This window comes from Streptomyces sp. NPDC051105 (assembly GCF_040682795.1).
Taxonomy (GTDB): Bacteria; Actinomycetota; Actinomycetes; order Streptomycetales; family Streptomycetaceae; genus Streptomyces.
The window spans coordinates 170,305-227,433 of the sequence record NZ_JBFBBR010000015.1 but is presented as its reverse complement, the minus strand read 5'-3'; the positions used below and the strand labels follow the sequence as shown (position 1 = coordinate 227,433).

Here is a 57,129-nt window from a genome sequence, read left to right as displayed (position 1 = left end):
TGCCCGCCGTGCACCGGTGTACCGGAGCGGAGGCGGGCGATCGAACATACGATGGGCGGGTGCGGTGGCCGCGCTCCTCCCGGGGGGCCCGCCGTACCGAGAACCAACGGCTCGGGGTGGGAGACGTATGGCACAGGCTGCCGACGCAGCACGGACCGTCATCATGACCGTGGACGACGACCCGGGAGTCTCCCGTGCCGTCGCCCGGGATCTGCGGCGCCGCTACGGCGCGTCGTACCGGATCGTGCGCGCGGAGTCCGGGGAGTCGGCGCTGGACGCGCTGCGGGAGCTGAAGCTGCGCGGCGACCTGGTGGCGGTGATCCTGGCCGACTACCGGATGCCGCAGATGAACGGCATCGAGTTCCTGGAACAGGCCCTGGACGTGTACCCGGGCGCCCGGCGCGTGCTGCTGACCGCGTACGCGGACACCAACGCGGCGATCGACGCGATCAACGTGGTCGATCTTGACCACTATCTGCTCAAGCCCTGGGATCCGCCCGAGGAGAAGCTGTACCCGGTCCTCGACGACCTGCTGGAATCGTGGCGGTGCAGCGCGTACAAGCCGGTGCCGGCCACCAAGGTCGTCGGGCACCGCTGGTCGGCCAGGTCCTCGGACGTGCGGGAGTTCCTCGCCCGCAACCAGGTGCCCTACCGCTGGTACTCGGTCGAGGAACCCGAGGGCCAGCGGCTGCTGGCGGCCGCCGGGGTCGACGGGCAGCGGTTGCCGCTGGTGATCACGCCGGACGGCACGCCCCTGGTCGAGCCGGAGGCGCCCGAACTGGCCGCGCGGGTGGGGCTCGCGACCACGCCCATGGCGGACTTCTACGACCTGGTGGTCATCGGCGGTGGCCCGGCCGGGCTCGGTGCGGCGGTGTACGGGGCGTCGGAAGGCCTGCGGACCGTGCTCGTGGAGCGCGCGGCGACCGGCGGGCAGGCCGGGCAGAGCTCCCGCATCGAGAACTACCTCGGCTTCCCGGACGGGGTGTCGGGGGCTCAGCTCACCGACCGGGCCCGGCGGCAGGCCGCCAAGTTCGGCGCGGAGGTGCTGACCGCCCGCGAGGTCACGGCCCTGGAGGTCAACGGGGCCGCGCGGGTGGTGCGGTTCGCGGACGGCTCGGCGATCGCGGCGCACAGTGTGATCCTGGCGACCGGTGTGCAGTACCGGCAGCTGGAGGCGGAGGGCTGCCTCGACCTGACCGGCTGCGGGGTGTTCTACGGCTCCGCGCTGACCGAGGCCGCCTCCTGCCAGGGCCACGACGTGTACATCGTCGGCGGCGCCAACTCGGCAGGCCAGGCGGCCATGTACCTGTCCCGGTTCGCCAAGTCCGTGACGCTGCTGGTGCGCGGCGCCGACCTGTCGGCCTCGATGTCGTACTACCTGATCCAGCAGATCAACGAGGCCCCGAACATCTCGGTGCGCGGCCACACGGTGGTCGACTCCGCGCACGGGTCCGACCGGCTGGAGCGGCTGACGCTCCGTCACTCGGTGAGCGGCGAGACCGAGTCGGTCGAGGCGCAGTGGATGTTCGTGTTCATCGGCGCGGCCCCGCTGACCGACTGGCTCGGCGACACCGTGCTGCGCGACGGGCGCGGGTTCATCCTGGCCGGCCCCGATCTGACGGTCGACGGACGGCCGCCGACGGCCTGGGAGCTGGACCGGCCGCCGTACCACCTGGAGACCAGCGTGCCCGGAGTGTTCGTGGCGGGCGACGCGCGTGCCGAGTCCGCCAAGCGTGTCGCGTCCGCCGTCGGAGAAGGAGCCATGGCAGTGATGCTCGTCCACCGTTATCTGGAACAGTCATGAGCGGGCAGCTGTGCCCGTGCAGCCCGCAGGAGATCGGCGCCCTCTTCCTCTTCGAGAAGCTGGAGCCGGAGCAGCTGGCGCGGCTGTGCGCCGCCGGCCGGGTGGAGCGGTTCGAGCCCGGCCCGGTCTACACCGAGGGTGAGCCTGCCACCTGCTTCTACGTGATGATCGAGGGCACCGTGGTGCTCTCCCGGCAGGTCGGCGGGGACGACGTCGAGGTGACCCGGACCTCGCAGGCCGGGGTGTACGCGGGCGCCATGCAGGCGTACCTCGGGGACCGGGTGCGGCAGGCGTACAACAACTCGATGCGGGTGACCGAGCCGACGCGGTTCTTCGTGCTGCCCGCGGACACCTTCGCGGACATCATGCGCGAGTGGTTCCCGATGGCCGTGCATCTGCTGGAGGGCCTGTTCTTCGGTTCGAAGAACACCCAGGCGGCGATCGGGCAGCGCGAACGGCTGCTGGCGCTCGGCTCGCTGTCCGCCGGGCTCACCCACGAGCTCAACAACCCGGCCGCGGCGGCCGTCCGGGCCACGTCCACGCTGCGCGAGCGGATCGCGAAGATGCGGCACAAGCTCGCGGTGATCGCCGAAGGGCCGTTCTCCCGGGAGCAGTTGGCCGGTCTGATCGAGCTCCAGGAGCGCACCGCCGAACGGGTCGCCAAGGCCCCGGCGATGAGTCCGCTGGAGGCCACCGACCGCGAGGACGCGCTCTCCGACTGGCTCGACGACCACGGCATCGACTACGGCTGGCAGTTGGCGCCGACCTTCGTGCAGGCCGGCCTGGACATCGACTGGCTGGAGCAGGTCTCGGCGGCGGTGGACGAGGAGATCCTGCCCAACGCGGTCGGCTGGCTCAACTACACCATCGAGACCGAGCTGTTGATGAACGAGATCGACGACTCCACCACCCGGATCTCGCACCTCGTCGACGCGGCCAAGCAGTACAGCCAGCTGGACCGGGCACCCTACCGGGTCGTGGACGTGCACGAACTCCTCGACAGCACCCTGCTGATGCTGTCCGGCAAGATCGGGCAGGACATCCAGGTGGTCAAGGAGTACGACCGTACGGTCCCGCCGGTCCCCGCCTACCCCGCCGAGCTCAACCAGGTGTGGACCAACCTCGTCGACAACGCGGTCTGCGCGATGAAGGACGGCGACGGCGTCGGACAGGGCACGCTGACCGTGCGGACCGCGCTCGACCACGAACACCTGCTGGTCGAGTTCCGGGACACCGGGACCGGGATCGCGCCGGAGATCAAGGACCGCATCTTCGACCCCTTCTTCACGACGAAGCCCGTGGGACAGGGCACCGGTCTCGGTCTGGACATCTCGTGGCGGATCGTGGTCAACAAGCATCACGGCACCATGCGGGTGGAGTCGGTGCCCGGGGACACCCGGTTCCAGGTACTGCTTCCGCTGACCGCCGAAGCGCCCGGGTCACAGGCGCCCGACACATCTGAGGAGACGGTATGAGTGGCGACACCGCGATCGACCCGAACGTTCCGCCGAGCGGTGCCGGGTGTGTGGAGTGCGACAAGGCCGGGGGATGGTGGTTCCACCTGCGGCGGTGTACGCAGTGCGGGCACATCGGGTGCTGCGACGACTCGCCCTCGAAGCACGCGACGGCGCACTTCCGCGACACGGGGCATCCGATCATTCGTAGCTACGAGCCGGGCGAGGGGTGGTTCTGGAGCTACGAGACGGAGGAAGTGTTCGAGGCGGGGCCGGAGTTGGCGCCACCGCTGAGCCATCCCTCGGACCAGTCGGTGCCGGGTCCTGCGGAGCGGGTGCCGGAGAACTGGGCGCAGGTATTGCGGGGTTGAGCGCCTACAGAGGTGGAGGCCATGGGTTACGGCGGCTGCGGGTCCGTTTCGGCTGGTCGCGCCCACGCGGCGGAGCCGCATACTGACACAGCCCCGCGCCCCTGGTTTCTCCGCTCGTCCCTTGTCAGGATGTGGGCGTGTCGCAGAGATCCTTTTCCACTCCCCTGATCGGGCGCGATGGCGAACTGGCCCGCCTCGCCAGGGCGCTTGACCGGGCCCGGGACGGCAGTGGGCAGGCCGTGCTCGTCGCCGGGGATGCCGGGGTCGGGAAGACACGGCTTCTGGACGAGGTGGCCGGCCGCGCGGCCGCCGCCGGGGCCACCGTCGTCACCGGGCACTGTGTCGACCTCGGTGATGTGGGGCTGCCCTATCTGCCCTTCACGGAGATCCTCGGGGTGCTGGCCGCCGACACCCGGTTCTCCGCCGCCGTCTCCGCGCATCCCGTGGTGGACCGGCTGCTCGGTTCCGGGTCGGACTCCACCCGGGACGCGGACGCCCGGCTGCGGCTCTTCGAGGGGGTCGCCGGGCTGTTCGCCGATCTCGCCGCGACCGCGCCGCTCCTCCTGATCCTGGAGGACCTGCACTGGGCCGACCAGTCCTCCCGGGATCTGCTGCGGTTTCTGCTCAGCAGGGCCGGGCTCGCCCGGGGGCTCACCGTGCTGGCCTCCTATCGGGCGGACGACCTGCACCGCCGGCATCCGCTGCGGCCGCTCCTCGCCGAGCTGGTACGGCTGCCCGCCGTGGAACGGCTGGAGCTGCGGCCGTTCGCCGATGCCGAGGTGACGCGGCTGGTGCGGGCCCTGGCGGAGCGGCCGCTGTCGGACACGGCCGTGCGGGACATCGTCGAGCGGGCCGAGGGCAACGCCTTCTACACGGAGGAGCTGGTGGCCGCCGCCGACGCGGAGGGGATGCCGACCGGGCTCGCCGATCTGCTGCTCATCCGGGTCGAGCAGTTGCCGGAGACGGCCCAGCGAGTGCTGCGTACGGCCGCGGTCGCCGGGCGCCGGGTGGGGCACGACCTGCTGCGGGACGCGGTCGGACTGCCGGAGGAGGAGCTGGAGTCGGCGCTGCGGGAGGCCGTCGGACGGCAACTGCTGGTCCCGGGAGACGGGGACACGTACGCCTTCCGGCACGCCCTCGCACGGGAGGCGGTCTACGCCGATCTGCTGCCGGGGCAGCGGTCACGCCTGCACGGCACCTTCGCGAGGCTGCTCGCCGCGGGCGGAGGCGGCACGGCGACGGCGGCCGAGCGGGCCCACCACTACCGGGAGAGCCACGACCTGCCGGAGGCGCTGGCCGCGTCCCTGGAAGCGGCCGACCACGCTCGGCGGGTGGGTGCCCCGGCGGAAGAGCTGCGGCAGCTGGAGACGGCCCTGGACCTGTGGCCGGCCGTGCCGTGCGAGGCGCGGCCCACGGGTGAGGGGCTCGACCGGGTGACCTTGACGCTGCGGGCCTCGGCGGCGGCCGCGCACGCCGGTGAGGCGCACCGGGCGGTCTCCCTGACCCGGGCCGCGCTGGCCGGCACCGGCCAGGACGCGGACCCCGAACTCGCCGCCCGGGTGCGCTACACGCTCGCCGGGAACCTGATGACCGTCGACAACCTCGCCGCCGCGTTCGCCTACAGCAGCGAGGCGCTCGCGCTGATCCCGGCCGATCCGCCCTCGCGGACCTGGGTGTGGGCGGCGGCCACCCATGTGATGGCGGCTCGCCAGATCGGTGACGACGCCACCGCGCTGCGGGTGGCCCGGCAGGCCCTGGCGGTCGCCGAGCGGATCGGCGCCACCGCGGCCCGGGCCGATCTGCTGATCTCCCTGGCCCGCCTCGAAGGCGGCGGCCGCCACAGCCGGGAGGGGCGTGCACGGCTCCGCGAGGCACGGGAGCTGGCCCGCTCAGCGGGGGACGCGCCGGTGGAGATACGGGCGCTGTTCTCCCTGGCCATCGGATGCTTCGAGGCGGGCGAGTTCCAGGAGTGCCTGCCGTGGATCACCGAGGGACTCGATCGGGCCCGGCGCTCGGGGTTGCTGTCCTCGCCGTATGCCTCGGAGATGCGGTATCTGCGGCTGCTGGTGCTGTACACGCTGGGGCACTGGGACGAGTGCGTACGCTCGGCCGACGCCGACCCGGCACCCGGCTTTGCCCAGGGTCCCGCCCTGTACGTGGCGCTGGCCCGGGGCGAGCCGGATGTCGTGGCGCGGGGGCGGGCCCTGCTCGGGGAGCGCTTCGACTGGATGCGCCGGCTCGTCGGCGGCGTCGTGCTCACCGACGCGGCGGCGCTGCGGGGCGACGCTGAGGAGGCGGTGGCACGGATGCGGGAGTCGGTCACGGCGCTGACCGACGAGTCGGGGCGGCCGCCGGACGTGACGGTCCGGCTGGCGGCGCTGGCGCTGGCGGCGGTCGCGGACCAGGCGGTCGCACTACGCGGCACCGGGGACGACGGCTACTGGACGGACCTTGCCGGTGAGTTGGTGGAGCTGGCCCGGGTCTCGGCCGAGCGGCAGGGTCCGGAGGGGCAGGCCTGGCTGGCGCGCGCGGAGGCCGAGTGGGCCCGTGCGGTGTCCGGGCCGGACGCTGCGGCCTGGGAGAAGACGGTGGCCGGGTTCGCGGACGGCGATGTCTACGAGCTGGCTCGCGTTCGGCTCCGGTACGCCGAGGCCCTGTCGGCCGACGGCCGGCGTGCGGAGGCGGAGGAGCAGACGCGGTCGGCGCGGGAGACGGCCGTGGCGCTGCGTGCCGCGCCGTTGCTGGCGCGGCTGGACGCGCTGCCGGGCCGGGCCGCCGAGGTCCGCCTCTCCCCGCTGACCGCCCGGGAGCAGGAGGTGCTGCGGCTGCTGGCGCTCGGCCGCAGCAACCGGCAGATCGGCGAGGAGCTGTTCATCACCGGCAAGACGGCGAGCGTCCATGTCTCCAACATCCTCGCCAAACTGGGCGCGGCGAGCCGTACGGAGGCGGTGGCGATCGCCTACCGGGAAAGCCTGATCACCCCCGAGCCGACGGCCCAGGGGTGATCGGACGGGGGTGGTTCAGCGGTTGCAGTCCAGGCTCGCCAGGTCGACGGAGTCGGCCATGGCCTGCATTCCCTTGTCGTTGGGGTGGATGTGGTCGCCGCCGTCGAGGAACGGCAGCATCCGCGCCTGGTCGTAGGGGCTGCGCAGGATCCGGTCGAAGTCGGCGGTTCCGTCGAACTCCCCGCTGGTGCGGATGTACTGGTTGACCTCCTGCCGTACGGCCTCGCCCGCCGGGTCCCACTCCGACCAGCCCTCGAACGGCCCGACGGTCGAGGCGACCACGCACTTGCCGGCCGCGTGCGCCCGCCGGACGATCTCCTGGTAACCGGCGATCAGGTCGGCCGCGGTGACCCCGGTGTGGGCCTTGATGTCGTTGACCCCCTCGAAGAGGAAGACGGTACGGACACCCGGCTGGCTGAGGACATCGCGGTCCAGCCGGTGGAGGGCCGCCTGTCCGGCGCCGTCGGCGAGGACCTGGTTGCCGGAGATCCCCTCGTCGGCCACGCCCTTGACCTCGGTGCCCGCCTTCTGGAGCCTGCGGGCGAGATAGTCCGGCCAGCGGCGATTGAGGTCGGTGGTGGACGCCCAGCCGTCGGTGATGGAGTCGCCGAGCGCGACCACGGCCCCGGTGGCCGGGCTCGACGGCCGTACGGAGACCGAGTCCAGGTACCACCAGGAGCCGGTGGTCTCCGTCCAGTTGGCGGCGCTCTCCTCGGCGGTGTGGTCGCCCTGGGTGGCGTAGGAGGTCTGCATCGCCATCCAGTGGCCGGTCGCGGGGCCGGCCGCGTCCGGGCTGTGCAGGCTGACGACCAGGTTGCTGCCGGCGGCCAGGCTGCCGGGCAGCGGGTCGCTCCACGTGGTGGCACCCGCGGGCACGGTGACCGTGCGGGCGCCGTCGAAGGTCAGCCGCTTGTTGCTGCCCGGCTTGAGGGCGGCGCCCTGGCTCTGGAGTCCCGCGTAGACGCTGTCCAGGGTCAGGGGCCGGTCGCCGAAGGCGTTGGACAGCCGCACCCGCAGATCGCCGCCGGCGGCGCTGGTGTGTACGACCAGCCGGTAGCCGCGGTCGGCGGTGCCCTGGCCCATCTGGTCGGCACTGGCCCCCCAGGTGACGACGTCGTGCCGGGTGGTGGCAGTCTGTACCCGGGGCTCCCACCCAGGTGCCGCCTGGGCGGGCCCGGTCTGGCAGGCGACCGTGGCCAGTAGGACGGCGGCGAGGCCGAGGAGCCGCGCGAACCGGCCGGTCACCGCGCGAGGTCCTTCAGGGTGACGGACGCGCCGGGCTTCAGCGTGACCGTCCGTGACTTGCCGCCGTAGGCGACCGTCGTGGTACGGCCGCCGACGCTGCGGATCCGGGCCTCGGTCGGCTTACCGTCGCGCCAGCTCAGGTCGACGACGAAGCCGCCGCGTGCCCCCGCCCCGGTGACCTTGCCGGAGGCGGCCCAGGCGGCGGGCAGGGCGGGCAGGAGCTCGAGGTGACCGGGACGGGAGTACAGCAGCATCTCCAGGATCGCGGCCGGGGTGCCGAAGTTGGCCTCGATCTGGAAGATGCCCCGGCCTTCCTCGACCTGGTAGATGTCGAAGAGGTTGGGCGACGTGCCGTTGCTGCCGTTGCTGGAGGGGCGCAGGTTCCGGACGACGAGTTGGTAGGCCTTGTCGGCGTCCTTCAGCCGCGACCAGCACAGCGAGCGCCAGGCGTTGGCCCAGCCGAAGCTGTCCATGCCGCGGGCGGTGAGCAGGGCGGTGGCGCCCTTGACGATGTCGGCGGGGGTGGAGCCGTCGGGGCGGATCCGGTCGCCGGGGAAGAGGTTGATCAGCGGCGAGAGGTGGCGGTGGGTGGTCTCGCCGAGGTTGTCCGGGGACATCCACTCCTCCAGCCAGCCGGTCTTGGGGCTCACCACCGGCAGGTAGAGGCGGTCGCGGAGCTTGCCGATGGTGCCCGCGTATCCAGCATCCCTCTTCAGCTCGGCGGCCGCAGTCCGGAAGTTCCCGAACAGCATCCACACCTGTTCCTGAGCGTAGGTGATGCCCTTGGCGTCCAGCGGCCCCTGCTCCGGCGACCAGTCGCTGTCCGCGATCAGCACCTCCCTGCCGTCGTCCAGGGTAGTGGTGAGCAGGCGCGCCTCCCAGAACTCGCAGGCGCCCTTGAGCAGTGGATAGATCTTCTCCAGGTGGGCGCGGGACTGGGTGAACTCGTAGTGCTCCCACAGGCTCTGGCACAGCCAGGCGTTGCCCGCCGGGTGCCACCACCAGCCGCCTCCGCCGAAGGGGTTGGTGGAGATGGCGACGGTCCAACCCGCCACCTTCCCGGTGGAGTTGCGGTAGCGGTTGCGGGAGTCCTGGAACAGCCGGTGCGTGAGGTCCTGCCAGGCCGGGAGCTGGTCGACGCAGTAGTCGGTGAAGGCGTCGAAGCACTGGGACAGGCCCAGCCGGTCGGACATCCAGTAGTTCATCTGGATGTTGATGTCGGTGTGGTAGTCGCCCATCCAGTCCGGATCGTTGCCGTCCAGCCAGAGGCCCTGGAGGCCCATCGGCAGACTGTCGCGCGATCCGGCGATCATCAGATAGCGGCCGAACTGGGCGTAGGCGGCCTCCAGTTCCGGGTCCGGGTCGCCGGTGTCGGCGCGGGCCTGGAGGCGCGCCCAGGTGTCCAGCTCGCGCTGGTCGGCCGTCGAGGTGCCGAGTGAGAGGTCGAACTGCCCGAACAGCGCCCGGTGGTCGGCGGCGTGGGTGCGCAGCAGCGAGTCCGCCGAGTGCCGGGCGGCGGTCCTGACCTTGGTGCGGGCGAGCGCCCGCGGGTCGAGGGAGGGGTCGCGGAAGCCGGCGGCGTCCGGTGCGTAGTTCGTACCGCCGCTGAGTACGACCGTCAGCTCCCGGCAGTCGGTGAAGGTGATGTGCGAGCCGCTCACCCGCACGCTGCCGCCGCTGCCGTACGCCTGGACGGCGGCGCCGTACTTCAGTCCGTTGGCGAAGGACCCGGCGAACGACTCGGCGGTGCCACCGGTCTCGCCGTGGGTGCCCTCGAAGGTGAGGGTGCCGGTGTAGCGCCCGCCGCCGTCCTGGCTGAAGTGCGCCACGATCACGTCGTCGGGGCGGCTGGCGAAGATCTGCCGCCGGTAGGTCACTCCGGAGCGGACGTAGGACGCCGAGACCACGCCGTTGTCGAGGTCGAGGGCGCGGCGGTAGTCGGAGACGGCACCCAGGTCGTGGTCGGGTATCTCGACGACGAGCCGGGCCAGCAGGGTGAGCGAACCGAAGTCGGCCCGGCCGTAGGGGAACTGCCCGTCGGAGTCGAGGGTGTCGTTGAGACCGCCGGTCCACAGGGTGGCGTCGGTGATCAGGAGGAGTTCACGACCGGAGTCGTTGCTCGCGAGGGCACCGAGTCGGCCGTTGCCGACGGGCAGACCCTGCGTGATCATCGACCCGTCGTCGGCGGGCGCCTGCCACCAGAGCTGATGGCGGGCGGAGGTGAGCGGCTCGGAGGACCGCAGCGGGGCGGCGGAGGCGGTGAAGGAGGGGAGCGAGGCGAGGGCTCCGGTGGCGGCGGCGAGGGCGAGGAAGCTTCGTCTGCTGGGGTGATTCTGCATGACGCTGTCCTTTGAAGTCTGGGGCGATACAGCGCGCCCCCAAGGGGCGCGGGGAACTGCGCGACCGGCCCCCGCCGGCCGGCAGTTCCCAACGACGCGTGTATCGAGGTGAGCGAGGTGACTAGCGCGGAGACTTGGGAACGTCGATCCGGTCGACGTCCGGCGCGTACCCGGACCCGCTGTCGAAGCTGATGGTGTTCGCACCGGCCTTCAGGGTCACCGGCACGCTCACCGTCGCCACGGTCCCCCAGTCCCCGGTCGACGGGAACTTGTGGCTGGTGCCGCCCCCAGAGTTGGCCGAGATGGTGGCCGACCGCGAGTCACCGCTGACATACGCGACCTTCACCAGATACGTGCCGGCCTTGTCGACGACCACGTTGTTGAAGGTCAGCTTGCCGCCGACGTACAGGTTTCCGACCTTCTTCGCACCGGAGCAGGCATCGCACCCGGCGACGGAGGCGTTGCCGCTCAGCGTGTTGCCGCTCGCCTCGGCCTCGTAGCCGGTGGAGGCCAGCGCGCTGCCCTTCGGCGTCACGGTGAACAGGCGCGAGCCGTGCGCAGGCAGCGCCTCGGTGATCTTGCTCGGGTATGAACCGAGGTTCTCACGGTTCCACAGATCCCGCACCGACGCCTTGCCGGTGAAGCCCAGCGCTGTCCAGTCGGCGGTGACCGCCGCAGGCGAGTCCGCGAGGTTGAACAGGGCCACCGTGTACGTGCCGTCGGCGTTCTTCGCCGCCCAGACCTGCTGCGGGTCGGACGGGGTGACCGGCCGGGCCGGCGGGTTGTCGCTCTGGTCGACGGCGATGACCTCGCGGTTGGTCAGCAGGGAGACGCCGTAGTCGTCGAGCTTGGTGATGTCGTCGCCGGTGAACAGGGGCGACTTGGCGACGGCCCAGAGCGTGGCGTAGCTCTGCCGTTCGGCCTTGGTGAGGCCGTCCATCGCGCCGTTGCCGACGTCGAGGGAGTCGAGGTCGTTCCAGCCGCCGGGGCCCGCCTTGCCGGTCCAGGCCGGGGTGTCGTCCCAGCGGTCGTCGACCGAGTTCTCCCAGCTGACCAGGGTGTTGCAGTAGCACTCGACGTCGGTGTCGATGCGCCAGCCGTTGGTGTACTTCTGCCAGTCGGCGGCGTGCCCGAAGTCCAGCGACCAGGAGGCCTCCAGGTGGATCGGTCGGCCGGTGGCGGTGATCGCCTTGTGCCAGGCGGCCACGTCGGCGATGTTGTTGTACTGGTCGCCGCTCTTGCCGGAGCCGGGACCCACGCCGTCGAGCTTGAGGAAGTCATAGCCCCAGCCGGCGATCATCTGGGCCTGGGAGTCGATGTACTTCTGCGCGCACGGCTTGTCGAAGTCGATCTTGTAGGCGCTGTCCCAGCCGTTGGTGGTGCGCAGGTCGTCGTAGACGATGTCGGCGGTGGTACAGCCGTCGGCGTTCCAGATCGGCGTCTTGCCGTCGCCGTAGGCGCCCTTCTCCAGGCCGGCCGGGAGGTAGATGCCGGCCTTGAGACCCTTGGCGTGGATCCGGTCGGCGACGGCCTTCATGCCGCTGGGGAAGCGGGCGGAGTCGGCCTTCTGGCGGCCGTACTGGTCGTAGCCGGACTTCCAGTTCCAGTCCATCCACCAGCCGGCGTCGATGTTGATGTACTCGTAGCCGTACTTCTTCAGCTTGCTCGCCATGGCGTCGGTCTGCTTGAGGACGTTCGCCTCGGTGAGGTAGCTGTAGTCGCCCTGGTCGTTCAGGCCGGGGTACTTGGACGACTGCATGCTCCAACTCGACCAGCCCATGTAGGGCTTGGCGGCGATCGGGGCGGGTGTCTGGGCCTGGGCGGCCGGCACGGCGGCCGCGAAGGCCGCGGTGAGTGCCAGCACCAGAACGGTTCTGAGCCCGCGTGCGGGCAGGACGGAGTACGAAGGTGACCGCATGGGCCCTCCTGGGGTCGGGGTCTTGGGCGGCTCAGCCCTTGCCCATTGGGGTGGGAGACGAGGTGATGAAGGACTGGATCGCGGCGGCCGCGGCCCCGCGCGCCCACTCCTCGAACGGGAGTGGACGGGTCTGTACGTCGCACTGCGCGGCGGAGCCGAAGGCGGCCGCGGTGAACGAGTCGAGGATCTGCTCGGCGAAGAGGTCGTAGGCGGCGAGTCCCTCGCCGGAGATGATCACGCGTTCGGGGCCGAAGAGGTTGGCCACGGTGGCGATGCCCCGGCCGATGGCCTCGCCGGCGCGGGCGTACACCTCCCGCGCTCCGGGCACGCCTTCGTGGGCCAGGACCACCGCCTCCGCGGAGTCCGCCACTTGACGGCCGGTCACCTCGCGCATGCGGGTGACGATCGCGGCGTCCCCGGCGATCGCCTCCACGCAGCCGCGGTTGCCGCAGTGGCACAGGGGCCCGGCCGGGTCGATGGCCACGTGACCGATCTCCCCCGCCACCCCGTGCGCGCCCGCGACGAGCCGGCCGTGGATCACCAGTGCGCAGCCGATGCCGGCGCCGACGGTGACCACGGCGAAGTCGGAGAGCCCGACCCCGGCGCCGAACCACTGCTCGGCGACGGCCAGGGCACGTACGTCGTTGTCGACGACGACCGGCAACCCCGTGGTCATGCCGGCGAGTTCGGCGAGGGCCACGTCCCGCCAGTCGAGGAAGGGCGAGTAGCGCACGACCCCTTCGGCGCGGTCCACGTCGCCGGAGACGGCGATGCCGAGGCCGAGGACGGGGGCGCCGAAGTCCTCGGCCTCGGTGCGCAGTTCGTGGGTCAGGTCGGCGATGGAGGTCAGGACGGCCTTGGCGGCGCGGTCCCTGACCGGCAGCCGGCGCGCCAGGCGGATCCGGCAGCACAGGTCGGTGAGGACGGCGATGACCTCGTCGCCGGTCACCTTGACCCCGATGAACAGCGCGCGCCCGCCGTCGACCCGCACCAGGTTGGCGGGGCGCCCGAGGGCCGGCCGGGCCTCTCCGTCGGCGTCCTCCGCCAGATATCCGGCCGCCAGCAGCGGCCGGACGGCCTTGGTCACGGCCGCCGCCGACAGGCCGGCCCGGCGGGCCGCCTCCAGCCGGGTGAGGGGGCCGTGGGACAGGACCGTGGTGAAGATCTGCGAGACGGCCGGCGTGTGGGCCGGGAACGTCTCGGCACGGGAGGTGGAGCGCATGGTCGGGAACTTAGGTGGCTTATTTTCCGCTGTCAATAAAAGAAACAGGAATCACCTGAAGGTTGACTGTGAGGCTGCCGTGGCCTTCAAATAGCGGGTGACGTGGGGGCGTTGACGCGCGTTCCACCAGTGGCTTCGATCCGGTTCCACCGGTGGGGGCGATCCGGGTGCCCGGCCCCCCGACAGGGCACCCGGATCAGCGGTGTGGCGTGCCCGTCAGTGGCGGGCGGCCGGCTCGTTGGCCTCGGTGACGTTGACCGCGGCCCAGGCCTGGTCGACGGTGCGGTACTCGACGCCGCTCGCGCCGTAGAGGTCCTTGGCCGCCTTCAGCGTCGCGACCCGCGCGTCGTGGAAGTCGGTCGAGGAGACCATGTACCGGGTCAGGGCGCGATAGAAGATCGCCGTGGCCTTGGCGCGGCCGATGCCGGTGACCGTCGACCCGTCGTAGGTCGGTGAGTCGTAGGTGGTGGCGCCGATCCTCTTGCGGCCGCTGCCCTCGGCGAGCAGGTAGTACGCGTGCGAGGAGACTCCGGAGCCGGCGTGCACCTCGGCGTCCGCCACCTCGGGCGACCAGTAGTCGACCGTGCCCTCGAGGCGGTCGAGCGAGGGGTGGTCGAGGCGGCGCAGGAACTTCTGCTGCAGGCCGAGCTTCTCGCCGAGCAGGTAGTTCGGCGGGTTCTTCGGGTTGTTCGCGGAGAACTCCACGTTCGAGCCGAAGACATCGGCCAGCGACTCGTTCAAGGCGCCCGGCTCGCCGTACTGGTTGCCGGCGTCGTCGAAACGGGTCGGTTCGAGCTTCGCGGTCGCGTCCACCACACCGTGGGTCAGCTCGTGGCCGGTGACGTCGAGGACGACCAGTGGCTTCTTGATCTCCTGACCGTCACCGTCGCCGTACAGCATGCACCCGCAGTCCGAGTCCCAGAAGGCGTTGCCGACCTTCCTGCCCCAGTGGACCATGGCGCGCGCGGGCTTGGAGTTGTTCGCTATGCCCTTGCGGCCGAAGGTCTTCTTGTAGAAGTCCAGGGTCTTGGTGATGCCGTACTGGGCATCGGCTGCGGCACTGCCCCTGCTGCTGGTGGCGCCGTTGCCCCAGCTGTCGGTGGTGCTGGTGAACTTGGTGCCCTGGGCGAAGCTCTCGGTCTCCTTGCCCTTGGCGTCCCGGGTCTCGGTTCCGTAGCGGGTCGGGTCCTTGAGCAGGAAGCTCTTGCGGGCGGTCTGCGTGGTGGTGAGCGGGACCTTGCCGACGAAGAGCGACCTGCCGGAGCCGTGCGCGGTCGCCGGGTAGCGGGCCGCGGCGGAGACGGACGCGCCGGCGAAGGCGTCGGCGTGAGCGGCGATGCCGGTGGCCGGGGCGAGGGTCTCGCCGCGCTCGCGGAGGGTGTCCAGCACCTTGGGCGAGAGGAACTCGTCGTTGTCCGGCGTGTTGCTGCGCACCTTGCCGGTGAGAGCGTCGATGACGACCGTACGGGCACCGTCCGGGCCGTCGACCGCCACCTGGTAGGCGAGGGCCGAGGCACCGCCGCGGGCGTCCACCACGAGTGCGGCGGTGCCGGCGTCGCCGCCGGCGGCCGAGGCGGCCTTCTCCTCGGCCTGGCGGGCCGTCAGCTTCGCCTCGGTGGTGGGGGGCCGGACGGCGTGGTCAGCCGCCCGGGTGACGCCGGTGTAGGCCAACCGACGGGAAAGATGCACCACGAGATCGCCGCCGAGCACCGGCATGCCCCGGTGGGTGCGGACGAAGCGGACGTGACGCGCCCCCTCCGGGTCGATCATCACGTCCTGCGCCTGGAGCTCGTCGCCCGCGCCGACACCGGTGGCCGGGGCGTGGGCGAAGGCCGCGGTCCGGGCCGCGGCCACCACCTGCGCGGCCGTCGTGGCGGCGGCCGCGGCCCGCTGCTCCACCCCCGTGGTGGGACCGGCGAAGGCCGTACCGGCCAGGCCCGTGGCGGCCGTGGTCACGGCGACGGCGACCGCCACGCTGCGTATGTGCGCGCTACGCACTGATCAGGGTTCCTTACGTTCGAAGACGGCCGGGATCGCTCACCGACCGCCGTGCGGCACGGCACCGTTGAGGCGCCAAGGGGGCTGGTCGGGCCCCCGGCCGCAACCCTTCCGGACGAGTCATGTCCATGTAAAGCGCGATTCGTCGCTTTTCTTGCTTTTCGTGGCAATACTTTGCAAATCCGCACCGCATGGTGATCACGGGCTGACCAACTGTGCGTCGACTGTGGAGATGTGACGGGATGCGAGAGGGTTCCCTGAACCGCATGTGACCCATCTCGCATCGGAAACAGACAGAGAGGAGCAGGGTCCGGATGGTCTCGGCAAAAGTGAGCAGAAGCGCGGTGCTCGGAGCGGTGGCGCTGTCGCTGCTCGCGGTACCGGCCCAGGCGGCGCCGATGAAGGCGGGAGCGGAGCCCCGGCCGGCCGCCGCCCTGTCGGCACCGGACACCGCGGGCATGGCCGCGGTGCTGAACTCGGTGGTGGCGAAGGGCGCGCCCGGCGCGATGGCCCGGATCGACGACGGTACGACGGTTTACAAGACGACGCGGGGCGTCGCCGACCGGACCACCAGGCGCGCCATCACCACCGGCGACCGGTTCCGCGTCGGCAGTGTCACCAAGACGTTCTCGGCGGTCGTCCTGCTGCAACTGGTGGACGAGGGCAAGCTCGCCCTGGACGCACCGGTCAACCGCTATCTGCCGGGGCTGCTGCCCGACGACCGCATCACCGTGCGGCACGTGCTCAGCCACCGCAGCGGTCTGTACGACTACACCAACGACATGTTCGCCAGCAGCGTGCCGGGCTTCGAGGCGGTGCGGAACAAGGTCTTCACCTACCGCCAGCTGCTGAACCTCTCCCTCAGGAAGCCGCGCACCAACGCGCCGGGGGCCGTCTACTCCTACTCCAACACCAACTTCGTGGTCGCCGGCATGCTGATCGAGAAGCTCACCGGGCGCAGCGTGCGGACCGAGTACGAGAACCGCGTCTTCAAGCCGCTGAAGCTGCGCGACACCTTCTACGTCCACCCCGACGCGAAGATCCCCGGGCAGCACGCCAAGGGCTATCTCACCGCGGACGAGGCGGGCGCCCAGCCGGTCGACGCGACGGACCAGACGGTGTCGTGGGCGCAGAGCGCGGGTGCCATCATCTCCACCGCCCAGGACCTCGACACCTTCTACTCGGCGCTGGTCAGGGGCAAGCTGACGTCCGCCGCACGCCTCGCGGACATGGAGCGCTTCACCCGGGTCAACGCCACGACCTCCTACGGTCTGGGGCTGCGCCGCCGCGATCTGTCGTGCGGGATCTCGGTGTACGGCCACACGGGCGCCGTGCAGGGCTACTACACGTACGCGTTCACCACGAAGGACGGCAAGCGCAGCCTCACCGCGCTGGCCAACGTCTCCAACAGCTCGGCCGTGCTCAACACGCTGGCGGGCACGCTGGAGCCGGCGTTCTGCGGCAAGCGCGCGGCGACGGCGACGGCGACGCGGAGCGCCGGGACACCGCTCGAACGGGAGGACATCGCACCGTCCGCACCACGGGAGCAGTAGCACCGGCACCATGCTCACCACGGAGCAGCAACACCGGTACCACGCTCCCTGCGTGAGCGGCAGCACCTCGCTCACGCCAGGAGCAGCGGCACCACGCTCACACGGGAGCAGCAGCATCACGCCCACACGGCAACGGCAGCACCACGCCCACACGGGAGCAGCAGCACCACGCCACACGGCAACGGCAGCACCACGCCCACGCGGGAGCAGCAGCACCATGCTCGCGCCGGGAGGGGTGGCACGCGCCTCCTGCCGCGGAGGCGCCCGCCGCGGGTGCGGCGGCCGCGGGAGTGGCGGCCGCGGGAGTGGCGGCCGCGGGAGTGGCGGCCGCGGGAGTGGCGGCCGCGCCGCCTCGCCTCGTCGAGGGAACCTCGCGCCCGGGCCGGACGTTCTACCGGCGACTTCCCCACCGGGCGCGACGTTCGGCCCCCTGACCTGGCAGAGGCGGCGTGATGAGCGAGCTGGTCCCCGGGGGCAATCTGCCCCTTCCGGACGGCGCGCTGACGCTGCGGGTGCCCGGTCCCTTCGACGTCTCCGCGCTGATCACCGACGAGAGCGGCAAGGTCGGCGGCGACACCGACTTCGTCTTCTACAACCAGCCGGACGCGCCCGGCGTCCGGCTGCGCGGCGACACACTGACCGTCGAGCCGGCCCGGCTGCGGACCGGCGCCCAGCGCGTCACCCTCACGGTCACCGCCGCCGAGCCGGGCACCCCGCTCGGCCGGCTGCCCGCCTCCGCGCTGCATGTCACCGACCTCCTCGGCCGGACGGTGGCCCGGTTCGCCCCGCCACGCCCGCAGACGGAGACCCTGCTGCTGCTCGCCGAGATATACCGCCGGGGCACCGGCTGGAAGCTGCGCGCGGTCGGACAGGGATACGCAGACGGACTGGCTGGGCTGGCCCGGGACTTCGGAGTCGATGTCGTCGAGGACCGACAGCCGGCTCCGGCGTCGCGCCCCACGATCCCCACCCAGCGCACCGCGGCCGCACCGCCCCGGCCCTCGGTGGCCGCGTTCCCGGACCCGGACGGCCTGCTGGGCCTGGTCAACTCCGCCCGCGCCCAGGCCGGCCGGCCACCCGTGGCTCCGGACGCCCGGCTCACCTCCGCCGCCCTCGCCCATGCCACCGCGATGGCCGACGCCGGCCGCCTGGCCACCGAGAGCCCCGACGGCGTCTCGCTCCACCAGCGGATCAGCCGCACCGGATTCGCGTATGTCACGGTCGGCGAGCATCTCGTCTCCGGTCCGCGCACCCCGGCCGAGTTCGTCGACTACTGCCTGCGCACCGAGGGCGCTCGGCGCACCCTGCTCGACCCGGCCTTCACCCACGCCGGCCTGGCCCACGTCCAGGGCCCTGCGGACGGGGACACCTACTGGACCGCGCTGTGGGCCAGACCCCTCACCCCCGCCGAACTGACCCGCACCCGCGCCGAGGTCGTCGACCTCACCAACCGGGAGCGCGTCCGGGCCGGGCTGCGGCCGCTGGCGGTGGATCCGCACCTGGCCACGGCGGCGCAGGCGTACAGCACGGACATGGCGACCCGGGACTTCTACTCACACACCTCCCCCGAGGGGACCCAGCCCTGGGACCGGGCCGCCGCCGCGGGCTCCCGGCGGCGCACCATCGGCGAGAACATCGCCTGCGGCCAGCGCTCGGCCGCCGAGGTGGTGGACGGCTGGATGAACAGCCCCGGTCACCGGGCGAACATCCTCAAACCGGACTTCACCCACATCGGCATCGGCTTCGCGGGCGGTGGCCGGGCGGGCACGTACTGGACCCAGCTGTTCGGTGCCTGAACCGATACGGTCCGTGATCTTGGCGGAACGGGTCCGTCCGGGACACCATGCCCGGCATGAAGGGTGATCTCTTTTCCAGTCAGCACATGGTGGAGCCGGCCGTCGCGCCGGGCATGACGATCGAGAACGCGAAGTGCGTCAGGTACGCCGTGAACGGCGAGATGTACGCTCGCCAGGGCGCGATGATCGCGCACCGCGGCAGTCTGAAGTTCGAGCGCAAGGGCCAGGGCGTGGGCGGGATGCTCAAGCGCGCCGTCACCGGGGAAGGGCTGCCCCTGATGTCCGTGCAGGGCCAGGGCGAGGCCTGGTTCGCGCATGAGGCACAGAACTGTTTCATCGTCGAGGTCGAAGCGGGCGACCAGTTCACGGTCAACGGCCGCAACGTCCTGTGCTTCGACGCCTCCCTGTCGTACGAGATCAAGACCGTCAAGGGGTCCGGCATCGCCGGCGGCGGTCTGTTCAACAGCGTGTTCACCGGACGGGGCAGGCTGGGGCTGATCTGTGACGGCAATCCGCTGGTCATACCGGTCTCGCCGCAGGCCCCGGTATACGTCGACACGGACGCGGTGGTGGGCTGGACCACGCAGTTGCAGACCTCGCTGCACCGCTCGCAGTCCATCGGGTCGATGCTGCGCGGCGGTTCCGGGGAAGCGGTCCAGCTGATGCTCCAGGGTGAGGGATACGTCGTGGTGCGGCCGAGCGAGGTGACCCCACAGAAGGCGCAGCAGCACTGACACCGCACGCGGTGATCCGCATCACACAGGCAACCCCGACGGCCTCACAGACGTCCTGATGCACAACAGCGAAGCCCTGGCCCGTGCGGCCAGGGCAAAATTCGGGCGCACTATACACACCCTGTATACACGCGATGTATAGACGGGGTGAATACGCGCCACACATAGAGAGGCACCCATGTACGGCAAGGCATTCGCCCCGGAGTACCAGGGCGCGCTGACCTCCCTGTCCGTGAACTCGTCGCTGGTCGACGTGCTGGCCGAGGGCATCGAGCGGCTGCGTGAGGCCGAGCGGTCCGGCCGCCGCGACGAGGAGGCCCGCTGCGGGCTGGCCGTCGCCGAGGCGCATCGGCGTCTGGGGCAGGTGGGGGACGCCGACCGGGCCTGGAAGGCGAGTTACCGTGCCGCCCGGGCGGCCGGGGACTCGGCGGCGATGGCGTGGGCGCTGTGGAGCGGCGGCACCCTGGCCCGGCAGCGTGGTGCTTTTCCGCTGGCCAGGCGGCTGTTGGGGCTGGCGGCCGACCTCGGCGAGCGGGGCGGGGACGTCGTCGTCCGTGGCTACTCGCTGGCGGGGCTCGCCGAGACCGGCCGCATCCAGGGCGACTACACGTCCGTGGGACGGCTGCACGAGCAACTGCTCGCCGAGGCCCGGCGGCGCGGGGAGGCCCGGCACACGGTGTGGGCGCTGGAGGGCATCGCGCAGATGCATCGCAACACCGGGTCGTACGACCGGGCGTACGCCCTCTTCGAGGAGGCGGCCGGGATAGCGGCACGGGCGGAGGACCGGCGCGGGCACGCCTGGGCGCTCCGCGGGCTCGCGGACATCGTGTCGGTGCGGGACGGCGACAGCGAGCGGGCGCTCGCGTTGCTGTCCGAGGCGGAGACGGCGTGCCGGGCGATGAACCTGTCCAGCGCGCTGGCCTACAACCACAAGATGCGCGGCAACGTCCTCTACCGGGCCGGGCGTTACGCCGAGGCGCGGGAGTGGTACGAGCTGGCGCTCACGGAGTTCCGCGCGATGAGCGAGCCGCGGGGCGAGGCGCTGTCCCGGCTGGGGCTGGCCAAGTCGCTGGCGCGGCTCGGCCGTGACCGTGCCGAGACGGCGGCCGAACTCGCCGACCTCGCGGGCGTGCTGGAGCGGGCCGGTCTGCGGCACGCCCAGGAGATGGTGACCCGGGCCCAGGCGGAGTTCGGCGTCGGGACGGAGGCCGTCCGATGAGCGCGCTCGCACCCGTCACCGCTCCCCCGCACGTCCTCCTCCGATGCCGGGAACTGGTGCGGCCCGCGCTGGTGGCGGCGGTGGGGCGGCTGCACCCCTGGGTCGGTGAGATGGCCGGGTACGCGTTCGGCTGGTGCGAGGTCGGCGGTTCCCCCGCCGACGCGCCGGGCGGCAAGGGCGTCCGGCAGGCGCTGGCCGTGCTCGGCGCGGAGGCGGCCGGCGCGCCCGCGGAGCGCGGGGTCCCGGCGGCGGTCGCGGTGGAACTGGTGCACGCCTTCTCGCTGCTGCACGACGACATCATGGACGGCGATGACACCCGGCGCCGCCGCCCGGCCGTCTGGCAGGCGTACGGCACCGGACCGGCCGTCCTCGCGGGCGACGCCCTCTTCGCGCTCGCGGTCGAGACCCTGGCCGCCGCTCCCGGCGGACCCGCTGCCCTGCGGCTGCTGTCAGCCGCGCTGGTGGACCTGGTGCACGGGCAGGCGGACGATCTGCTCTTCGCAAGGCGGCCCTGGACCGGTGTGTCGGAGCGGGAGTACCGGGTGATGGCCGAGCGGAAGACGGGCGCGCTGCTGGGGTGTGCCGTCGCGCTGGGGGCCGCGCTCGGCGGCGCGCCAGCGGCCACGGTGGGCTCGCTGGACCTGGCCGGTCGCCATCTCGGCGTGGCGTTCCAGCTGGTGGACGATGTGCTGGGGATCTGGGGCGACCCGGCCGTCACCGGCAAGCCCGTGCACGGCGATCTGCGGGAGCGGAAGAAGACGTATCCGGTCCTCGCCGCGCTCGGCTCCCCCGCCGGGCCCCGGCTCGCCCGGCTTCTGGACACGCCCGGGCATGCCGGGGAGGCGGCCGCCTTGATCGAGGAGGCGGGCGGACGCACGGCCGCGCTCGCCGAGGCCCGCCGTCACACCGCCCGGGCCGAGGGACTGCTCGCCGGGCTGCCGCTCGCGTCGACGGAGCTGCGCGGCCTGCTGGAGTTCCTGGTGCGCCGGGCCCTCTGAGACGGTTCGATCGGCCCCGTCCACCCCACATACCGGCCGCTTGGGGAGGAGGCCGTCCAGCGGACCGCAGCCGGTCTTTTACCGTCGGTTACCCGCAGGTCGGAGCCCGGTCATTCGCCGTTTTCCTCAAGTCCCCTGCAGGTGACGCCGTTTGAATAAAAGGCAAGAAGGGGCCCTGAGTTGCAGATTCTTTGAACAAACCGGGGCGCGTCCCGCGTACCTCTGGTTAAGAAGAGGCAGGGGTTTCAGCGAGGGATGACGATGGTCAAGGCGCATGTCTCCGCACAACAGTTGGTCGCCGGAAGGTACCGGCTCATCGAGGTCGCCGACCGCGAGCCGAACCGCATCAGCTGGTACGCGGAGGACGTGCAGGCCGAGCGTCCGCGTCTGCTGACCCAGATCGTGCTTCCGGACGCCCTCACCGACGACGTGGTACGCCGGACCACCTCCCGGATCCTGCGCACCTCCGAGGTCATGGGCGCGCTGCGGCCCGGCCGGGTGGTCATGGTGATCGACGCCTTCGAGGAGGCGGGCACGCTGTGGACGGTCACGGAGCTGATCGACGGCACACCCCTCAGTGAACTCCTCGTCCAGCAGACCACGTTCGACTTCGTGCAGGCCGCCCGGATCGGCCTCGAGGTGCTCGACGTGCTGGACGGCGCGCACGGCGAGGGCTACACGCACGGCGAGCTCAGCCCCGGCCAGATCTTCGTCCGCGACAAGGGCCCGGTCGCGATCACCGGGTTCGGCCTGGCGGGCGCGACCCTGGCCCCCCGGGTCACCGCACCGTCGTACGCCTCGCCGGAGCAGGCCAGGGACGAACGCATCGGGCCGGCCGCCGACCTGTGGGCGCTCGGCGCGATCCTCTACACGATGGTCGAGGGCCGGCCGCCGTTCCGGGACCGCGGCCGCGCCGACGCCACGCTGAAGGGCGTGGACCGGCTGCCACTGCGCACCCCGCTGCGAGCCGGTCCGCTGACCCAGGTCGTGCAGGGGCTGCTCCGCAAGAACTCCCGGGAACGGCTGAGCAGGCCGGTGGTCCGGCAGGCGCTGACACGTGTCCTGGACGAGGACCCCGACGCGGTCGGGCAGCCCGCCCCGGTACCCCGGCTGCGCGGCGCCTATGTGGCGGCGCGGGCCTCGGGGTGGAGCAGGACCACCATGATCGGGGGGACCGCGCTGGCCGTGGTGACCGTGTCGGTCGCGGTGCTCGCCGCCACCCAGGGGCTCCCGGGCGTCAGCTCCTCGGCCGGCTCGGCGTCGAGCGCCTCCGCGACGGCCGCAGATCCGGGCAACCGCACGGAAGGCAACGGGCCGACCCGCTCCCCCTCTCCTTCCCCTTCTTCCTCGCCTTCTTCCTCCCCGTCCGCCCCCGCTTCCCCCTCGCCCTCCAAGACATCGCCGTCGCCCTCCCCGTCGGCCACGGCCGGTGCCCTTCCGGCCGGGTTTCACCGCTACACCGCCCCGGAGGGCTTCTCCGTGGCCCTCCCGAAGGACTGGAAGCGCCTGGACACCTCGCGGGTCGAGGACGTCGCCTACCGGGTCATCTTCGGCCCGGGCGGCGACGACCCGCGCACCCTGGCCGTCACCTACAGCACCCAGGCCGGCCCGGACCCGGTCGCCGTCTGGCGGGACGACGTGGAGCCCCAGCTGGAACAGTTGGACGGTTACCGGCGGATCGGCGAGATCAAGGCGACCACTTACCAGGGGTACAAGGCGGCGGACATGGAGTGGCTGTCCGGCACCGGCGCCGACCAGGTGCGCACCTTCGGCCGCGGCTTCCTGCTGGGCGGCGGCCGCAGCTTCTCGCTGCGCGTCACGGCCCCCGCCTCAACCTGGGACGATGCCACGAACACGGTGGCGCTGAAGACGTTCCTGGCCACGTTCCGGGGGTCGGCGAGCTGATCCGTGCTCGGGACAGGCCGGTCCGCGTGGTCTCGTGGACCGACCGGTGCGCCCGGCTGGTCTTCGACCGTGCGGCAAACCCTGGCCAATGGGTCGATATAGGCTGCCCGTCGGTACGTATGCAGTTCGGCAGCCTTCAGGAGCGTCCTCCGTGACCCTAGCGATCGACCCGTCCGAGACGTCCAGCGCGTCCCCGGCTCCCCTGTCCGACCTCGTGGCGCGGGACGCCCGGGAGTTCGGCGCCTATGTGCGCACCGGAGGCTGGACGTTCGGGCTGATGGTGGCCCGCAGTGTGCGGCCCGGAGGGCAGGGCGCGGACGAGACGCCGAAGGTGTCGGCGAGGGAGTTCGCCGAGCTGGCCGGCTGCTCCCCGGAGCGGGTGATGCGCTACTACAAGGCGTGGGACAGGGCCGCCGACGACGGTGTGGTCCCGCACTTCGAGGCGCTCGCCCCGGGCCAGGAGGTCGAACTCCCGGACTCCGACGTCTGGCTGGACTACTACGTCTCCCGCAACAGCGCCACCTCCGAGCGCGGCACCGCCATCTCCGAGGCCGCCGAGGCCGAGGGCATCCGGCCCACCAAGGCCCTCGAGGTGGCCGAGAACCCCACCGCGCTGCGGGCCGCGATCCTCGCCGATCCCTCCACCGCCCGCGCGGCCCGCTCGGCGCTCCTCGACCGCATCAAGGAGGACCCGGACCTGCAGACGGTGCTGGCCCGTGACGTGGTCCGCACGGCGGACCTCAAGAAGGCCGTCGCCACCGAGAGCCGCTCGGCCGACCGCATCGGATACGTCCGCCAGATCGCGGAGTCCGGCCAGATCAAGACCCCTGCCGGACAGACGGTCGACGCCCCCGTCGAACTGCGGCAGGAGGCCGAGCGCCATCTGTCGCTCCTCGACGAACTGGACGAGGACGAGGACACCGGCGAGTGGGCGACCGAGGCCTACGACACCATGAAGAACCTGGTCGTCGAGACGGTCGAGGCGGACCCCGAACTCCGCGTCCAGGAGAAGCGCACCAGGTTCTACAGCAGCCTGCAGAAGGCGACCAAGGCGTTCGAAGAGCTGACCTTCGACGACGCCCAGGACTTCTACGAGGACGACATGGTCCAGCGCCTGGAGGAACTCCAGCAGGCCATCGGCTCCTGCCTGGCCGCACTGCGCGGCACGAAGGGCGGTTCCGTGGTGGATCCCACAGTGGATTCCGCAGGGGATTCCGCTCACGATTGAGCGTTTTTCATGTGAGAGGGGTACTAGAGAACACCAAGCCGATCGTTCTCGGAGGGCTCTCGCGTGAACCCCATCGTGCACAGGACCCTGGTGGTACAGCTCCGCGCGGACGGGACCGCCCGCTGCCCCGTCCTCGCCCATCTCTCGTACGACGCCGCAGACCCGTTCGCCGTCACCGCGGTGTTCACCCTGGACGGCCGGGTGCTCGCCAGATGGCGACTGGACCGGGAGATGCTCAACGAGGGTCTGAGGGAGCCGGTCGGGGTCGGGGACGTCCGGCTGCGTCCGGTACGGCAGGGGCGCTGGAGGGAAGTGCGCATGGATTTCCTCGGCGATCCCCTGCCCGGCGGCGAACGCCATCACGCGGTGGTGTTCGCCTGGGCTCCCGCGCTGGCCTCGTTCCTGAGCGACACCTACATGGCCGTCCCGCCCGGACGGGAAGAGGTCCCGGTGGACGACCTGTTGGCGGAGATCCTCGCCACCGGCTGAGTGGCCACGCCCCCCGGCTGAGTAGCCGTACTCATGTCCGGGCCCGGCCGCCACGGCCACGATGGGGCTCCCACGACGAGGAGTCCGCCATGACCGCAGTGCACCCCGCCCCGCGCCCCGTTCCGCACCGTGTGCCGCGCCGGGTTCCGCCCGCCCTGCTCGCCGGGGTGGTGGTGGCCGGCATGGCCGTGTCGGCGTGGGGCGCCCGGGACCGTACGACCTGGTTCCTGGAGACGGTGTGGGTGCTGGTCGGCCTGCCGCTGGTGGTGCTGACATGGCGGCGCTTCCCGCTGACGGGGCTGCTGGCCGGGCTCCTCACGGTGCACGCGCTGGTGCTCGCCGTCGGCGGCCACTACACCTACGCCGAGGTGCCGGTGGGCGATTGGGTGCGCGACACCTTCGGCCTGGACCGTAATCCGTACGACCGCTTCGGCCACCTCATGCAGGGTTTCGTACCGGCGATCCTGGTCCGTGAGCTGCTCAGCCGTACCTCACCGCTGCGCGGCAGCCGCTGGCTCGCCCCGCTGACGGTGTGCGCCTGCCTCGCCTTCAGCGCCTCCTTCGAGCTGCTGGAGTGGCTGGTGGCCGAGATCGGCGGGCACGATGCGGATGCCTTCCTCGCCACCCAGGGCGATGTCTGGGACACCCAGTGGGACATGTTCTGCGCGCTGGTCGGGGCGACGGTGGCGGTGCTGCTGCTCAGCCGGCTGCACGACCGGCAGTTGCGCGCGCTGGAGGCGGCTCAGCGGCTGGTGTGACGGCGCCGGGACCACAGCGGCAGGCCGTACCAGCAGACCAGGTACCAGACGACGACGGCCGCGACCACCCAGGTCATACGGCTGCCGCCGGTGGCCACCCGGAGGATCAGCACCAGCGCGGCGGCCATGGTGGCCAGCAACAGGAACAGGCCGATCTGGGTCAGTCCGGAGGCCAGCCGCACCGCCTGCGGCTTCACCTTGCGGCCGGCGACCAGCCGGTGCAGGGAGACCGGGCCGATGAGGGCGCCCGTGGCCGCGGCGCCCAGGACGACGGTCACGATGTAGATCGTCCGGTCCACGTCGGCCAGGTCGGCGTACTTCTGCTGGAAGACCACGGTGAGCAGGAAGCCAAAGAGGATCTGTACACCGGTCTGGGCGACGCGCACCTCCTGGATGAGTTCGCCCCACATCCGGTCGGCGCGCTCCTCTTCGCTCTCGTCGCGCCCGTGCCGCCTCTCCTGGTCCGTCATGAAGTCCGTGTAACCGTCGGGCCCGTCGTTCAAACAGCCCCGGCCGGGAGCCCGGACCTGGCGGCGCTCCCGGCCCGGCGGGTACTACCAGCGGTTCTCGACCTGGCCCTTGATCCGGCGGTCGTAGAGGTCGCGGATGGCGGTGACCGTCTCCGCGGGCAGTTCCGGGAGTTTGGCGGCGGCCGCGTTGGCGCGGGCCTGCTCGGCGTTGCGGGCGCCCGGGATCACCGTGGTGACGCCCGGCTGGTCGATGATCCAGCGCAGCGCGAGCTGAGCCGGGGTCCAGCCCTCGGGGGCGAGCGCGGCGAACTCGGCGGCGGCCTCGACGCCCGTCGTGTAGTCGACGCCGGAGAAGGTCTCGCCCTGGTCGAAGGCCTCGCCGTGCCGGTTGTAGGTGCGGTGGTCGTCGGCCGCGAAGACGGTGTCCTTGGTGTACTTGCCGGACAGCAGACCGGAGGCGAGCGGGACCCGGGCGATGATGCCGACGCCGGCCTCGCGGGCGGCCGGGAGGACCTCGCGCAGCGGCTTCACGCGGAACGGGTTGAGGATGATCTGCACGCTGGCCACGCCCGGGCGGCCGATCGCGGTGAGCGCCTCCGCGCAGGTCTCGACGCTGACGCCGTAGGCCGCGATGCGCTCCTCCTCGACGAGGGTGTCGAGGGCGTCGAACACCTCGCCGGAGGAGTAGACCGGGGTCGGCGGGCAGTGCAGCTGCACCAGGTCCAGGCGGTCCACGCCGAGGTGGCGGCGGGACCGGTCGTTCCACGCGCGGAAGTTGTCCAGGACGTAGTTCTCCGGGATCTGGTCGACCCGGCGGCCCATCTTGGTGGCCACCAGCACATGCAGATCGGGCCTGCTGCGCGTGAACGTGGCGATGATCTGCTCGCTGCGCCCGTCGCCGTACACGTCGGCGGTGTCGAAGAAGGTCACCCCCGACTCGGCCGCGGCCTCCAGAACGGCGAGCGCGTCCTTCTCGTCCACGTCGCCCCAGTCGGCGCCCAGCTGCCATGTTCCGAGGCCGACGACCGATGCCCGCTGTCCCGACCTGCCGATTACGCGTTCGTCCATGGCGCCAGTCTGTCATCCGCCGCCGACAACGCTGTCAGGAGCCTCCTCGGCCCCGCCCACCTATGAATCCTTCACTCACACGGGTGATTGTGTTCGACAGAAATCGAGGGGGCCTCAACCCGGCCCTAGCGTGTCGGCGTGACTGATCGTTCAGCGAACAACTTCCCTGCCCGGGACGGCTGGAGCCGTCGGGGTTTCCTGCGGTCCGCCGCCGCGCTGGCCGCCGTACCGGTGTTGCTGGCGGCGGATCCGGCCGTGGCCGCGGCCGAACTGCCCGGCTTCCCGGCGGATGTCGCGCTGTACCGCTCGGCGTACCGCAACTGGGTCGGCGAGATCACCGCGGACGGGCTGTGGGCCTGCGCCCCGGCCGACGCCGGCCAGGCGCGCGCGGCCGTCGACTGGGCCTGGCGCAACGGCTGGCGGGTACGCGCGCGTGGCTCCTCGCACGGCTGGTCGCCGCTGACCGTCACGGAAGGGACGGAAGCCGACGAGAAGGTGCTGCTCGTCGACACCCGGACACACCTGACGGGGCTGTCCCTGGACTCCGGGTCGGAGGTGCGGGCCGGGACCGGCGTCACCATGGAGGCGCTGCTGACCTTCCTGGAGGGCCACGGTCTCGGGCTCACGGCCACGCCCGCGCCGGGCGATCTCACGCTCGGCGGGGCGCTGGCCATCGACGCGCACGGCACCGCCGTTCCGGCCGACGGCGAGGAGCCGCTGCCCGGGCACACCTACGGCTCGCTGAGCAATCTGGTGCTGTCACTGACGGCGGTGGTGTGGGACGGGGACGCGGGAGCGTACGTCCTGCGGACGTTCCGGCGGTCCGAGGCGGACTGCGCGGCCCTGCTCACGCATCTGGGCCGGGCGTTCGTGACCGAGGTCGTGTTGCGGGTGGGGGCCAACAGCAATCTGCGCTGCCTGAGCCGGACCGACATCCCGGCCGGCGAGCTGTTCGCCGCGGCCGGTTCCGGCGGGCGGACCCTCGACAGTTTCCTGACCCGGTCCGGGCGGGTCGAGGCGATCTGGTTCGCGTTCACCGAGTACCCGTGGCTCAAGGAATGGAGCGTCGCCCCGGCCAGACCGCTCGCCTCGCGGCATGTCACCTCGCCGTACAACTACCCCTTCTCGGACAACGTGCCGACGGTGGTCGCCGACCTCGTGGGGCGGATGGTGTCCGACGCGGCATGGTATCTGGCACCGGTGCTGGGCAACACGCAACTGGACGTGGCGGCGCTCGGGTTGGTGACGACGCTGTCCTCGGACATCTGGGGGGCGTCGAAGAACACGCTGCTGTACGTGAGGCCGACGACGCTGCGGATCAACGCGAACGGGTACGCGGTGCTGACTCGGCGGGCCGAAGTGCAGCGTGTCGTGCACGAGTTCACGTCGTTCTACCGGGAACGGCTCGCCGCGTACGCCGCTTCGGGGCGGTTCCCCGTCAACGGGTCGGTGGAGATCCGGGTGACGGGGCTGGACGAGCCGGCGGATGTGGAACTGACCGGTGCCCAGGTGCCGTTGCTCTCCGCCTTGCGGCCGAGGGAGGGGGCGGACACGGCGGTCTGGCTGGATGTGCTGACGCTGCCGGGGACGCCCCATGCGGAGGCGTTCTTGCGGGAGTTGGAGGAGTTTCTGTTCGAGCGGTACGAGGGGACTCGGGTGGAGTGGTCCAAGGGGTGGGCGTACACCGAGTCCGGCGTGTGGAGTGACGAGGAGGTGCTCGGTACGAGGATTCCGGGGTCGTTCGGGGGTGCGGTGTGGGATGCGGCGGTGGAGGCGTTGGATCGCCTCGACCCGCACCGGGTGTTCGGGAACGGCTTCTTGGATGGGGTGCTTGTGCGCCGTTGATTTCTGCGGGGCTGGTCGCGCCCACGCGGCGGTAGCCGCGTGTCGAATACAGCCCCGCGCCCCTGAAGGGGCGCGCCCACCGGGTGCCTGCAAGATTGCGATTTCTCCTAGAAGTAGTGGCCCTCTTCCAAGTCCGCGAGCAGGCCCGCCTGTTGGGGTGTCCAGCCCAGAAGCTTCCGGGTCCTCTCGCTCGAGGCCGCGTTGTCCATCGTCGCCACCATGCCCAGCCAGCCGAAGTGGGCTTCCGCCGCCGTCGTCGGGATGCTCTTGAGGGGGACGTCGAGGCCCTTGGCGATCGCCGCGGCGATGTCCTTGAAGGGGATTCCCTCGTCGGCCGCTCCGTGCAGGGCCGTGCCCGCCGGGGCGGACTCCAGGGCCAGGCGGTAGAGGTGGGCCGCGTCCAGGCGGTGTACGGCCGGCCAGCGGTTGGTGCCCTCGCCGGCGTAGGCGGCGACGCCCGTCCGGCGGGCGACGTCGATAAGCCGCGGTACGAAGCCCCGGTCACCGCGGCCGTGCACCGTGGGGGCCAGGCGCACCACCGAGCTGCGTACGCCGCGCTCGGCCAGTGCGAGTGCGGCCACGTCGCAGGCGCCGCGGTGGATGCTCGGTGCCGGGGTGTCCTGCTCCGTCGCCACACCGTCGACCGGGCCGAGCAGCAGAGTTCCCGAGGTGACGACGAAGGGCCGGTGCGAGCCCTCCAGGGCGGTGCCGATCGCCTCGATGACGCGCAGGTCGGTCTCCACGGCTCGCGTCATGTCCGGGAAGTCCTCGTGGTTGAAGGCCAGATGCAGCACGCCGTCGGTCCCGGCCGCCGCGCGTGCCAGGTCCTCGGGGTCGTCGAGGCTGCCGCGGTGCACTTCCGCGCCCGCCGCCTTCAAGGCCTCGGCGGACCTTTCCGAGCGGGCGAGAGCGAGGACCTGGTGCCCGGCGCCGAGGAGTTCGGGGACGGTCGCGGAGCCGATGAAGCCGCTGCCGCCGGTGACGAATACCCGCATGGTGGGTGCTCCTTCGACGGAGAGGGGGTGGTGCTTCCATCGTTCGGCCGACGGTCGGCTGGTGTCCAAAGCCTCTTTCGGAATGCGCAATGCCTTTCAGGCATCGGTGCAGGTAGCAGGCGCTATCCTGAGGGAATGGCTGATCCGGATTCCGCCCCTGACCTCGATCTGCGGCTCGTCCGGTACTTCACCGTCGTGGCCGAGCAGCGGCACTTCGGACGGGCCGCCGGCGCCCTGCACATCACCCAGCCCGCGCTGAGCCGGCAGGTCCAGCGGCTGGAGCAGGTGCTGGGTGCCCGGCTCTTCGACCGCACCCCGCAGGGCGCCCGGCTCACCGAGGCCGGCGAGGTGTTCCTACCGCGGGCCGGCGCGTTGCTGCGGGCCGCGGGCGAGGCCGCGGCCCTCACCCGGGCCGCCGCCGAGCCCAGCCGGATCACCGTCGGGTACATCAACGGGATCTTCGTCACCCCGGCCGTACGTGATCTGCGCCGCCGCTTCCCGGACGCCGACGTGCGGACCCTGCACCTCGACTGGAACGAGTCGCGCGAGGCCCTGCTGACGGGGCGGGTGGACGCGGTGGTGACCCGGTTGCCGCTGCGCACCGACGAGTTGCGGGTGACGGTCCTCTACGACGAGCCGCGGGTCCTGGTCGTACCGCTGGACCACCGGCTCGCCGGGAAGGAGTCGGTCACGCTCGACGACATCGCCGACGAGCCGCTGCCCCGGGGACAGGATCCCCTCTGGAACGCGTTCTGGCGTGTCGATCCCCGGCCGGACGGCAGCCCGGCGCCCGGTGGTCCGCTGATCGGCGCGGTGGAGGACAAGTTCGAGCATGTCGCCGCCGGGCAGGCCGTGGCGATCGCGCCCCTGGTGCCCGGCGCGACCATCCGCCCCGATCTGACCACGGTCCCGTTGCACGGCGTCGAGCCGAGTCAGGTGGTCCTGGCGACCCGCGCCGGCGACGGCCGCCGGCTGCCGGCCGCCTTCCGCAGGTCGGCCGAGGCGCTGCTGACCGGGCCGGAGCCGGACTAGGGCGTCAACTGGGCCTGGACGCCCGGGCCGTAGCGGTCGGCGAGGTCGTCGATCGCGGAGTCGCGCACCCGTGGGCCGCGGGCGATGCCGTACATCACGCCCAGGCCGATGAGCTGGGCGACGGCCAGTTCCGCGCGCAGTCCGGCGTCGGGGCCGGTGAGCCGGGCGGTGACGCGGTCGACCACCTGGGCACGGAAGTTGGCGCGCAGCACGTCCCCGTGGTCGCCGTGCAGGGGGGCGAAGACGATCCGCAGCAGCGGGTCGGCGCCCCGGTCGCGCTGGCCCTCCAGGACGTGCCGGACCATGTGCCGGCCCAGGTCGTCCAGGGGAGCGTCGAGCAGGGCGGCCGCGTCGGTGTCGAAGGACATCACGCGGGCGAACAGCCCGTCCTTGTTGCCGAAGTACTTGAGGATCAGCGGCGCGCTGACCCCGGCGCGCTCGGCGACGTCCTTGAGGGTGATGTCGGCGTGCGCGTGCCGGGCGAGGAGGTGGCGGGCGGCCTTGAGGATGGCGGCCCTGGTGGCCTCCGCGTCCCGGCGGCCGGGCGCGGGCGCGGGGGTGGTGTCGGTTCCGCTGTCGGGTCGGGTGCTCACGGTACTCATGCTCCCTCCAGCGCGTTGTCCCGGGCGCCCTTGGTGCGGGCCCGGGCGCGCGGGGCGTCGTCCGTGGCCTTGTCGCCGGGTATGGACAGCGCGGCGGCGCCGGCGGCGAGCGCGATGACGCCGGCCATCGCGAACGCCAGCAGATAGCCGTGCAGCGTGGGCATCTGGGCGCCGCCGACGAGGCTGGTGTGATGGGTGAGGACGGCGGCCACGGCGGCGCTGGAGGTGGCCTGGCCGATGGTGCGCATGAGGACGTTGACACCGTTGGCGGAGGCGGTTTGGCTCGCCGGGACGGCCCGCAGGATCAGTGTGGGCAGCGCCGAGTAGGCGAGTGTGGTGCCGGTGGCGACGACGGTGGCGCCCAGGATGATCATCCAGAGGTCGCGGCTGTCGGCGATGCGCACCACGTATCCGCAGGCGATGACCGCGGCGCCGAGGGCGAGGGTGATGCGCGGACCGCGGGAGGCCGAGATCCGGGCGGAGAGCGGCGAGAACAGCAGCATGGTGACGCCGCCGGGGAGCAGGCACAGGCCGGTGGCCACGATGGACAGGCCCAGGCCGTATCCGGTGGCCTTCGGCGCCTGCACCAGCTGGGCGGTGACCAGGGAGTTGGCGTAGAAGGCGAACCCGGTGAGCAGGGCGGCGACATGGGACAGGCCGACCCGCGGCCGGGACACCAGGTGCAGGTCGACCAGCGGCTGCCCGGTGCGCAACTGCTGCCACCACCACAGGGCCAGGACGAGGACGGTGGCGGCGAACAGCCCGAGGACCCGCTGGCTGCCCCAGCCCCACTGGCCGCCCTGGGAGACGCCGAGCAGCAGGCAGGTCAGCCCGACGGCCAGCCCGAGCGCGCCGAGCACGTCGAACCGCCCGGGTTGGCGTACCGGTGACTCCCGGACCGCCCACCACACGGCCGCCACGCCCAGCGCCCCGAGCAGGCTGGTCAGCCAGAACATGGTATGCCAGTCGTAGTACTGCACCACCAGCGCGGCCAGCGGCAGGCCCAACGCGGCGCCGATGCCGACGGTGGAGCTCATCAGCGCCACCGCCGATCCCCGCCGCTCGGGCGGCAGTTCGTCCCGCAGGATGCTGATCGACAGCGGTACGACGGAGGCGGCGGCACCCTGCAGGGCGCGGGCGACGATGAGCACGGTGATGTCGGACGACAGGGCGCACATCACGGATCCGACGGTCATCAGGGTGAGCGCCCCGGTGAGCACCCGGCGCTTGCCGTACATGTCGCCGGCCCGGCCGAGCACCGGGGTGAGGACGGCCCCGGCGAGCAGGGTCGCGGTGACCATCCAGGAGACGGTGCCGGCCGAGGAGTGGGTGAGCTTGGGCAGGTCCGGGAGCAGGGGGACGACCACCGTTTGCATGACGGCCATCAGGATCCCGCCGAAGGCCAGTACCGGGATGGTCAGCCGGTCCCGCAGTCGGGGCGGTGCGGCGGGCGAGCCCGAGGGGCCGACTGTCGGGGCGGGGTGATCCATCGGCGCTCCTGCGGACGGCACAGATAGGAAGGTGAATACGAATTCACCCTATCGAGTGAATGGCCTTTCACCAACTCGTGCCCCCGCCAGCCGGCGCCTACGACCGGGAGTGCAGGGCGCGCGCCGCCCGTGGACCGAGCCACCGCTTGAACCGGCGCAGCACCTCCAGCCGCCCGGCTGCCTTGTCGATGCCGTAGTAGAGCTGCGGCGGAACGTACGGCAGCAGCGGCGAGTGGCGCTGGCCGAGCAGGGCGAACATGCGGTGTGCGGGCAGGTCGATGTAGCGGGGCAGGTTCTCGTACCACCGGGCGCTGAGGCGGGCGGCGCTCTGGGCGGAGAGCAGTTCGGCCTTGCGCCGCCGCTCGTAGGCGGCGAGGGCCTGGGGTCCGGCGCCGTGCTCGCGCAGGGCGCCGGCGAGGCACATCGCGTCCTCCAGGGCGAGGGTGGTACCGGCGCCGATGGAGTAGTGGGTGGTGTGGGCGGCGTCGCCGAGCAGGACGAGGTTGCCGTGGTGCCAGGTGCGGTTGGTGAGGGTGCGGAAGGTGGGCCAGGCGGCCGCCGAGGAGCCGGCGACCAGCGGACGGCCGTCGAGGATGCCGGTGAACAGCTTCTCCAGCAGGGCCAGTTGGTCGGCCTGGTTCAGCGCGTCGAGGCCGAGGCCGGTGCGGGTCTCGGGGGCGCACTCGATGACGCAGGTGCTGTGCCCGTCGTCGTACGGGTAGCCGTAGCACCAGACCCAGCCGTGGTCGGTCTCGGCGAAGGCGAAGGTGAAGGAGTCGAAGACCTTGGTGGTGCCGAGCCAGACGTAGTGGTTGCGACCCTCGGTGACCTCGGCGCCGAAGTCGTCGGCGTGCCGGGTGCGCAGGGCGCTGTGGATGCCGTCGGCGGCGACGACCAGGTCGACCTCGGGAAGGTCGTCGGGCGTGATCTCGCTCTCGAACTCCAGCCGTACGCCCAGGGACCGGGCGCGTGCGGCGAGGATTTCCAGGAGGCGGTGGCGGCCGATGCCGTGGCCCGGGTCGCCGGGCCGCCGGGTCACCTGGTCGCGGACGTAGGCGACGCCCTGGTTCCAGCGCACCGAACTCTCCTCGACGGCGCGTGCCGACTCGGGGTCGCACGCGTGCAGCCGGTCCATCAGGGCTCGCCAGTAGGTGACGCCCCAGCCGTAGGTCGAGCCCTCGGGGTTGCGTTCATGGACGGTGATGTCATGGGACGGGTTCTGCCGCTTGAGCAGGATCGCTAGATACAGGCCGGCGGGCCCGCCTCCGACGCAGACGACCTTCACACACACCCCTGGTTTTCACTGAAAGTGGCCAATTGGCACCGCAGAGTAGCAGCGGTGACGGGTCCGGCCGGGTTTTCGAATCGCGCCAGATTGACGGCGTGAGCCACGGCACCCGGACGGCGGACCCACGCGAAAGATCGACGAAAACGCCTACACCCGGGCAAGGAATTCCCCGTTCCCGTACCGGCGGATCCCCGCCACGGAAAGATCATCTTCGTTCAATCTTGTATGACATGTAGTCAATTGTCCTGATCGCAGCCAACCCGATCCGGGCGATTTCTCCCGCCCGGAAACCGGCGGATAGGCATACGGAGTCACCACCCGCACCCAGTACAGGAGCATCCGTATGCCCGAACTCACCCGCCGTCGCGCGCTCACCGCGGCGGCCGCCCTCGCGGCCGCGGCCGGTGCCCAGACCCTGGTCACCCCCGGCACCCCGGCCGCCGCTCACCCGCAGGAGGGATCCCTCGAACCCTTCGACGAGGTCTACAAGGGGCGCCGGATACAGGGCCGCCCGTCCGGCATGGACGGCATGGACGGCATGGACGGCATGGACGGCATGGGCGGCATGAAGGGCATGGGCGGTAGGGACGGTCACCACCACGGACACGGCACCGGATACGCGGTGTTCGTGGACGGGGCGGAGCTGCACGTCATGCGGAACGCGGACGGCAGCTGGATCAGCGTCGTCAGCCACTACGACCCGGTGCGCACCCCGCGTGCCGCCGCCCGCGCGGCGGTCGACGAGTTGCAGGGCGCCGCGCTGCTGCCGTTCCCCGCCAACTGACCGCCCGCACAAGGAGCACCCCGCACATGACCGTACGCAAGAACCAGGCCCGTCTGTCCGCCGACGAGAAGCGGCGGTTCGTCGCCGCCGTCATCGAACTGAAGCGCAGCGGGCGTTACGACGACTTCGTGCGCACGCACAACGCCTTCATCATGTCCGACACCGACGACTCGGAGCGCACCGGCCATCGTTCGCCGTCGTTCCTGCCCTGGCACCGCAGATTCCTGCTCGACTTCGAGCAGGCGCTGCAGTCGGTGGACTCCTCGGTGGCACTCCCCTACTGGGACTGGAGCGCCGACCGCACCGTCCGTGCCGCGCTGTGGGCGCCGGACTTCCTCGGCGGCACCGGGCGCAGCTCCGACGGGCGGGTGACGGACGGCCCGTTCGCCGCCTCGAGCGGGAACTGGCCGCTCAACGTCCGGGTGGACGGCCGTACTTATCTGCGCAGGTCGCTCGGGACCGGCGTGCGCGAGCTGCCGACCCGGGCCGAGGTCGACTCGGTGCTGGCCATCCCGACGTACGACATGGCGCCCTGGAACAGCGCCTCGGACGGCTTCCGGAACCATCTGGAGGGCTGGCGCGGGGTCAATCTGCACAACCGCGTCCATGTCTGGGTCGGCGGGCAGATGGCCACCGGGGTCTCCCCCAACGACCCGGTGTTCTGGCTGCACCACGCCTTCATCGACAAGCTGTGGGCCGAGTGGCAGCGCCGGCATCCGCAGGCGGTCTATGTGCCGGGCGGCGGGACGCCGGACGTCGTCGACCTGAACGAGACGATGAAGCCGTGGAACGACGTGCGGCCGGCGGACCTGCTCGACCACACGCGGTTCTACACGTTCGACGTCTGAAGGCAGCTGAGGCGGCTGAGACAGCTGACGACGGCGGACAACGGCTGACGACGGCTGACGACGGCCGATCAGGCCTCCGCCGTACGGCACTCCGGGTGGCCCCAGCCCTGCCCGTTCTTCGCGATCGGCTCGCCGGCCGCGTAGGAGCGGCCGCACAGGCAGCGGCCGGCGAACTTGGCCTTGATGGTGCGCGAGGAAGAACCGCCGACGGCGGTCTTGCGGGGCGCCGCCTTGCGGCGCGGCGCCCCGCCGGAGGCGGCGGACGTGGGGGACGGCGGCGGTACCGGGGAGCCGAGGGCGCTGCCCGCGGCTTCCTGGACCGTCGCCGCCTGGCTGGCCGCGCGGTCGGCGAAGTCGTTCAGCGGGTCGCCGTCGACCTGGTGGGCGGGGACGTACCGGAAGTCGACCGTGCGGCCGTCGAGGAGTGCGTCGATGCGGACGACCAGGTCCTGGTTGGCGACCGGCTTGCCCGCCGAGGTCTTCCAGCCGTTGCGCTTCCAGCCGGGCAACCAGGTGGTGACCGCCTTCATCGCGTACTGCGAGTCCATCCGGACCTCGAGCGGCACGTCCGGGTCGACGGCCGTCAACAGCCGTTCCAGTGCGGTCAGTTCGGCCACGTTGTTGGTGGCCCTGCCGAGCGGTCCGGCCTCCCAGCGGGCCGGCGTCGCCTCGTCGTCGGACACCACCCAGGCCCAGCCGGCCGGTCCCGGGTTTCCCTTAGAAGCCCCGTCGCACGCGGCCACCACTCGTTCACGCATGGGCCCGATCATGCCACGGCCGGGCCGCGAGCCCGGCCCTGGCCCCGTGTACGTGCTGGTCAGACGTCCTTGACCTGGGGCTGCTCGCCCTCGGTGGTGGTGATGTCGATCACCGAGAAGTTGGCGCCCTGCGGGTCGGTGAGCGCCGCGAACCTGCCGAAGGGGCTGCTCATCGGACCGAAGCGCAGCACCGCGCCGAGCTTGGTGGCCCTGGCGAGGGCCTCGTCGCAGTCGTCGACGGTGAAGTAGACGTTGATGTACGAGGGCACCTCGGGCGGGAAGTCGTCGGTCATTCCCATCCGGCCGAGAACCGTGTTCCCGCCCACGTCGAACATCCTGAAGTCGACGTTGTCGTCCTCGACCTGCCTGGCCGTGTAGGAGAAGAGGGCGGTGAAGAAGGGGTCGGCCTTCTCTGGCTCGCGGGTGAAGACCTCCGCCCAGCAGTAGGCGCCGGGCACGGCCGTGGCCTCGAAACCCTCGTGGACGCCGCCCTGCCAGATGCCGAACACCGCCCCGCTGGGCTCCCGGGCCAGGCACATCGTGCCGAAGTCGCCGACCTGCATCGGCTCCATCAGCACCTCGCCGCCGTTCTCCCGGATCCGCTCGGCGGCGGCAGCGGCGTCCGGCGAGGCGAAGTACAGACACCACTGCGACTGCCCCTCCTGGCCGGGCATGGGCGGTACGACGGCGACGACGGCCTTGCCGTCCGCGTAGGCCTGGGTGTAGTTGCCGTACTCCGACGTCGACTCGCCGAACGTCCAGCCGAGGACCTCGCCGTAGAAGTTCTTGGCCCCCTCCAGGTCGCTGAACATCGCGTCGGCCCAACAGGGGGTTCCTTCAGGTTGTACCGCCATGGCCGCGACCCTTCCGATCGAGCGGATTCTCCCGCTTCCTCACGCTAGTCATCCGGTTGTCCGCCCGCGCGCCGAACGCCGGACTCCGTCGGACACTGGGGAGGGTGAGCCGGCGGCCTTCGGCGGATGGGGCACGACATGACGGACGCGATGCGGGCGTGGTCGGTGGCGCGGCCCGGACCGGTCGAGGAAAACCCGCTCCGGCTCGTCGAACGTCCGGTGCCGGTGCCCGCGGCCGACGAACTGCTGGTCCGGGTACGTGCCTGCGGGGTGTGCCGAACCGATCTGCATGTCACGGAGGGTGATCTGCCGGTGCACCGGCCCGGGGTGACGCCGGGGCACGAGGTGGTGGGCGTGGTCGCGGGCGTGGGCGCCGAGGTGGCGGACTTCGCGGTGGGCGACCGAGTGGGGGTGGCCTGGCTGCGGCGCACGGACGGGACGTGCGCCTACTGCCGGCGGGGCGCCGAGAACCTGTGCCCGCACTCGGAGTACACCGGCTGGGACGCGGACGGCGGCTACGCCGAGTACACCACCGTGCCGGCGGACTTCACCTACCGGCTGCCGGGCGCCCTCGACGACGTGGCGCTCGCGCCGCTGCTGTGCGCCGGGATCATCGGCTACCGCGCGCTGCGCCGGGCATCGCTTCCGCCGGGCGGTCGGCTCGGCCTGTACGGTTTCGGGGGCAGCGCTCATCTCTGCGCGCAGGTGGCGCTCGCGGAGGGCGCGACGGTACATGTGCTCACCCGGGGTGCCGAGGCCCGGCGGCTGGCCCTGGAGCTGGGCGCGGCCTCGGCCCGGGGCGCCTCCGAGGCGCCGCCCGAGCCGCTGGACAGCGCCGTCCTGTTCGCCCCGGTCGGTGATCTGGTGCCGGTCGCGCTGCGCGCCCTGGACCGGGGCGGGGTGCTGGCGGTCGCGGGCATCCATCTCAGCGACGTACCGACGCTGAACTACGAGCGGGAGCTGTTCTACGAGCGGGAGCTGCGCAGCGTCACCTCCAACACCCGTGCCGACGGGCGGGAGTTCCTGGCCCTGGCCGCGCGGCACCACGTCCACGCGACCACCCACACCTACCCGCTGTCCGAGGCCCCCCGGGCCCTGCGGGACCTGAAGGCCGGGCGCTTCGACGGGGCCGCGGTGCTGGTCAACGACTTTTCCTGAGCCCAACCCGCGACGGACCCGGGCACCGGAGCGGATCACCGGCGCGCGCTCGGGTAACACCACCTTTTCCACCTCGAACACCAGGTTTGCGCAACTAAGGCGCGCAACCGCCCCTTTCGCGCCGTATCCGTAGATCACCACGGCTGTTTGGCTGGTCCTTGCGCAGCGCCACCTCGCACACCACCGACCCTCCGGGTCACCTCTGTTCACCTCTCTGCTGGAGGGAATGTGTCCACACCGGACAGCGTCATCGGTTCCGCCGTCGACGAGCCCGAGCCGGATCCGACCACCGACGGGCAGCTCACCAGTCTGAGCACCCGGGCGGCGCGTCAGCTCGCCACGACCACCAAGTCCGAACCGCAGATGCAGGCCATCACCTCCCGATGGCTGCTGAAGACACTGCCCTGGGTGGACGTCAAAGGCGGCGCCTACCGGGTCAACCGGCGCCTCCAACTGCGCACCGGACGCGGCCGGGTGAGCTTCGAACAGAACGGCGGGGACGACATCCGGGTCATCCCGGGAACCCTCACCGAACTGCCCATCCTGCGGGGTTACGACGACCTGGACGCGCTGACCCAGATCGCCGAGCGGTTCCAGGCCCGCGAAGTGCGCGCCGGGCAGGTGCTGTTCGAGGCCGGCCAGCCGGTCACCGAGACCTACCTGGTCGTGCACGGCCGGTTCATCCGGTTCGCGGCCGGCAAGTACGGCGAGGAGGAGGTCGTCGGGGTCGTCACCGACGGCGACCAGATGGGCGACGAGGCGGTCGGCCAGACCGACCCGCTGTGGCTCACCTCGGTCCGGGCGGAGACGGCCGGCGTGGTGCTGGCGCTGCCCTGGACGGTCGTCGAGGAGGTCATGGACCGGGTGCCGTCGCTGGGCGCGCATCTCCAGGCGTACGTCGACCGGCAGCGGCTGCCGATGAACCGCAAGGGCGAGGCCGGGGTGCCGGTACAGGCCGGCCACCGGGGTGAGCCGACCCTGCCGGGCGGCTTCGTGGACTACGAACTCGCGCCGCGCGAGTACGAGTTGTCGCTCACCCAGACCGTGCTGCGGGTGCACTCCAGGGTCGCCGACCTCTACAACAACCCGATGGACCAGACCCAGCAGCAGCTGCGCCTCACGGTCGAGGAGATCCGTGAGCGCCAGGAGTGGGAGCTGGTCAACAACCGTGAGTTCGGGCTGTTGCACAACATCGACTACGGGCAGCGGATCAGCTCCTTCACCGGCCCGCCGACCCCGGACGACATGGACGAGCTGATCTCCATGCGGCGCAAGACCAAGGTGATCCTGGCGCACCCCAAGGCGATCGCGGCGTTCTTCCGGCAGTGCAACCGGCGCGGACTGGTGCCCCCGAGCGCGAACGTCGACGGGCACGAGATCCCGGCCTGGCGCGGGGTCCCGATCTATCCGTGCAGCAAGATCCCGATCAGTGACGAGCACACCAGCAGCATCATCGCGCTGCGCACCGGCGAGGCCGACCAGGGAGTCGTCGGCCTCTACCAGACCGGGATCCCGGAGGAGTTCCAGCCCGGCCTGAACGTCCGCTTCATGGGCGTCAACGAGCAGGCCATCATCAACTACCTGGTCACCGCCTACTACTCGATGGCCATCCTGGTCCCCGACGCGGCCGGGATCCTGGAGAACGTCCAGCTCGGCCGCACCGCCGACTGACGGCCTGGAGCACAGTCATCATGACCACACCCACCACCTCCTACGTCCTGCCCGGGCCGCCGGACATCGCGCGGAGCATGCGCCCGGCCAGGCGCACCGGGGCGGTCCCCGGACTGCACTACCGGCCGGCCGTACCCGCCGACCCCGCCAAGGCCGCCGAACTCGACCGCCGCCTGGAGGCCTGGGCCCGGGAGCTCGACCTGTTTCCCGAGGCCTGGAAGGGGGACTTCTCGGGCTTCCAGTTCGGCCGGGCCGTCGTACTCCAGCATCCGGGCGGCCTCGACCTGGACCGGCTCACCGTCGCCGGCAAGCTGCTGCTGGCCGAGAACATCGTGGACTCCTGCTACTGCGAGGAGGACGAGGGGCGCGGCGGATCCCGGCGCGGGCTCGGCGGTCCGCTGATCATCGCCCAGTCGGCGCTGGACCCGTACCACGGCATCCCGGAGCTGGAGGAGGAGTGGCGCGAGGGCATCCGGGCCGACGGTCCGCTGCGCTCGTACCACTTCGCCCTGGCGGACTTCTCCGGGTTCGCCACCCCGAGCCAGACCGACCGGTTCGTGCACGACATCGCCCGGCTGCACCTCGGGTACCTGGGCGAGGCCGCATGGATGGAGACGCGGTACCTGCCGCGGGTCTGGGAGTACCTGGTGATGCGGCAGTTCAACAACTTCCGGCCGTGTCTGTCGATCGTCGACGCGGTGGACGGCTACGAACTGCCCGAGCCGCTCTACGCCCGCCCGGAGATCCAGCGGATCACCGCCCTGGCCTGCAACGCGACCACGATCGTCAACGACCTGTACTCCTTCACCAAGGAGCTGGCGAGCGACCCGGACCACCTCAACCTGCCTCAGGTGGTGGCGGCCAACGACCGGCGCGGTCTGAAGGCGGCCTATCTGAAGTCCGTCGACATCCACAACCGGATCATGGCGGCGTTCGAGGAGGAGTCGGCCGCCCTGGCCGCCACCTCGCCGCTGGTCGCACGCTACGCGGAGGGCCTGGCCGCCTGGGTCGCGGGCAACCACGAGTGGCACTCCACCAACACCAACCGCTACCACCTGCCCGACTACTGGTAGCACCGAGCCAAACCGAAACGCCGTCTCAGAAACACTTCGAGGAGCAACTGTTGACCACCGCCCCTGTCACTCGGAAGACCACCACGTCCGCCCCGGTGCCGACCCAGTCCAGGTACCAGAACAGCGTCGCGGAGTACTGGAACGCCGAGGAGAACCCGGTCAACCTCGAACTCGGAAAGATCGACGACCTGTACCACCACCACTACGGCATCGGCGCGGCCGACTGGTCGGTGCTCGACGAGACCGACCCCGAGCTGCGCAAGGAGCGCGTCACCAGCGAGCTGCACCGCCTGGAGCACGCCCAGGCCGAGCTGCTGGCCGCTCGCCTCGGCCCGCTCACCCCCGCCGACCGGGTCTTCGACGCCGGCTGCGGCCGGGGCGGCGGCAGCATCGTGGCGAACCTGCGCTACGGCTGCCACGCCGACGGGGTCACCATCTCCGCCAAGCAGGCCGACTTCGCCAACGGCATGGCCCGCAAGCGGGAGGTCGGTGACAAGGTCCGCTACCACCACCGGAACATGCTGGACACCGGCTTCGAGACGGGCGCGTACGCGGCCTCCTGGAACAACGAGTCCACGATGTACGTCGAGCTGGAGCTGCTCTTCGCCGAGCACGCCCGGCTGCTGCGCCGCGGCGGACGCTATGTCACGATCACCGGCTGCTACAACAACGCCTACGGGCAGGCCTCGCGCGAGGTATCCCTGATCAACGCCCACTACATCTGCGACATCCACCCGCGGTCGGAGTACTTCCGGGCGATGGCGAACAACCGGCTGGTGCCGGTCCACGTGGAGGACCTCACCGAGACGGCCATCCCCTACTGGGAACTGCGCAAGCAGGCCGAGCACCTGGTGACGGGGATCGAGGACGCCTTCCTCACCGCGTACAAGAACGGCAGCTTCCAGTACCTGCTGATCGTGGCCGACCGGGTCTGACCCGGCGAGGCGCAGGCGCGGGGCGGTGTCCGGGGACACCGCCCCGCGTCGCCATGCGGGTCACTCGCCGGCGTACGCCTTCTTCAGCGCGGCGATGTCGAGCTTGCCCATCGCGTACATCGCCCGCGTGGTGCGGGCCGCCTTCTCCGGGTCGCTGTCGCCGATCATCTCGATCAGCCCCTCCGGGATGACCTGCCAGGACACGCCGTACCTGTCCTTGAGCCAGCCGCACGGTCCGGGCTCGCCGCCGTTCTCGGTGAGCTTGGTCCAGTAGTAGTCGACCTCCTCCTGGCCGTCGCAGTAGATCTGGAAGGAGATCGCCTCGGTGAACTTGAACTGCGGGCCGCCGTTGATGGCGACGAACTTCTGCCCGTTGGCGGTGAAGTCGACGGCCAGCACGGAGCCCGGCTCCCCCGGTCCGGCCTCGTTGTAGCGGCCGACCTTCCCGATGCTGGAGTTCTTGAAGATGGACACGTAGTGGTGGGCGGCCTCTTCGGCCTGGCCGTCGAACCAGAGACACGTGGTGAATCCGTCGGTGGTCATGGGCACCTCCTGGGAGCGGGAAACGCGGTCATGTGTACCGACCCCTGCTCGTCGAGAAACTCATCGGTGATCGCACCCCGTCAGGGGCGCGGGGCTGTGCCGCATATGCGGCTCCGCCGCGTGGCCGCGACCAGCCTCCACCGAGCCGCAGACGACCGACGACCGACGACCGACGACCGACGACCGACGACCGACGACCCCGTGCAACTAGTGCTGCGAGGGAAAGGTTCACCGGCTCGCGACGTCCGGCAGACCTTTCCGGTCACACCACTAGCATCCCGACCATGACCTCTTCGTCGCCGGTTGTCCGTCCCTTCCGTATCTCGATCCCCCAGACCGACCTCCACGACCTCCACGACCGCCTCGACCGCACTCGCTGGCCGGCCGAGCTGCCCGGCGCCGGCTGGGAGTACGGCGTACCGACGCCGTACCTGCGAGAACTCGCGGACTACTGGCGCCACGAGTACGACTGGCGGGCCGCCGAAGCGGAACTCAACGCGTGGCCGCAGTTCACGACGACGATCGACGGCACCCTCGTCCACTTCGCCCACGTCCGCTCCCCCGAGCCGGACGCCACCCCGCTGGTCATCACCCACGGCTGGCCGGGCTCGATCGTGGAGTTCCTGGATGTGGTCGGCCCGCTCACGGATCCGGCCGCACACGGCGGGGATCCGGCCGACGCCTTCCATGTGGTGGTGCCGAGCGTCCCTGGTTTCGGTTTCTCCGGTCCGACCGCGGAGCCCGGCTGGGAGGCGGGACGGGTCGCGGACGCCTGGGCCGAGCTGATGGCGCGGCTGGGCTACCAGCGGTTCGGTGCGCAGGGCGGTGACTGGGGCGCGGCGATCACCCGTGAGCTGGGCCGCGCCCACCCCGAACGGGTGATCGGCGTGCACCTCAATCTGCTGCCGGGCGCCCAGCAGGCCACCGAGCCCACCGCCGGGGAACTGGCCGCGCTCGACCCCGAGGAGCAGGCGAACACCCTTGACTCGTGGCGCCGCTGGGCCGCCTGGTCCCGGGAGAGCACGGGGTACGCGATCCTGCAGAGCACCCGCCCGCACACCCCCGGCTACGCGCTCACGGACTCGCCCGTCGGGCAACTCGCCTGGATCGTCGAGAAGTTCCGGGAGTGGACAGACTCCGAGGAGCTGCCGGAGGAGGCGGTGGCCCGGGACCGGCTGCTGACGAACGTGATGCTGTACTGGCTGACCGGCACGGCCGCCTCGTCCGCCCGCATCTACTACGAGCGGGCGCACGCCACCGGCACCCGCGCCACCGCGCCCTCCCAGCCGTCGACGGCACCGACCGCCCTCGCCCTGTTCCCGGCCGAACCCCAGCGTCCCCTGCGGCACAAGGCGGACCGCACGGAGAACATCGTGCGCTGGACGGAGTTCGACCGGGGCGGGCACTTCCCGGCGATGGAGGAGCCGGACCTGCTGGTGGGCGACGTCCGGGCGTTCTTCCGGCAGCTGCGGGAGCAGGGCGGGCGCTGAGCGGCTGTCAGGCGACCAGGCACAGCCCGTTGTAGGGGCCGGGCACGGTCCGGCCGACAGCGGTCTTACGGTCGAACTCGGACTGGACCAGGGACAGCAGGCCGCCGAGGTCGAGGCCGAGGGCGTGGGCGGCGGCCGCGAGGACCTCGGAAGAGGCCTCCTTGCGGCCGCGCTCGATCTCCGAGAGATACGGCATGGAGATCCGGGCCGCCTCGGCGACGTCCTTGAGGGTGCGCTCCTGGTCCAGCCGCTCCCGCCGCAGGACGTCTCCGACCAGGTCGCGCCAGAGGGGTTCCCTGGGCTTCGGGGCCGGCTTCTGCGGGCGCAGGGGGATGACACGGGCGTCGTTCGGCGATTGGCTGCTCACCCCCACAGCCTAAAAGCAGTGGCACCCTGTGGCACGGTATCGGCATTCTCCCTGCATGGAAGCGCTGGAGTTCATGGGAACGGGTCCGGAACTGCGGGACACCTTCGACCAGGACGCGGAGCGGTACCAGCGCGCTCGGCCCGGCTATCCCCCTGCCCTGATCGAGGAACTGAGCCGGGTCACGGGCGCCGGCCCGGGTGTCCGCATCCTGGAGATCGCTCCGGGCACCGGCCAGCTCACCGTCGACCTCGCCCGGTCCGGCTGTGCGATCACGGCCGTGGAGCTGGGCCCGTCCCTGGCCGCCGTGGCCCGCCGGCAACTGGCCGCGTTCCCCGCGGTGGACGTCGTGACCGCGGACTTCGAGCGGTGGGAACTGCCGCCGGAACCGTTCGACGCGGTGGTGTGCGCGACCGCGTTCCACTGGATCGACCCGGCGGTGCGGGTACCCAGGGCGGCCCGGGCGCTGCGCCCCGGCGGACTGCTCGCCGTGGTCGTCACCCACCATGTGGCGGGCGGCACGGAGGACTTCTTCGCCGACGCCCAGGACTGCTACGAGCGTTGGGACCCGGCCACACCGCCGGGACTGCGGCTGACCCACGAGTCGGAGATCGCCACCGACACGGCCGAGTTCACCGGCTCCCCCTACTTCACGGACGTCACCGTGCACGGGCACGGCCAGGAGATCACCTACACGACCGACGCCTACCTGGACGTACTCCTCACCTACTCCAACCACCGCGCCCTGCCCGAGGCCGCCCGAAAGGGGTTGCTGGCCGGTATCCGGGAACTCATCGACTCGCGGTACGGCGGTACGGTCACCAAGCGGTACTGGCACGAGTTGATCACGGCCGCACGCGTCGGAGTGTGATCAGCTCTCCGCCGACCGTCACCGGCTTTTTTCCGCCACACCGGTGGACGGTGCGCATGCGGTGCGTCACCCCGGGTACCCGTCCGTCAAGCACGCATGGGACGCCCGACAGCGGGTAACCGGGCCAGGGTGATCAACTGGGCAGGGCCGGCAGGACACAGGCCACAGTGGCCGAGCCGAACCGTGACGTTCGTGGGGAGAGGGAATGAATACCGCCGGGATCCGGTCGGAAGCAGTGAACACCGCGCAGTCCGCCGAGGAGTGCATGACGGAGGGGGAACTGCCCGAGATCGAGGACCCGAAGGCGGTCGCCCCACGTGACGCACGGGCCCTGTCCCGCCAGTTCTTCCAGCGGCTCGGTGAGCTGGAGGAGGGCACGCCGGAGTTCCAGTACGCCCGCAACACGCTCATCGAGATGAACATGTCGCTGGTGCGGTTCGCGGCCGGACGGTTCCGCAACCGGGGCGACGACATGGAGGACATCGTCCAGACCGGGATGATCGGCCTGATCAAGGCCATCGACCGGTTCGAGCTGTCGCGCGAGGTCGAGTTCACCTCCTTCGCGCTGCCGTACATCGTGGGCGAGATCAAGCGGTTCTTCCGGGACACCACCTGGGCCGTGCACGTCCCGCGCCGGCTCCAGGAGCTGCGGGTCGAGCTGGCCAAGGCCCGCGAGGAACTCTCCAGCCGCCTCGACCGGGAACCGACGGTCGCCGAACTCGCGACGCTGATGAACCTGTCCGAGGACGAGGTGGTCGAGGGCCAGCTGGCCTCCAACGGCTACAACTCCTCCTCCCTGGACGCCGCGCTCACCGGGGACGGCCCCGACGGCGGCGAGTCCGTGCTCGCGGACTTCATCGGCGTCGAGGAGGACGGGCTGCGGCTCGTCGAGGACTTCCACTCGCTGGCTCCGCTCATGGCCGAGCTGAGCGAACGGGACCGGGAGATCATCCATCTGCGGTTCGTGGAGGAGGCCACCCAGGCGGAGATCGGCGAGCGGCTCGGCTGCTCCCAGATGCATGTCTCCCGCCTCATCAAGCGGATCATCGCGCGCCTGCGTCAGGGGATGCTGGGCGAGCTCGGCTGCGCCTGACGGCGGGACTCATGGGCGCTGCCCCACACCGGCGCCTGGGGCAGCGCCCGTGGTGATCCCGCGTCCGGTCGACCCGATGTCCGGCATCCGTGGTCCTGACCCGAGGCCCTGAACCGATGTCCGGCATCCGTGTTCCGGGCACTCGTGTTCGGTGCGAGGTTCGGTGCCAGTTCAGTGCGAGAGAGGTACCAGCGCGCGGACCAGCTTGCCGACCGGCACCCGCTCGGCGGTGACCTCCGCGGCCAGGGCGTGCACGATCTCCAGGCCGTGCCGGCCGACCCGCTCGGGATCCCGGGGAAAGCGCCTAGGCAGGGCGGCACTGCTGTCGTACACGGAGACCAGGACCGCGCTGTCCGTACCCTCCAGTTCAAGGATGTACGGTCCGTTGCTGTGCCGGTCGGCGTTGGTGATCAGCTCGCTCACCACCAGGAGCAGCTCACCATCGGCCCCGGGGCCGATCGTGGCGCACCACTCGGTCCTCAGCTGCTCCAGGAAGCGGGCCGCGAAGTCCCGCGCCTCGGCGATGCAGCCCGGTTCACCGGTGTAGTGCGCTGTCCGCCGCAGCGGCTCCACGGGTACGTCGAAGCCAGTCGGTATCACTGCCCCGCCCAGGTGTTCGATCATGCGTGTCTCTCCAGGAGGCCGGTCACGGCCCGGTCGCTGTTGCAACAGTGCTCGTACCCCCAGTGTCGTCCGGCAGTCCCCGGGGTGTTCGCCAACCGCGCAGAAAAAGCGTCGCGCCGGTCACACCGCCGGGGAACCGGGACCTTCGGGTTCCAGGGGCGCGGGGGGAGCCGAGCTGGGCGGGACCTGCGGGGACACCGGGGCGGCGGAGGACACCGCGGACTCGGGGCCGGGCGACGCCGGGGAGGGCGGGCCCACTGACCTGGGCGATTCCGGCGCCGGCGACTCCGGCACCGGCGCTTCGGACTTCGGCACTTCGGTCTTGGGTGACTCGGTCTTGGGTGACTCGGTCCTGGGCGACTCGGTCCTGGGCGACTCGGTCTTCGGCGACTCCGTCTTCGGCGACTCGGACTTGGGCGCCTCGGACCGCGGGGACTCCGTCTTGGGCGACTCCGTCCCGGGGGATTCGGACTTCGGGGATTCGGTCTTCGGGGATTCGGTCTTCGGGGATTCGGACTTCGGAAGCTCCGACGAAGACGAAGGGGAGGACGGCGACTCGGACGAGGGCGGCTTCGAGGACGGCGGTTGCGAGGACGGCACGTTCGACGACGGGGACTTCGAGGCGGTGCCGGGGCTGGACGGCCCCGACGGACCGGTGGAGGTCGGCGGGCACGGCGTGGCACCCGGGCTCCCGGTCCTGCCGGGGGTGGGCGCACAGCCGTGGTGGACCGGCGGGTTCATGGGGTTCGGATTGGCCGGGGGCTTCGCCGGGCGGTCCTCGTGCCCGGTGTGGTCACCACGGTGCCGGCCAAACCAGTCGTCGTGCCGGTGATCGAAGAGGACGAAGACGTTCACGATCCGCACGGCGGGTGCGACGACGACCACGTTCGAGGGCCGGTACCCGGACCAGGCGGTGCCCCTGGTCCTCGGGGTGTTCTTCTGCGCGACCGGCGGGGTCAGCGGGTTGCCGCAGGCGCAGCGCACCCGGGGCACCCCGTGGGCGTCGACCAGCACGGCGGTGCCCGTCTGGAGGACGGACTGGTACGTGGTCGAGCCGCCGTCGCGGTAGCCGTGGGCGCTGACCCGGGTGTCCGCCCGCAGCTGTACGGAGGTGAGGGAGCGCAGGTAGGCGGGGACGCCGGAGGGGCGCACGCCGACCTGCGCGGCGAAGGCGTTGTTGCGCGAGGGCGAAGCCTGGAAGTAGCCGATCTGTTTCTCGATGTCGCAGCTGCCGCTGTTCTTCGTGCCGCTGTAGAGGCCGGGTGCTCCACCGTCCACTCCGCGCACCTCGTTCGTCGGCACCGCCGACCCGGCCGAGGCGGCCGAGGCGGCCGGTCCGACGGGTGCGGAGGATGCCGGTCCGACGGGTGCGGAGGATGCCGGTCCGACGGGTGCGGAGGATGCCGGTGTGACCGAGCTCTTCGTCGCGCTGGACTCGGTGAACGGGTCCTGCCCGGAGCTGTTGGCGGCCTGGAGGAAAACCTCGCCGCCCTTCCCGGAACCGCCACCCGGACGGGTGAGGACGACGGCCAGGGCCGCGGCGACCACGACGGCGGTGGTGAGCATCGCGATCCGGGGCGCGGACCTCCACCACGGCTGGCGCGGCTGTCCGCCCCGGCTGCCGCCGCCTCCGCCGCCTCCGCCGCCGGGTGGCTGCGAGGGCGGGCCGGGAGGCGGGCCGGAGGGCCCGGACAGCGGGCCGGAGGGAGGTCCTGTGGGGCGGCCGGATGACGGCGGTTCGATGCTCACGCTCATCTCCCCGTTGCGATGGACGGCACTCGCGATAAACAGCTTTTGCGAGAAATGCCTCATTCGATGCACAACGAGCCCAATGTGCGCCGGTCCCGTACCGTCCGCAAGCCGACGCGTACGGTCCACCCGGCGGGCGGGGTACCGAGGTGTTGCTTAGCGTGACAGCGTGAGCCCGCGAATCGCCTCGGCGCGGCCGGTGACCGCCGCGGCCGGCCGGACCGTCGCCCGGCACGGCTGGCTGCCAGCCCTGGCCGTGGTGGTGGCCGCGTTGGTCGGCATGGCGGTGCCGGCGGCCGTGGGGCTGTGGGTGGCGGGCGCGTCGGACCTGCCGAGCGGCGCCTTTCTCCCGGTGGTTCTCGCGACCGTGGTGACGGCCGTCGGCGGCACCGTCGAGCTGTCGGGCGACGCGGGCGACCTGGCCCGGACGAACGCCGGGCTGACCGTCGTACCGCTGTCGGTGACGCTGGTCGGGGCGCTGGTCGTGGCCGGGGGCTTCTTGCGGCCGCTGCGGCACCGGGCCGTGGCCGGCGCCCGGGAGCTGGCCGGCTGGGCGGCCCGGATCGCGGTGCTGTGGCTGCTCGCGCTGATCGGGCTCGCACTCGGTGCCCGGCACACCTTCGCCGTGAACGTGGGCAGCGGCACGCTCAGTGACGTCACCGATCTGCTGGACGCCGCGCCGACGGTGGGCTTCACGACGGATGTGCCCCTCAGTCTCGTGTTCGGGCTGCTGTGGCTGGCCGGGGTCCTGCTGCTGGCGCTGCTGGTGTCGCGCGGGGCGCCACTGCCGGGACGGCTGCTGCGCTTCCAGGCGTCGGTGCGCCCGGCGGCGTTCGCCATGGTCGTGTTCGTGCTGGCCTACGTCGGTCTGGCCCTGGTGGTCGCGCTGGTCGCGCTGGTGACGCGCGGGCACGCCGAGGAGACCCTCGCGATGATCCTGCTCGGGCTGCCCAACCTGGCGTGGCTGGCGCTCACGCTCGGTCTCGGCGCCACCTGGAAGGGCCGGGTCGACGGCCCATTCGGGCTGCCGGTGCCGCACGTCCTCACCGAGGTGCTGCGCACCCCGGACGTCTCGACCCTGAACCTCAGTACGATCACCGCCCACGACGGCCGGTGGTGGTGGCTGGTGTGGGTGGCCGCGGTGCTGCTGCTGGCGGCCGCGTTCCTGATGGCGGTGCGCTCACCGGCCCGGGTCCGCGCCTGGCGGCACGCCCTGCGTCTGGCGATCGCGCTCGCGCTGACGATGCTGACGCTCTGCCTCACCGGCCGGGTCTCCGCCCACTACGGCCTCTCCCTGCTCGGCATCGGCGACCTGGGCGGCGGTCTCTCCGGCGAGCTGCTGCTGAGGCCGCAGCTGTGGTCGGCGGTGGGCCTGGGCGCACTGTGGGGTCTGGCCGCCGGGTACCTGGGCGCGCTGCTGGCCGGCCCGGTGCGCCGGCGGGGCGAGGTGACGGCCGACAGGTCCTGAGACCTACCGCTCCCGCTCACCGTCCGGGGTGACCACCCGGGTCGGACTGTGACCGGGACCAGCGCCGCCCGGCTCAGCCCGGTCGGCGAGGTGCCGGTCGGTGAGATGCCGATCGGTGAACTCGCCGTCGGTGACGCCCCGGTCGGCGAGGTAGGTCGACAGCCGCCGCCCGTCGCAGTAGAGCCAGCACCCCTCGGCGGGGTCGTACAGCCACATGGACTCCCCGTCGACCACCAGGCCGATGCGCAGCCCGTGGGTACGGCCCCGGAAGGACTCGCCGTCGAGGCCGCCGCCGGCCAGGTCCTCGACCGCGTCCCGATAGTCGGCGAGGGCCTGCGCGGCGCGGGCCAGCAGGGGGCGCGGGTCGGTGGCTTCGGCGGACGGACCGCCGGTCAGGGGCGGGTCGCGGGGTACGGCGACGAGGTAGCGGCCGTCGACCCAGGCGGCCCAGCCGTTGGCACAGCTGATGTGCGCCCAGTCGCCGCGCCGATCCACGAGTTGCACCGGCAGCAGCGGGTCCAGGGGCACGGTCGGCCGGGCGGGGTCGGGGGCCTCCCAGGCGGGCATGCCGTCGGCCGGGACGACGTGGGTGGGCCGGAACCCTGGGCTCGTGGTCATCGTGTCGCCTACTTCCGCATCACGGCCGGTTCGTGCCGGCGCAGCAGCCGGGAGAGGAGACAGCCGAAGACGGCGGACAGCACCACCAGCATGACCATGTTGCGCAGCCAGACGCCCGCCGAGTGCCGGAAGAACGGGTCGGCGGTGAGCCTGCCCGGCACGATCCGGTGCAGTTCGACGGTGCCGGCCATGGCACCGAGCGCCCATCGCGAGGGCACCAGCCAGGCAAGCTGTTCGAGTCCGGGCACGCCGTCCAGCTTCAGCAGGGTTCCGCAGAAGACGACCTGGACGACGGTGAGCAGCACCAGCAGCGGCATCGTCACCTCCTCCTTGCGGACCAGCGCGGAGATCAGCAGGCCGAGCATCATCGCGGTGAACGAGAGCACGGCCACGGCGACGGTGATTTCCAGCAGGGGAGGCATCAACACCCCTCCGCCGCCGGGCGCGTTGAGGTCGACGCCGGCCAGACCCACCTGGGTGAGCACGATCGCCTGGAGCACGGTGAGGGCACCGAGGACGACGACCTTCGACATCACGTACGCCGATCTGGGCAGGCCGACGGCTCTCTCGCGCTGGTAGATGACGCGCTCCTTGACCAGCTCGCGCACGGCGTTGGCCGCGCCGGTCAGCACCCCGCCCACGCAGAGGGTGAGCAGCGCGTTGGTCGCGGTGTCGAAGGTGAGCTTGTTGCCGGCGACGGCCCGGGCCATCGCGCCCATGACGAACGGCAGTCCGATCATGATGGCGAGGAAGGTCCGGTCGGCGAGGAGGGCGGCGGTGTAGCGGCGGACCAGGGTCGAGAACTGGGCTCCCCAGCTGCGCGGGCGCGGCGGCGGGGGCGCGGCGACCGGGCCGGTGCGCGGCACGACGGGCTGCGCGCTGGAGTTCACGATGTACTTCCGGTGGTACGACGACGCGCGGAACTCCCCCGCCCAGTCCCGGCCGGTGTCCCGCTCGAACGCCTCGAAGGCCTCGGGCCACTCGTCGAAGCCGAAGAAGCCGAGGGCGTCGCCGGGCGGGCCGAAGTAGGCGGTCCGGCCGCCCGGCGCAAGGACCAGGAGGCGGTCGCAGGCGTCGAGGCTGAGCACGCTGTGGGTGACGACGATGACGGTACGGCCGTCGTCGGCCAGGCCGCGCAGCATGTTCATCACCGAGCGGTCCATGCCCGGGTCGAGTCCGGAGGTCGGCTCGTCGAGGAAGAGCAGGGAGGGCTTCGTCAGCAGCTCCAGAGCGACGCTGACCCGCTTGCGCTGCCCGCCGGAGAGGCTGTGCACGGGCTGCTCGGCGCGCTGTTCGAGGCCGAGTTCCCGGATGACCTCCTCGACCCGTTCCCGCCGCTCGGCCTTCGCGGTGTCCTCGGGGAAGCGCAGTTCGGCGGCGTAGGTGAGGGCGCTGCGGACGGTCAGCTGGACGTGCAGGATGTCGTCCTGCGGGACCAGGCCGATGCGCTGGCGCAGTTCGGCGTAGTCGCGGTAGAGGTCGCGGCCGTCGTAGAGGACGGTGCCGTGCTCGGCGGGGCGCTGGCCGGTGAGGGCGCCGAGCAGGGTGGACTTGCCGGCGCCGCTCGGTCCGACCACGGCGAGCAGGCACTTCTCGCCGACCGGGAAGGAGACGTGGTCGAGCAGGATCTTGCGGCCGTGGTCGACGGCGACGGTGAGCTCCTGGACGTCGAGGGAGACCTCGCCGGTGTCGACGTACTCCTGCAGCTGGCCGTCGACCAGGCAGAACGCCGAGTGGCCGATGCCGACGACGTCCCGGGGGCCGAGGGGGGCGCGGCTGACGGTGCGGCCGTTGAGGTAGGTGCCGTTGTGGCTGTCGAGGTCGACGATCTCGTAGCTGCCGTCGGGGTGGGCGCGCAGTTCGGCGTGGTGGCGGGAGACGACCAGGTCGTCGACGACGACGTCGTTGTCGGTGGCGCGGCCGATGCGGATGGTGCGGGCGTGCAGCCGTCGTACCGAGGACGGCTGCCGGAAGGTGCCGGTGCGGCTCGGCATGGAGACGGAGGAGGGGCGGTCCGGGGCGGGCGGCGCGCGGCCGACGAGGACGGCGCTCGGCCCGTCGGCGGGGCTGCCGAAGCGGATGACCGTGCCGGGGCCCACTTCCCCTTCGCGGATGCGGCGGCCGTCGGCGTAGGTGCCGTTGGTGCTCTGCTCGTCCTCGAGGGTCCAGTGGCCGTCCGCGGGCCGCAGCACCGCGTGGTGCCAGGAGACCCGGGAGTCGTCGATAACGATGTCGCTGTACGGGTCACGCCCGACGTGGTAGTCGCGGCCCGGGCTCATCACCGTGGAGCCCGTGTCGGTCTCCAGGACGAGTTCGGGCGCCGTCGAGGTGACCGGCCGCTCCGCCATGGCCAGAATTCTACAGATCTGTCAGCTTATACGCCCGGCCACGGCCTCCGATCGCGACCTGACCACGGCCGCCCGGCCGGCGACTGTCACGTGTCAGGCCACGGGGACGACGAGGGCGGGGATGGTGCGCTGCATACGGAGGGCGTCGACGGACTCGGCGAGCAGTTCGTACTCGGTGGTGTCGTCCTGGACGGCGATCCGCACCAGCCGTCCGCCGGCCAGTTCGTCGGCGACGAGTTCCTGCCGGGCCGCGTCCGCACACCAGAGGCGGAGCAGACCGGGTACGTCCGATACGGTCTCCCCCACCGGGACGAGAGCCCCCTGTGGATATCTGGGGTTCTCGGGTAAGGGATCCAGCCGTTCCGCGATCCAGGAGGCCCGGTCCCGTAACCACCACAGCGCCAGGGCCAGCGTCGGCGCACGGTAGGTGCCGAGCGGAACGCCGATGCGCTGCCCGCCGCAGATGCCGTATGCCGTGACATGGCACAGGAATTCGTCGTGCACGATCACTCCCCCGTAGCTCGCCGGTGTGCCGTCGCGGCCGGTTTTCCGTGCGGCTCCTGTGCGGTGAAGTGCTCCTGACATTCGAGTATGTTCACTTTCGAAACACTGTCACCACACCTTTCCGGCCAGTCTCTTGGCATATTCCCCCTACGAATTGGCCGGAATGCGCCAGCTGTACGGCGTCGCCTTCATTACCCGAGGGGTAATCGACCCGTCACGCGGATCCGGGCATGGTGGTGTCAACGGATCGCCGCAAGTCGCGATCCACCGCCCTGACCAGCAGTGACACCTTCGATGGAGGCTGATTCGCCATGTCCGTGAACACCGACCGTTACCAGACCGCCGCCGCCCGCTACTTCGAGGCCTGGAACGCCACCGAGCCCGAGGCGCTGACCAAGGCGGTCGCCGAGGCCTGGGCCCCGGAGGGCACCTACACCGACCCGCTCGCCGCGGTCTCCGGGCACGCCCAGATCACGGCCGTGATCGCCGCGGCGCACGAGCAGTTCCCGGGTTTCGTGTTCCGTCCGCTCGGGGCCGTCGACGGCCACCACGACACCGCGCGCTTCGCCTGGGAGCTGGTGAACGAGACCGACGGCTCGGCACCGGTGGCCGGTTTTGACGTGGTCACGCTCAGCGAGGACGGCCGGATCCGGCAGGTGCTGGGCTTCCTGGACCGGGTGCCCACCGGGGCCTGAGCCGGCGTCCGCGATGAGTTCCCGCGCTCGCGGCGGTCTCCCGCGCGGGAGAGACCACCGCGAGCGGAGGACCGCCATGAGTGCGTCACCGGTTGACGACGACGCCGGTCACTGGTTGACGATCGCGTCGATCCGGGTGAGTTCCTCGGCGTCGAAGTCCAGGTTGCCGATGGCGCCGACACAGTCCTCGACCTGCTGCGGGCTGCTCGCGCCGATCAGCGCGGAGGTCACCCGGCCGCCGCGCAGCACCCAGGACAGGGCGAGCTGGGCGAGGGTCTGGCCACGGCCCTTGGCGATCTCGTCGAGAGCGCGCAGCCTGCCGACCAGGTCCTCGGTGACCGCGTCCGAGTTCAGGAACGGGCTGTCGCTCGCGGCCCGGGAGCCCTCCGGGATGCCGTCGAGGTAGCGGCCGGTGAGCAGGCCCTGCTCCAGCGGGGAGAAGACGATGGAGCCGACCTGGAGCTCGTCGAGGGCGTCCAGGAGGCCCTCGTTCTCCGGGCGGCGGTCGAGCATGGAGTAGCGCGGCTGGTGGATCAGCAGCGGGGTGCCGAGTTCGCCGAGGATGCGGGCGGCCTCGCGGGTCTGGTCCGCCGAGTAGTTGGAGATGCCGACGTAGAGCGCCTTGCCCTGCTGGACGGCCGAGTGCAGGGCGCCCATCGTCTCCTCGAGGGGAGTCTCCGGGTCCGGGCGGTGCGAGTAGAAGATGTCGACGTAGTCCAGGCCCATCCGGGTCAGGGACTGGTCCAGCGACGACAGGACGTACTTGCGCGAACCCCACTCCCCGTACGGCCCGGGCCACATCAGGTAGCCGGCCTTGGTGGAGATGACCAGCTCGTCACGGTAGGCGGCGAAGTCCGCCTTCAGCGCCTCACCGAACGCCGACTCGGCGGCGCCGGGGGGCGGACCGTAGTTGTTGGCGAGGTCAAAGTGGGTGACCCCGAGGTCGAAGGCGCGGCGCAGGATGGCGCGCTGGGTCGTCACGGGCCGGTCGGGCCCGAAGTTGTGCCACAGGCCGAGCGACAGCGCGGGAAGCTTCAGGCCGCTGCGGCCACTGCGGCGGTACGGCATGTCGGCGTAGCGGTCGGGGTGTGCGGTGTACAACGCGACTCCAGAGGGGTTGCCACAGGATCTACCGGTCCCACTCTTCCCCGAGCCGCGGGCAGTGGTCCAACAGGAGAATCCGATGGAATTGTGCGACTAGGCTTCTCAGTCATGGAACTGCGCCACCTCCAGCACTTCGTCGCCGTCGCCGAGGACCAGCACTTCACCCGGGCCGCGGAACGGCTGCTGGTGTCCCAGTCGGGCCTGTCCGCCTCGATCCGGGCCCTGGAGCGGGAGCTGCGGGCGCCCCTGTTCGTGCGGACCACCCGCCGGGTGACGCTCACCGAGGCGGGCCGCGCGCTGCTCGGCGAGGCGGAGCGCATCCTGGCACAGGTGCGCTCCGCGCACGAGGCGGTGGCCGCGGTGCAGGGCGTGCTGCGCGGAACGCTGGCGCTGGGCACCGAGCAGTGCATCGCCGGGGTGCATGTGGCGGGGCTGCTCGCCGCCTTCCGGCGCCGGCACCCGGACGTGGAGATCCGGCTGCGGCAGGCCGGTTCGGGCGCGCTGGCCGAGGAGGTGGCGGCGGGCCGGCTGGACCTGGCCTTCGCCTACCGCACCCAGGACGACACCGACCAGCTGCGCTCGGTGGCCCTGACCGGCGAGCCGATGACCGTGCTGTGCCATCCCAGCCACCGGCTGGCCACGGCCGGCGCGGCGGTGGTCCCGGCGGACCTCGACGGGGAGGTGTTCGTGGACTTCCACCCGGACTGGGGCCCGCGCCGCACGACCGACTCCGCCTTCGCCGCGGCGGGCG

Annotated in this window: 47 protein-coding genes and 1 pseudogene (1 of these 48 only partly in view); 27 read left to right on the top strand and 21 right to left on the bottom strand. The window is 71.5% G+C overall.

From position 1 onward, the window contains the following. Nucleotides 1-127 precede the first annotated feature (127 nt). From AB0N16_RS32070 to AB0N16_RS32055, 4 genes are all read left to right on the top strand, one after another. The gene (locus AB0N16_RS32070) at nt 128-1,804 is read left to right on the top strand and encodes an FAD-dependent oxidoreductase (RefSeq protein ID WP_365802804.1); all 1,677 of its coding nucleotides are present in this window, start codon (nt 128-130) and stop codon (nt 1,802-1,804) included. Next, nucleotides 1,801-3,279: an ATP-binding protein gene (locus AB0N16_RS32065; RefSeq protein WP_365802802.1), complete on the top strand. Its 1,479-nt coding sequence runs from the start codon at nt 1,801-1,803 to the stop codon at nt 3,277-3,279. Before AB0N16_RS32070 ends, AB0N16_RS32065 begins: the two co-directional genes overlap by 4 nt. Continuing rightward, nucleotides 3,276-3,629 carry a UBP-type zinc finger domain-containing protein gene (locus tag AB0N16_RS32060; protein ID WP_365802800.1) on the top strand — a complete coding sequence of 118 codons (354 nt, stop codon included), beginning with the start codon at nt 3,276-3,278 and terminating at the stop codon, nt 3,627-3,629. The genes AB0N16_RS32065 and AB0N16_RS32060 overlap by 4 nt, the downstream gene beginning before the upstream one ends. 137 nt (nt 3,630-3,766) lie before the next feature. After that, nucleotides 3,767-6,634 carry an AAA family ATPase gene (locus AB0N16_RS32055; protein ID WP_365802798.1) on the top strand — a complete coding sequence of 956 codons (2,868 nt, stop codon included), beginning with the start codon at nt 3,767-3,769 and terminating at the stop codon, nt 6,632-6,634. A 15-nt stretch (nt 6,635-6,649) separates the two neighbouring features. Here AB0N16_RS32055 and AB0N16_RS32050 read toward each other — a convergent pair whose 3' ends face one another. The 5 genes from AB0N16_RS32050 to AB0N16_RS32030 form a co-directional block, all read right to left on the bottom strand. Next, a complete protein-coding gene (locus AB0N16_RS32050) occupies nt 6,650-7,879 on the bottom strand; it encodes an SGNH/GDSL hydrolase family protein (RefSeq protein ID WP_365802796.1) in 1,230 nt (409 codons plus the stop codon). After that, entirely contained in the window at nt 7,876-10,218 is a 2,343-nt protein-coding gene (locus tag AB0N16_RS32045) for a glycoside hydrolase N-terminal domain-containing protein (protein ID WP_365802794.1), read from the bottom strand. The genes AB0N16_RS32050 and AB0N16_RS32045 overlap by 4 nt, the downstream gene beginning before the upstream one ends. A 121-nt stretch (nt 10,219-10,339) precedes the next feature. Continuing rightward, entirely contained in the window at nt 10,340-12,136 is a 1,797-nt protein-coding gene (locus AB0N16_RS32040) for a CBM35 domain-containing protein (RefSeq protein ID WP_365802792.1), read from the bottom strand. Between the two features lie 31 nt (nt 12,137-12,167). Next, complete coding sequence (locus tag AB0N16_RS32035) at nt 12,168-13,358, bottom strand: ROK family protein (protein ID WP_365802790.1); 1,191 nt, start codon at nt 13,356-13,358, stop codon at nt 12,168-12,170. Nucleotides 13,359-13,574: 216 nt separating this feature from the next. Then, a complete protein-coding gene (locus tag AB0N16_RS32030; RefSeq protein WP_365802788.1) occupies nt 13,575-15,356 on the bottom strand; it encodes a M4 family metallopeptidase in 1,782 nt (593 codons plus the stop codon). Nucleotides 15,357-15,670: 314 nt separating this feature from the next. On the opposite strand from AB0N16_RS32030, the gene AB0N16_RS32025 reads away from it, so the two are divergent. From AB0N16_RS32025 to AB0N16_RS31985, 9 genes are all read left to right on the top strand, one after another. After that, nucleotides 15,671-16,909 carry a serine hydrolase domain-containing protein gene (locus AB0N16_RS32025; protein WP_365802786.1) on the top strand — a complete coding sequence of 413 codons (1,239 nt, stop codon included), beginning with the start codon at nt 15,671-15,673 and terminating at the stop codon, nt 16,907-16,909. A gap of 452 nt (nt 16,910-17,361) precedes the next feature. Further along, nucleotides 17,362-18,705: a CAP domain-containing protein gene (locus AB0N16_RS32020; RefSeq protein ID WP_365802784.1), complete on the top strand. Its 1,344-nt coding sequence runs from the start codon at nt 17,362-17,364 to the stop codon at nt 18,703-18,705. A gap of 56 nt (nt 18,706-18,761) precedes the next feature. Continuing rightward, a complete protein-coding gene (locus AB0N16_RS32015) occupies nt 18,762-19,439 on the top strand; it encodes an AIM24 family protein (RefSeq protein WP_365802782.1) in 678 nt (225 codons plus the stop codon). Between the two features lie 178 nt (nt 19,440-19,617). Beyond that, the gene (locus tag AB0N16_RS32010; RefSeq protein WP_365802780.1) at nt 19,618-20,658 is read left to right on the top strand and encodes a tetratricopeptide repeat protein; all 1,041 of its coding nucleotides are present in this window, start codon (nt 19,618-19,620) and stop codon (nt 20,656-20,658) included. Continuing rightward, nucleotides 20,655-21,656, top strand: coding sequence for a polyprenyl synthetase family protein (locus tag AB0N16_RS32005; protein WP_365802778.1), 1,002 nt, complete (start codon nt 20,655-20,657; stop codon nt 21,654-21,656). The genes AB0N16_RS32010 and AB0N16_RS32005 overlap by 4 nt, the downstream gene beginning before the upstream one ends. A gap of 255 nt (nt 21,657-21,911) precedes the next feature. After that, nucleotides 21,912-23,561: a serine/threonine-protein kinase gene (locus AB0N16_RS32000; protein ID WP_365802776.1), complete on the top strand. Its 1,650-nt coding sequence runs from the start codon at nt 21,912-21,914 to the stop codon at nt 23,559-23,561. Between the two features lie 151 nt (nt 23,562-23,712). Continuing rightward, nucleotides 23,713-24,789, top strand: coding sequence for a hypothetical protein (locus AB0N16_RS31995; RefSeq protein ID WP_365802774.1), 1,077 nt, complete (start codon nt 23,713-23,715; stop codon nt 24,787-24,789). A 63-nt stretch (nt 24,790-24,852) separates the two neighbouring features. Beyond that, the gene (locus tag AB0N16_RS31990) at nt 24,853-25,278 is read left to right on the top strand and encodes an SsgA family sporulation/cell division regulator (RefSeq protein WP_365802772.1); all 426 of its coding nucleotides are present in this window, start codon (nt 24,853-24,855) and stop codon (nt 25,276-25,278) included. A gap of 89 nt (nt 25,279-25,367) precedes the next feature. Beyond that, nucleotides 25,368-26,036, top strand: coding sequence for a DUF2238 domain-containing protein (locus tag AB0N16_RS31985; RefSeq protein WP_365802770.1), 669 nt, complete (start codon nt 25,368-25,370; stop codon nt 26,034-26,036). Here the strand turns inward: AB0N16_RS31985 and AB0N16_RS31980 are convergent. Beyond that, entirely contained in the window at nt 26,021-26,506 is a 486-nt protein-coding gene (locus AB0N16_RS31980) for a DUF6328 family protein (protein WP_365802768.1), read from the bottom strand. The genes AB0N16_RS31985 and AB0N16_RS31980 overlap by 16 nt on opposite strands. Before the next feature lie 84 nt (nt 26,507-26,590). Next, nucleotides 26,591-27,574, bottom strand: coding sequence for an aldo/keto reductase (locus AB0N16_RS31975; protein ID WP_365802766.1), 984 nt, complete (start codon nt 27,572-27,574; stop codon nt 26,591-26,593). 138 nt (nt 27,575-27,712) lie between these two features. Between AB0N16_RS31975 and AB0N16_RS31970 the strand changes: the two genes are divergently transcribed. Further along, a complete protein-coding gene (locus AB0N16_RS31970) occupies nt 27,713-29,419 on the top strand; it encodes a cholesterol oxidase substrate-binding domain-containing protein (RefSeq protein WP_365802764.1) in 1,707 nt (568 codons plus the stop codon). A gap of 107 nt (nt 29,420-29,526) precedes the next feature. On the opposite strand, the gene AB0N16_RS31965 is transcribed toward AB0N16_RS31970, so the two are convergent. After that, on the bottom strand, nt 29,527-30,414 hold the full coding sequence (locus AB0N16_RS31965; protein ID WP_365802762.1) for an SDR family oxidoreductase: 888 nt from the start codon (nt 30,412-30,414) through the stop codon (nt 29,527-29,529). Between the two features lie 135 nt (nt 30,415-30,549). On the opposite strand from AB0N16_RS31965, the gene AB0N16_RS31960 reads away from it, so the two are divergent. Next, the gene (locus AB0N16_RS31960; protein ID WP_365802760.1) at nt 30,550-31,446 is read left to right on the top strand and encodes a LysR family transcriptional regulator; all 897 of its coding nucleotides are present in this window, start codon (nt 30,550-30,552) and stop codon (nt 31,444-31,446) included. Here the strand turns inward: AB0N16_RS31960 and AB0N16_RS31955 are convergent. The 3 genes from AB0N16_RS31955 to AB0N16_RS31945 form a co-directional block, all read right to left on the bottom strand. Further along, the gene (locus AB0N16_RS31955) at nt 31,443-32,048 is read right to left on the bottom strand and encodes a TetR family transcriptional regulator (protein WP_365802758.1); all 606 of its coding nucleotides are present in this window, start codon (nt 32,046-32,048) and stop codon (nt 31,443-31,445) included. The two genes, AB0N16_RS31960 and AB0N16_RS31955, sit on opposite strands and share 4 nt — an antisense overlap. After that, nucleotides 32,045-33,538: an MFS transporter gene (locus AB0N16_RS31950; protein WP_365802756.1), complete on the bottom strand. Its 1,494-nt coding sequence runs from the start codon at nt 33,536-33,538 to the stop codon at nt 32,045-32,047. Before AB0N16_RS31950 ends, AB0N16_RS31955 begins: the two co-directional genes overlap by 4 nt. Before the next feature lie 97 nt (nt 33,539-33,635). Further along, the gene (locus AB0N16_RS31945) at nt 33,636-34,829 is read right to left on the bottom strand and encodes an FAD-dependent monooxygenase (RefSeq protein ID WP_365802754.1); all 1,194 of its coding nucleotides are present in this window, start codon (nt 34,827-34,829) and stop codon (nt 33,636-33,638) included. 340 nt (nt 34,830-35,169) lie between these two features. On the opposite strand from AB0N16_RS31945, the gene AB0N16_RS31940 reads away from it, so the two are divergent. Together AB0N16_RS31940 and AB0N16_RS31935 are read left to right on the top strand one after the other, a co-directional pair. Continuing rightward, the gene (locus AB0N16_RS31940) at nt 35,170-35,610 is read left to right on the top strand and encodes a tyrosinase cofactor (RefSeq protein ID WP_365802752.1); all 441 of its coding nucleotides are present in this window, start codon (nt 35,170-35,172) and stop codon (nt 35,608-35,610) included. 26 nt (nt 35,611-35,636) lie between these two features. After that, nucleotides 35,637-36,458: a tyrosinase family protein gene (locus tag AB0N16_RS31935; RefSeq protein ID WP_365802750.1), complete on the top strand. Its 822-nt coding sequence runs from the start codon at nt 35,637-35,639 to the stop codon at nt 36,456-36,458. A 68-nt stretch (nt 36,459-36,526) separates the two neighbouring features. Here AB0N16_RS31935 and AB0N16_RS31930 read toward each other — a convergent pair whose 3' ends face one another. Then, nucleotides 36,527-37,228: a ribonuclease H gene (locus AB0N16_RS31930; protein ID WP_365802749.1), complete on the bottom strand. Its 702-nt coding sequence runs from the start codon at nt 37,226-37,228 to the stop codon at nt 36,527-36,529. 47 nt (nt 37,229-37,275) lie between these two features. After that, the gene (locus AB0N16_RS31925; RefSeq protein ID WP_365802747.1) at nt 37,276-38,070 is read right to left on the bottom strand and encodes a VOC family protein; all 795 of its coding nucleotides are present in this window, start codon (nt 38,068-38,070) and stop codon (nt 37,276-37,278) included. Nucleotides 38,071-38,220: 150 nt separating this feature from the next. Here AB0N16_RS31925 and AB0N16_RS31920 point away from each other — a divergent pair, with 150 nt between their 5' ends. From AB0N16_RS31920 to AB0N16_RS31905, 4 genes are all read left to right on the top strand, one after another. Beyond that, the gene (locus AB0N16_RS31920; protein ID WP_365802868.1) at nt 38,221-39,228 is read left to right on the top strand and encodes a zinc-binding alcohol dehydrogenase family protein; all 1,008 of its coding nucleotides are present in this window, start codon (nt 38,221-38,223) and stop codon (nt 39,226-39,228) included. Nucleotides 39,229-39,456: 228 nt separating this feature from the next. Then, the gene (locus AB0N16_RS31915; protein WP_365802745.1) at nt 39,457-40,899 is read left to right on the top strand and encodes a family 2B encapsulin nanocompartment shell protein; all 1,443 of its coding nucleotides are present in this window, start codon (nt 39,457-39,459) and stop codon (nt 40,897-40,899) included. Nucleotides 40,900-40,919: 20 nt separating this feature from the next. Next, nucleotides 40,920-41,972: a family 2 encapsulin nanocompartment cargo protein terpene cyclase gene (locus AB0N16_RS31910; RefSeq protein WP_365802743.1), complete on the top strand. Its 1,053-nt coding sequence runs from the start codon at nt 40,920-40,922 to the stop codon at nt 41,970-41,972. Nucleotides 41,973-42,022: 50 nt separating this feature from the next. Continuing rightward, complete coding sequence (locus AB0N16_RS31905) at nt 42,023-42,907, top strand: geranyl diphosphate 2-C-methyltransferase (RefSeq protein ID WP_365802741.1); 885 nt, start codon at nt 42,023-42,025, stop codon at nt 42,905-42,907. Nucleotides 42,908-42,967: 60 nt separating this feature from the next. On the opposite strand, the gene AB0N16_RS31900 is transcribed toward AB0N16_RS31905, so the two are convergent. Next, entirely contained in the window at nt 42,968-43,450 is a 483-nt protein-coding gene (locus tag AB0N16_RS31900; RefSeq protein ID WP_365802739.1) for a VOC family protein, read from the bottom strand. 284 nt (nt 43,451-43,734) lie between these two features. Between AB0N16_RS31900 and AB0N16_RS31895 the strand changes: the two genes are divergently transcribed. Further along, on the top strand, nt 43,735-44,940 hold the full coding sequence (locus AB0N16_RS31895) for an epoxide hydrolase family protein (RefSeq protein WP_365802737.1): 1,206 nt from the start codon (nt 43,735-43,737) through the stop codon (nt 44,938-44,940). 7 nt (nt 44,941-44,947) lie between these two features. Here AB0N16_RS31895 and AB0N16_RS31890 read toward each other — a convergent pair whose 3' ends face one another. Further along, nucleotides 44,948-45,307, bottom strand: a complete 360-nt coding sequence (locus AB0N16_RS31890) for a helix-turn-helix transcriptional regulator (protein ID WP_365802735.1) — start codon at nt 45,305-45,307, stop codon at nt 44,948-44,950. 55 nt (nt 45,308-45,362) lie between these two features. Between AB0N16_RS31890 and AB0N16_RS31885 the strand changes: the two genes are divergently transcribed. Continuing rightward, nucleotides 45,363-46,175: a class I SAM-dependent methyltransferase gene (locus AB0N16_RS31885; protein WP_365802733.1), complete on the top strand. Its 813-nt coding sequence runs from the start codon at nt 45,363-45,365 to the stop codon at nt 46,173-46,175. A 205-nt stretch (nt 46,176-46,380) separates the two neighbouring features. Beyond that, nucleotides 46,381-47,268 (top strand): RNA polymerase sigma factor SigF, encoded by an 888-nt coding sequence (locus tag AB0N16_RS31880; RefSeq protein WP_365802731.1) that lies wholly within the window; start codon nt 46,381-46,383, stop codon nt 47,266-47,268. A gap of 171 nt (nt 47,269-47,439) precedes the next feature. Here AB0N16_RS31880 and AB0N16_RS31875 read toward each other — a convergent pair whose 3' ends face one another. Further along, the gene (locus tag AB0N16_RS31875; RefSeq protein WP_365802729.1) at nt 47,440-47,892 is read right to left on the bottom strand and encodes an ATP-binding protein; all 453 of its coding nucleotides are present in this window, start codon (nt 47,890-47,892) and stop codon (nt 47,440-47,442) included. A 519-nt stretch (nt 47,893-48,411) separates the two neighbouring features. Continuing rightward, nucleotides 48,412-49,641, bottom strand: a pseudogene (locus AB0N16_RS31870) (DUF6777 domain-containing protein); the annotation flags it as partial. A gap of 169 nt (nt 49,642-49,810) precedes the next feature. Here AB0N16_RS31870 and AB0N16_RS31865 point away from each other — a divergent pair. Further along, nucleotides 49,811-51,109, top strand: a complete 1,299-nt coding sequence (locus tag AB0N16_RS31865) for a streptophobe family protein (RefSeq protein WP_365802727.1) — start codon at nt 49,811-49,813, stop codon at nt 51,107-51,109. A gap of 3 nt (nt 51,110-51,112) precedes the next feature. On the opposite strand, the gene AB0N16_RS31860 is transcribed toward AB0N16_RS31865, so the two are convergent. From AB0N16_RS31860 to AB0N16_RS31850, 3 genes are all read right to left on the bottom strand, one after another. Further along, on the bottom strand, nt 51,113-51,727 hold the full coding sequence (locus AB0N16_RS31860) for a hypothetical protein (RefSeq protein ID WP_365802725.1): 615 nt from the start codon (nt 51,725-51,727) through the stop codon (nt 51,113-51,115). Nucleotides 51,728-51,735: 8 nt separating this feature from the next. Further along, entirely contained in the window at nt 51,736-54,075 is a 2,340-nt protein-coding gene (locus tag AB0N16_RS31855) for an FHA domain-containing protein (protein WP_365802723.1), read from the bottom strand. Nucleotides 54,076-54,168: 93 nt separating this feature from the next. Further along, nucleotides 54,169-54,579: a hypothetical protein gene (locus AB0N16_RS31850; RefSeq protein ID WP_365802721.1), complete on the bottom strand. Its 411-nt coding sequence runs from the start codon at nt 54,577-54,579 to the stop codon at nt 54,169-54,171. Between the two features lie 311 nt (nt 54,580-54,890). On the opposite strand from AB0N16_RS31850, the gene AB0N16_RS31845 reads away from it, so the two are divergent. Next, nucleotides 54,891-55,274 carry a nuclear transport factor 2 family protein gene (locus tag AB0N16_RS31845; protein ID WP_365802719.1) on the top strand — a complete coding sequence of 128 codons (384 nt, stop codon included), beginning with the start codon at nt 54,891-54,893 and terminating at the stop codon, nt 55,272-55,274. A 108-nt stretch (nt 55,275-55,382) separates the two neighbouring features. Here AB0N16_RS31845 and mgrA read toward each other — a convergent pair whose 3' ends face one another. Next, on the bottom strand, nt 55,383-56,375 hold the full coding sequence (gene mgrA, locus AB0N16_RS31840; protein WP_365802717.1) for an L-glyceraldehyde 3-phosphate reductase: 993 nt from the start codon (nt 56,373-56,375) through the stop codon (nt 55,383-55,385). Nucleotides 56,376-56,486: 111 nt separating this feature from the next. Between mgrA and AB0N16_RS31835 the strand changes: the two genes are divergently transcribed. Further along, on the top strand, nt 56,487-57,129 hold the 5' portion of the coding sequence (locus tag AB0N16_RS31835; RefSeq protein WP_365802715.1) for a LysR substrate-binding domain-containing protein. It continues 272 nt past the right edge of the window; only the first 643 of its 915 coding nucleotides appear in the window; its start codon is at nt 56,487-56,489; the stop codon falls past the right edge of the window.

What these genes read in the sequence shown, in the direction of transcription:
- AB0N16_RS31950 (WP_365802756.1), bottom strand. Translation starts at nt 33,538, where the DNA reads ATGGATCACCCCGCCCCGACAGTCGGCCCCTCGGGCTCGCCCGCCGCA.
- AB0N16_RS31920 (WP_365802868.1), top strand. Translation starts at nt 38,221, where the DNA reads ATGCGGGCGTGGTCGGTGGCGCGGCCCGGACCGGTCGAGGAAAACCCG.
- AB0N16_RS31975 (WP_365802766.1), bottom strand. Translation starts at nt 27,574, where the DNA reads ATGGACGAACGCGTAATCGGCAGGTCGGGACAGCGGGCATCGGTCGTC.
- AB0N16_RS31930 (WP_365802749.1), bottom strand. Translation starts at nt 37,228, where the DNA reads ATGATCGGGCCCATGCGTGAACGAGTGGTGGCCGCGTGCGACGGGGCT.
- AB0N16_RS31965 (WP_365802762.1), bottom strand. Translation starts at nt 30,414, where the DNA reads ATGCGGGTATTCGTCACCGGCGGCAGCGGCTTCATCGGCTCCGCGACC.
- AB0N16_RS31855 (WP_365802723.1), bottom strand. Translation starts at nt 54,075, where the DNA reads ATGGCGGAGCGGCCGGTCACCTCGACGGCGCCCGAACTCGTCCTGGAG.
- AB0N16_RS32045 (WP_365802794.1), bottom strand. Translation starts at nt 10,218, where the DNA reads ATGCAGAATCACCCCAGCAGACGAAGCTTCCTCGCCCTCGCCGCCGCC.
- AB0N16_RS31960 (WP_365802760.1), top strand. Translation starts at nt 30,550, where the DNA reads ATGGCTGATCCGGATTCCGCCCCTGACCTCGATCTGCGGCTCGTCCGG.
- AB0N16_RS32010 (WP_365802780.1), top strand. Translation starts at nt 19,618, where the DNA reads ATGTACGGCAAGGCATTCGCCCCGGAGTACCAGGGCGCGCTGACCTCC.
- AB0N16_RS31875 (WP_365802729.1), bottom strand. Translation starts at nt 47,892, where the DNA reads ATGATCGAACACCTGGGCGGGGCAGTGATACCGACTGGCTTCGACGTA.
- AB0N16_RS31925 (WP_365802747.1), bottom strand. Translation starts at nt 38,070, where the DNA reads ATGGCGGTACAACCTGAAGGAACCCCCTGTTGGGCCGACGCGATGTTC.
- AB0N16_RS31845 (WP_365802719.1), top strand. Translation starts at nt 54,891, where the DNA reads ATGTCCGTGAACACCGACCGTTACCAGACCGCCGCCGCCCGCTACTTC.
- AB0N16_RS32005 (WP_365802778.1), top strand. Translation starts at nt 20,655, where the DNA reads ATGAGCGCGCTCGCACCCGTCACCGCTCCCCCGCACGTCCTCCTCCGA.
- AB0N16_RS31940 (WP_365802752.1), top strand. Translation starts at nt 35,170, where the DNA reads ATGCCCGAACTCACCCGCCGTCGCGCGCTCACCGCGGCGGCCGCCCTC.
- AB0N16_RS31880 (WP_365802731.1), top strand. Translation starts at nt 46,381, where the DNA reads ATGAATACCGCCGGGATCCGGTCGGAAGCAGTGAACACCGCGCAGTCC.
- AB0N16_RS32015 (WP_365802782.1), top strand. Translation starts at nt 18,762, where the DNA reads ATGAAGGGTGATCTCTTTTCCAGTCAGCACATGGTGGAGCCGGCCGTC.
- AB0N16_RS32070 (WP_365802804.1), top strand. Translation starts at nt 128, where the DNA reads ATGGCACAGGCTGCCGACGCAGCACGGACCGTCATCATGACCGTGGAC.
- AB0N16_RS31985 (WP_365802770.1), top strand. Translation starts at nt 25,368, where the DNA reads ATGACCGCAGTGCACCCCGCCCCGCGCCCCGTTCCGCACCGTGTGCCG.
- AB0N16_RS32000 (WP_365802776.1), top strand. Translation starts at nt 21,912, where the DNA reads ATGACGATGGTCAAGGCGCATGTCTCCGCACAACAGTTGGTCGCCGGA.
- AB0N16_RS32025 (WP_365802786.1), top strand. Translation starts at nt 15,671, where the DNA reads ATGGTCTCGGCAAAAGTGAGCAGAAGCGCGGTGCTCGGAGCGGTGGCG.
- AB0N16_RS32060 (WP_365802800.1), top strand. Translation starts at nt 3,276, where the DNA reads ATGAGTGGCGACACCGCGATCGACCCGAACGTTCCGCCGAGCGGTGCC.
- AB0N16_RS31910 (WP_365802743.1), top strand. Translation starts at nt 40,920, where the DNA reads ATGACCACACCCACCACCTCCTACGTCCTGCCCGGGCCGCCGGACATC.
- AB0N16_RS31955 (WP_365802758.1), bottom strand. Translation starts at nt 32,048, where the DNA reads ATGAGTACCGTGAGCACCCGACCCGACAGCGGAACCGACACCACCCCC.
- AB0N16_RS31895 (WP_365802737.1), top strand. Translation starts at nt 43,735, where the DNA reads ATGACCTCTTCGTCGCCGGTTGTCCGTCCCTTCCGTATCTCGATCCCC.
- AB0N16_RS32065 (WP_365802802.1), top strand. Translation starts at nt 1,801, where the DNA reads ATGAGCGGGCAGCTGTGCCCGTGCAGCCCGCAGGAGATCGGCGCCCTC.
- AB0N16_RS31860 (WP_365802725.1), bottom strand. Translation starts at nt 51,727, where the DNA reads ATGACCACGAGCCCAGGGTTCCGGCCCACCCACGTCGTCCCGGCCGAC.
- AB0N16_RS31980 (WP_365802768.1), bottom strand. Translation starts at nt 26,506, where the DNA reads ATGACGGACCAGGAGAGGCGGCACGGGCGCGACGAGAGCGAAGAGGAG.
- AB0N16_RS32020 (WP_365802784.1), top strand. Translation starts at nt 17,362, where the DNA reads ATGAGCGAGCTGGTCCCCGGGGGCAATCTGCCCCTTCCGGACGGCGCG.
- AB0N16_RS31935 (WP_365802750.1), top strand. Translation starts at nt 35,637, where the DNA reads ATGACCGTACGCAAGAACCAGGCCCGTCTGTCCGCCGACGAGAAGCGG.
- AB0N16_RS32040 (WP_365802792.1), bottom strand. Translation starts at nt 12,136, where the DNA reads ATGCGGTCACCTTCGTACTCCGTCCTGCCCGCACGCGGGCTCAGAACC.
- AB0N16_RS31885 (WP_365802733.1), top strand. Translation starts at nt 45,363, where the DNA reads ATGGAAGCGCTGGAGTTCATGGGAACGGGTCCGGAACTGCGGGACACC.
- AB0N16_RS31900 (WP_365802739.1), bottom strand. Translation starts at nt 43,450, where the DNA reads ATGACCACCGACGGATTCACCACGTGTCTCTGGTTCGACGGCCAGGCC.
- AB0N16_RS32035 (WP_365802790.1), bottom strand. Translation starts at nt 13,358, where the DNA reads ATGCGCTCCACCTCCCGTGCCGAGACGTTCCCGGCCCACACGCCGGCC.